General features: G+C 66.3%; 50 protein-coding genes (1 of these 50 running past the window's edge). 27 read left to right on the forward strand and 23 right to left on the reverse strand.

Going from position 1 to position 57,254, the window contains the following annotated elements; genetic code table 11:
- On the reverse strand, nt 1-1,227 hold a 1,227-nt coding region (locus tag N4G42_RS17940), incomplete at its 3' end, for a PAS domain-containing protein (RefSeq protein WP_260668146.1).
- 199 nt (nt 1,228-1,426) lie between these two features.
- On the opposite strand from N4G42_RS17940, the gene mutS reads away from it, so the two are divergent.
- From mutS to N4G42_RS17985, 9 genes are all read left to right on the forward strand, one after another.
- Nucleotides 1,427-4,045, forward strand: a complete 2,619-nt coding sequence (mutS, locus tag N4G42_RS17945; protein ID WP_260668147.1) for a DNA mismatch repair protein MutS — start codon at nt 1,427-1,429, stop codon at nt 4,043-4,045.
- A gap of 233 nt (nt 4,046-4,278) precedes the next feature.
- The gene (locus tag N4G42_RS17950) at nt 4,279-5,106 is read left to right on the forward strand and encodes a proteasome-type protease (protein WP_056067065.1); all 828 of its coding nucleotides are present in this window, start codon (nt 4,279-4,281) and stop codon (nt 5,104-5,106) included.
- Between the two features lie 81 nt (nt 5,107-5,187).
- Entirely contained in the window at nt 5,188-6,009 is an 822-nt protein-coding gene (locus N4G42_RS17955) for an alpha/beta fold hydrolase (RefSeq protein WP_260668205.1), read from the forward strand.
- Nucleotides 6,010-6,183: 174 nt separating this feature from the next.
- A complete protein-coding gene (locus N4G42_RS17960; RefSeq protein ID WP_099730863.1) occupies nt 6,184-7,005 on the forward strand; it encodes a carotenoid biosynthesis protein in 822 nt (273 codons plus the stop codon).
- On the forward strand, nt 7,002-8,525 hold the full coding sequence (locus N4G42_RS17965; RefSeq protein ID WP_260668148.1) for an oxygenase MpaB family protein: 1,524 nt from the start codon (nt 7,002-7,004) through the stop codon (nt 8,523-8,525). The genes N4G42_RS17960 and N4G42_RS17965 overlap by 4 nt, the downstream gene beginning before the upstream one ends.
- A 71-nt stretch (nt 8,526-8,596) precedes the next feature.
- Nucleotides 8,597-10,324, forward strand: coding sequence for a diguanylate cyclase (locus N4G42_RS17970; RefSeq protein WP_313771921.1), 1,728 nt, complete (start codon nt 8,597-8,599; stop codon nt 10,322-10,324).
- 5 nt (nt 10,325-10,329) lie between these two features.
- A complete protein-coding gene (locus tag N4G42_RS17975) occupies nt 10,330-12,120 on the forward strand; it encodes a diguanylate cyclase (protein WP_260668207.1) in 1,791 nt (596 codons plus the stop codon).
- On the forward strand, nt 12,117-13,913 hold the full coding sequence (locus tag N4G42_RS17980; protein ID WP_116747652.1) for a diguanylate cyclase: 1,797 nt from the start codon (nt 12,117-12,119) through the stop codon (nt 13,911-13,913). The genes N4G42_RS17975 and N4G42_RS17980 overlap by 4 nt, the downstream gene beginning before the upstream one ends.
- Before the next feature lie 130 nt (nt 13,914-14,043).
- Complete coding sequence (locus N4G42_RS17985) at nt 14,044-15,531, forward strand: FAD-binding oxidoreductase (RefSeq protein WP_260668149.1); 1,488 nt, start codon at nt 14,044-14,046, stop codon at nt 15,529-15,531.
- Between the two features lie 44 nt (nt 15,532-15,575).
- Here N4G42_RS17985 and N4G42_RS17990 read toward each other — a convergent pair whose 3' ends face one another.
- The 3 genes from N4G42_RS17990 to N4G42_RS18000 form a co-directional block, all read right to left on the reverse strand.
- Nucleotides 15,576-16,901, reverse strand: coding sequence for a diguanylate cyclase domain-containing protein (locus N4G42_RS17990; protein ID WP_260668150.1), 1,326 nt, complete (start codon nt 16,899-16,901; stop codon nt 15,576-15,578).
- 169 nt (nt 16,902-17,070) lie between these two features.
- Nucleotides 17,071-17,964 (reverse strand): MipA/OmpV family protein, encoded by an 894-nt coding sequence (locus N4G42_RS17995; RefSeq protein WP_260668151.1) that lies wholly within the window; start codon nt 17,962-17,964, stop codon nt 17,071-17,073.
- A gap of 10 nt (nt 17,965-17,974) precedes the next feature.
- Nucleotides 17,975-18,799 carry an undecaprenyl-diphosphate phosphatase gene (locus N4G42_RS18000; protein ID WP_260668152.1) on the reverse strand — a complete coding sequence of 275 codons (825 nt, stop codon included), beginning with the start codon at nt 18,797-18,799 and terminating at the stop codon, nt 17,975-17,977.
- A gap of 218 nt (nt 18,800-19,017) precedes the next feature.
- Between N4G42_RS18000 and N4G42_RS18005 the strand changes: the two genes are divergently transcribed.
- From N4G42_RS18005 to N4G42_RS18035, 7 genes are read left to right on the forward strand one after another with little or no spacing between them, the layout of a single operon-like run.
- Entirely contained in the window at nt 19,018-19,428 is a 411-nt protein-coding gene (locus N4G42_RS18005) for a DUF2306 domain-containing protein (RefSeq protein ID WP_260668154.1), read from the forward strand.
- 40 nt (nt 19,429-19,468) lie between these two features.
- Nucleotides 19,469-20,038 carry a DUF6622 family protein gene (locus tag N4G42_RS18010; RefSeq protein ID WP_056067033.1) on the forward strand — a complete coding sequence of 190 codons (570 nt, stop codon included), beginning with the start codon at nt 19,469-19,471 and terminating at the stop codon, nt 20,036-20,038.
- Between the two features lie 36 nt (nt 20,039-20,074).
- On the forward strand, nt 20,075-20,368 hold the full coding sequence (locus N4G42_RS18015; RefSeq protein ID WP_108499812.1) for a 2TM domain-containing protein: 294 nt from the start codon (nt 20,075-20,077) through the stop codon (nt 20,366-20,368).
- A gap of 37 nt (nt 20,369-20,405) precedes the next feature.
- On the forward strand, nt 20,406-21,482 hold the full coding sequence (locus tag N4G42_RS18020; protein WP_409557846.1) for an alpha/beta hydrolase family protein: 1,077 nt from the start codon (nt 20,406-20,408) through the stop codon (nt 21,480-21,482).
- Between the two features lie 57 nt (nt 21,483-21,539).
- A complete protein-coding gene (locus tag N4G42_RS18025) occupies nt 21,540-21,830 on the forward strand; it encodes a 2TM domain-containing protein (RefSeq protein ID WP_056748347.1) in 291 nt (96 codons plus the stop codon).
- Nucleotides 21,827-22,915, forward strand: a complete 1,089-nt coding sequence (locus tag N4G42_RS18030; RefSeq protein ID WP_260668155.1) for a sensor histidine kinase — start codon at nt 21,827-21,829, stop codon at nt 22,913-22,915. Before N4G42_RS18025 ends, N4G42_RS18030 begins: the two co-directional genes overlap by 4 nt.
- Nucleotides 22,912-23,787: a LytR/AlgR family response regulator transcription factor gene (locus tag N4G42_RS18035; RefSeq protein ID WP_260668156.1), complete on the forward strand. Its 876-nt coding sequence runs from the start codon at nt 22,912-22,914 to the stop codon at nt 23,785-23,787. The genes N4G42_RS18030 and N4G42_RS18035 overlap by 4 nt, the downstream gene beginning before the upstream one ends.
- 24 nt (nt 23,788-23,811) lie before the next feature.
- On the opposite strand, the gene N4G42_RS18040 is transcribed toward N4G42_RS18035, so the two are convergent.
- From N4G42_RS18040 to N4G42_RS18090, 11 genes are all read right to left on the reverse strand, one after another.
- On the reverse strand, nt 23,812-25,275 hold the full coding sequence (locus N4G42_RS18040; protein WP_260668157.1) for an efflux transporter outer membrane subunit: 1,464 nt from the start codon (nt 25,273-25,275) through the stop codon (nt 23,812-23,814).
- Complete coding sequence (locus tag N4G42_RS18045; protein ID WP_260668158.1) at nt 25,272-28,445, reverse strand: efflux RND transporter permease subunit; 3,174 nt, start codon at nt 28,443-28,445, stop codon at nt 25,272-25,274. Before N4G42_RS18045 ends, N4G42_RS18040 begins: the two co-directional genes overlap by 4 nt.
- A gap of 880 nt (nt 28,446-29,325) precedes the next feature.
- Complete coding sequence (locus tag N4G42_RS18050) at nt 29,326-32,436, reverse strand: MdtB/MuxB family multidrug efflux RND transporter permease subunit (protein WP_260668159.1); 3,111 nt, start codon at nt 32,434-32,436, stop codon at nt 29,326-29,328.
- Between the two features lie 54 nt (nt 32,437-32,490).
- Nucleotides 32,491-34,251 carry an efflux RND transporter periplasmic adaptor subunit gene (locus N4G42_RS18055; RefSeq protein WP_260668160.1) on the reverse strand — a complete coding sequence of 587 codons (1,761 nt, stop codon included), beginning with the start codon at nt 34,249-34,251 and terminating at the stop codon, nt 32,491-32,493.
- 150 nt (nt 34,252-34,401) lie between these two features.
- On the reverse strand, nt 34,402-35,043 hold the full coding sequence (locus N4G42_RS18060; protein WP_260668161.1) for a LysE family translocator: 642 nt from the start codon (nt 35,041-35,043) through the stop codon (nt 34,402-34,404).
- Between the two features lie 143 nt (nt 35,044-35,186).
- Nucleotides 35,187-35,807: an ABC transporter ATP-binding protein gene (locus N4G42_RS18065; protein ID WP_260668162.1), complete on the reverse strand. Its 621-nt coding sequence runs from the start codon at nt 35,805-35,807 to the stop codon at nt 35,187-35,189.
- A gap of 30 nt (nt 35,808-35,837) precedes the next feature.
- The gene (locus tag N4G42_RS18070) at nt 35,838-36,755 is read right to left on the reverse strand and encodes an EamA family transporter (RefSeq protein WP_192419939.1); all 918 of its coding nucleotides are present in this window, start codon (nt 36,753-36,755) and stop codon (nt 35,838-35,840) included.
- Nucleotides 36,752-37,762, reverse strand: coding sequence for an SDR family oxidoreductase (locus N4G42_RS18075; protein ID WP_260668163.1), 1,011 nt, complete (start codon nt 37,760-37,762; stop codon nt 36,752-36,754). The genes N4G42_RS18070 and N4G42_RS18075 overlap by 4 nt, the downstream gene beginning before the upstream one ends.
- Entirely contained in the window at nt 37,759-38,694 is a 936-nt protein-coding gene (locus tag N4G42_RS18080; protein WP_260668164.1) for a bile acid:sodium symporter family protein, read from the reverse strand. The genes N4G42_RS18075 and N4G42_RS18080 overlap by 4 nt, the downstream gene beginning before the upstream one ends.
- 4 nt (nt 38,695-38,698) lie before the next feature.
- The gene (locus tag N4G42_RS18085; RefSeq protein ID WP_260668165.1) at nt 38,699-40,048 is read right to left on the reverse strand and encodes a flavin-containing monooxygenase; all 1,350 of its coding nucleotides are present in this window, start codon (nt 40,046-40,048) and stop codon (nt 38,699-38,701) included.
- A 33-nt stretch (nt 40,049-40,081) separates the two neighbouring features.
- A complete protein-coding gene (locus N4G42_RS18090; protein ID WP_108499716.1) occupies nt 40,082-40,912 on the reverse strand; it encodes an SDR family oxidoreductase in 831 nt (276 codons plus the stop codon).
- An 89-nt stretch (nt 40,913-41,001) separates the two neighbouring features.
- Between N4G42_RS18090 and N4G42_RS18095 the strand changes: the two genes are divergently transcribed.
- From N4G42_RS18095 to N4G42_RS18120, 6 genes are all read left to right on the forward strand, one after another.
- Nucleotides 41,002-41,754 (forward strand): IclR family transcriptional regulator, encoded by a 753-nt coding sequence (locus N4G42_RS18095; protein ID WP_260668166.1) that lies wholly within the window; start codon nt 41,002-41,004, stop codon nt 41,752-41,754.
- A gap of 45 nt (nt 41,755-41,799) precedes the next feature.
- The gene (locus N4G42_RS18100) at nt 41,800-42,168 is read left to right on the forward strand and encodes a hypothetical protein (protein WP_108499714.1); all 369 of its coding nucleotides are present in this window, start codon (nt 41,800-41,802) and stop codon (nt 42,166-42,168) included.
- A gap of 164 nt (nt 42,169-42,332) precedes the next feature.
- Nucleotides 42,333-43,301, forward strand: a complete 969-nt coding sequence (locus tag N4G42_RS18105; protein WP_108499713.1) for an MBL fold metallo-hydrolase — start codon at nt 42,333-42,335, stop codon at nt 43,299-43,301.
- On the forward strand, nt 43,279-43,947 hold the full coding sequence (locus tag N4G42_RS18110; RefSeq protein WP_099730887.1) for a histidine phosphatase family protein: 669 nt from the start codon (nt 43,279-43,281) through the stop codon (nt 43,945-43,947). The genes N4G42_RS18105 and N4G42_RS18110 overlap by 23 nt, the downstream gene beginning before the upstream one ends.
- Nucleotides 43,948-44,280: 333 nt before the next feature.
- Nucleotides 44,281-45,168, forward strand: a complete 888-nt coding sequence (locus tag N4G42_RS18115) for a transglutaminase-like domain-containing protein (protein ID WP_260668209.1) — start codon at nt 44,281-44,283, stop codon at nt 45,166-45,168.
- A gap of 116 nt (nt 45,169-45,284) precedes the next feature.
- Nucleotides 45,285-45,455, forward strand: coding sequence for a hypothetical protein (locus N4G42_RS18120; RefSeq protein ID WP_008902830.1), 171 nt, complete (start codon nt 45,285-45,287; stop codon nt 45,453-45,455).
- A gap of 84 nt (nt 45,456-45,539) precedes the next feature.
- On the opposite strand, the gene N4G42_RS18125 is transcribed toward N4G42_RS18120, so the two are convergent.
- The 4 genes from N4G42_RS18125 to N4G42_RS18140 all read right to left on the reverse strand — a co-directional run bounded on the left by N4G42_RS18125 (nt 45,540) and on the right by N4G42_RS18140 (nt 50,110).
- Nucleotides 45,540-48,077 (reverse strand): ATP-binding protein, encoded by a 2,538-nt coding sequence (locus N4G42_RS18125; protein WP_260668167.1) that lies wholly within the window; start codon nt 48,075-48,077, stop codon nt 45,540-45,542.
- A gap of 1 nt (nt 48,078) precedes the next feature.
- Nucleotides 48,079-48,891 carry an ABC transporter substrate-binding protein gene (locus N4G42_RS18130; protein WP_260668168.1) on the reverse strand — a complete coding sequence of 271 codons (813 nt, stop codon included), beginning with the start codon at nt 48,889-48,891 and terminating at the stop codon, nt 48,079-48,081.
- 71 nt (nt 48,892-48,962) lie between these two features.
- Nucleotides 48,963-49,658: an HD-GYP domain-containing protein gene (locus N4G42_RS18135; RefSeq protein ID WP_260668210.1), complete on the reverse strand. Its 696-nt coding sequence runs from the start codon at nt 49,656-49,658 to the stop codon at nt 48,963-48,965.
- A gap of 80 nt (nt 49,659-49,738) precedes the next feature.
- Entirely contained in the window at nt 49,739-50,110 is a 372-nt protein-coding gene (locus N4G42_RS18140) for a response regulator transcription factor (protein WP_056066973.1), read from the reverse strand.
- Nucleotides 50,111-50,258: 148 nt separating this feature from the next.
- Here N4G42_RS18140 and N4G42_RS18145 point away from each other — a divergent pair, with 148 nt between their 5' ends.
- The 5 genes from N4G42_RS18145 (at nt 50,259) to N4G42_RS18165 (ending at nt 53,964) form a co-directional block, all read left to right on the forward strand.
- Complete coding sequence (locus N4G42_RS18145) at nt 50,259-50,933, forward strand: excisionase family DNA-binding protein (RefSeq protein WP_260668169.1); 675 nt, start codon at nt 50,259-50,261, stop codon at nt 50,931-50,933.
- On the forward strand, nt 50,930-51,664 hold the full coding sequence (locus tag N4G42_RS18150; RefSeq protein WP_260668170.1) for a response regulator: 735 nt from the start codon (nt 50,930-50,932) through the stop codon (nt 51,662-51,664). The genes N4G42_RS18145 and N4G42_RS18150 overlap by 4 nt, the downstream gene beginning before the upstream one ends.
- 253 nt (nt 51,665-51,917) lie before the next feature.
- Complete coding sequence (locus N4G42_RS18155) at nt 51,918-52,685, forward strand: MHYT domain-containing protein (protein ID WP_260668171.1); 768 nt, start codon at nt 51,918-51,920, stop codon at nt 52,683-52,685.
- Between the two features lie 73 nt (nt 52,686-52,758).
- Nucleotides 52,759-53,448 (forward strand): glutathione S-transferase family protein, encoded by a 690-nt coding sequence (locus tag N4G42_RS18160; protein WP_260668172.1) that lies wholly within the window; start codon nt 52,759-52,761, stop codon nt 53,446-53,448.
- Nucleotides 53,449-53,460: 12 nt separating this feature from the next.
- On the forward strand, nt 53,461-53,964 hold the full coding sequence (locus N4G42_RS18165; RefSeq protein ID WP_260668173.1) for a low molecular weight protein-tyrosine-phosphatase: 504 nt from the start codon (nt 53,461-53,463) through the stop codon (nt 53,962-53,964).
- Between the two features lie 13 nt (nt 53,965-53,977).
- On the opposite strand, the gene N4G42_RS18170 is transcribed toward N4G42_RS18165, so the two are convergent.
- The 4 genes from N4G42_RS18170 to N4G42_RS18185 all read right to left on the reverse strand — a co-directional run.
- Nucleotides 53,978-55,051 carry an XdhC family protein gene (locus N4G42_RS18170; RefSeq protein WP_260668174.1) on the reverse strand — a complete coding sequence of 358 codons (1,074 nt, stop codon included), beginning with the start codon at nt 55,049-55,051 and terminating at the stop codon, nt 53,978-53,980.
- 29 nt (nt 55,052-55,080) lie between these two features.
- Nucleotides 55,081-55,713: a CoxG family protein gene (locus N4G42_RS18175; RefSeq protein ID WP_108499703.1), complete on the reverse strand. Its 633-nt coding sequence runs from the start codon at nt 55,711-55,713 to the stop codon at nt 55,081-55,083.
- A 94-nt stretch (nt 55,714-55,807) separates the two neighbouring features.
- On the reverse strand, nt 55,808-57,022 hold the full coding sequence (locus N4G42_RS18180; RefSeq protein WP_260668211.1) for a VWA domain-containing protein: 1,215 nt from the start codon (nt 57,020-57,022) through the stop codon (nt 55,808-55,810).
- A 10-nt stretch (nt 57,023-57,032) separates the two neighbouring features.
- A protein-coding gene (locus N4G42_RS18185; RefSeq protein ID WP_260668175.1) for an AAA family ATPase crosses the window boundary here: on the reverse strand, nt 57,033-57,254 show its 3' portion. 705 nt of this gene lie beyond the right edge of the window; only the last 222 of its 927 coding nucleotides appear in the window; the start codon falls outside the window, past its right edge; its stop codon occupies nt 57,033-57,035.

The raw sequence follows: 57,254 nt of genomic DNA on the forward strand, positions 1-57,254 counted from the left end.
TGCCAGCTTGCGATCGGTGATGTCCATGGTGAAGCCATGGGACACCACCGAGCCATCGGCCTCGCGGTGTGGAATGGCGTTGGTCATGTGCCAGCGCACGCTCCCGTCATTCATCCGCACACGGTATTCGCACTGCCAGGGCACCAGCTTGCGCACCGACATCATGGCCGAGCGCTGCACCAGCGGCAGGTCTTCGGGCACCACGCGGTGCATAAGCACGCCATGGTCGGCCGTGACCTCGTGCGGTTCCACGCCCATGAATTCGCGCACGGCATCGCTGATGTACTGCACGCTGGTGCCACCATCGGTATGCAGCCGGTATTCGTAGATGAAGCCGGGGATGCGGCTGGCAATGCGCTGAATGAACAAGAGTTGTTCGCGCAATTGCTCCGCAGCGCGGTGCTCGTCCGTTACATCCTGCACCACCCCCATGACGACCTGCACACCGTCGCGCGGCAGCGTGCGTTGAACCCGCGAGCGCATCCAGCGCACTTCGCCATCTGGTCGTCGCCAGCGGTACTCCACATCCAGGCCAGATCCCCGTTCTCGGATCTTGTCGAACACGTGCCGGTCTTCCGGCAAGATGCCACTCACCGCGCGCTCGGGGTCCACCCATTCCTGCTGCTCAAACCCGGCGATGTCGCACAGCCCTGGCGACCAGAGCAGCACCGTTTCGCCCGGGTCTTCAATGCGCCGCCAGTGGCCGGTGCGCGCCAGACTCTCCATGGTGTTGAACACGTCGGTCTGCTCGCGCAACTCGCGCCGCACTTCTTCCAGCGCACGCTCGGATGCGGCCAGTGATACCCGCAGATTTTCGGCTTCAGAGGCATCGCGCACCGTGACCACAATGCAGTCATTGGTCACGCGGCGGGCCGACAAGTCCCAGGCCAGCAACAGCCGACCGGGCTCGCGCACCACCTGGCGGCACTCCAGCGGAGCCCCCACGCGCACCACGCCGAGCAACTGGTCCAGCAGCGGCGTGTTGGCCAGCAGGTCAAACACCTCGGACGCATCCACGCCCGGATGCCGTACCGCTCCCAGCCCTGGCATGCGCCGTGCCGCAGCGTTGGCGGCCAGCAGCAGCAGGCGGCCGTCTTGCAGACGAAACTCCATGAGCGCCACCGGCACCGCGTCCACCAGCGCTTGAAGGCGCGCCTGCGCCATGGGCTCGATGACGCCTTCCCCGGTAGGGGCGAGGAGGTCGATCAACAGTTCGGACGAAATCACGGTCGCTCTGAAGCCTCTGAATCCTGGGGTTGAAACACCAACTCTCGACGGAGAGTGGCTCCGTTCAGGGTCAAGCTGCCAGCATACAGCCAAGAGTATGTCAAAACGTAACATCTTGGCAGAACGCAGTGGAATTGCCCAGGGGGAAACCCGATGATCGAACTGCTACAGTCCACGCCTCATTCCTGCCACCCCCTGCATGTCCGACACGCTCGAACACCACACACCCATGATGCAGCAGTACCTGGCCCTCAAGGCCGGGTACCCCGAGACGCTTCTGTTCTACCGCATGGGCGACTTCTACGAGGTCTTCTGGCAGGACGCCGAGAAGGCCGCGCGCCTGCTCGACATCACGCTCACACAGCGCGGCCAGTCGGGCGGCCAGCCGGTGGTGATGGCCGGTGTGCCCTTCCACGCTCTGGAGAACTATCTGGCGCGCCTGATCAAGATGGGCGAGTCGGTGGCGATTGCCGAGCAGGTGGGCGAAGTGGGCGCCAACAAGGGCCCGGTGGAGCGCAAGGTGGTGCGCGTGGTCACACCCGGCACGCTGACCGACACCGAACTGCTGTCCGACAAATCCGAATCGATGCTGATGGCCGTGCACCAGGCGCCCCGCGCGCGCTGTGGCTTGGCGTGGCTGAGCGTGACGCAGGGCCGCGTGTACCTGGCCGAATGTGCGCACGACGAACTGGGCGCCTGGCTGGCCCGCGTGGCGCCCAGCGAACTGATCTACAGCGCAGGCGTGACCGAGCGCTTTGAACAACAACTGCAGGTGCTGCGCCAAGGCGGCGCCTTCACCTGCCCCATGAGCCTGCGGCCCGACTGGCAGTTCGACAGTGCCCTGGGCGAGCGCAAGCTACTCGAAAACCTGGGCGCGGCCAGCCTCCAGGCCTGGGGTGCACACGAATTGGGCGAGGCCCACGCCGCCGCCGCCGGACTACTGACCTACGCCGAGCACACGCAGGGCCGCACCCTCACCCACGTACACAGCGTGCAGGTGCAGCGCAACGACGACCTCATCGACTTGCCCGCCACCACGCGCCGCAACCTGGAGCTGGTCAAGACCCTGCGTGGTGACGATGCACCCACGCTGTTCTCGCTGCTCGACACCTGCATGACCGGCATGGGCAGCCGACTGCTCAAGACCTGGCTGCTGGAGCCGCGCCGCGACCGCGCCGAGGCACGCCAGCGCCTCTCGGCCACCACGGCCTTGCGTGGCGCGGGCGGTGCAGGCGGCGGTGCGGGCCCCTGGTCCACGCTGCGCGGCGAACTCAAAGGCGTGAGTGATGTGGAACGCATCACCGCCCGCATTGCGCTGCGCCAGGTGCGCCCGCGCGAGCTGGTCGCGCTGGGCAAAACGCTACAAAAATCAGAGCTGCTTGCTCTGAACGGAAGGGCACCAGAGCCATTTTTGATGCAGATTTTCAGCCACCTGCAACCACCCGAGGGTTGCATGGCATTGCTGCAGACCGCGATTGCCGAAGAGCCCGCCGCCCTGGTGCGCGACGGCGGCGTGATCGCCAACGGCTTCGACACCGAGCTGGACGAGCTGCGCGCCATCCAGACCAACTGCGACGCCTTCCTGCTGGACCTGGAAACGCGCGAAAAGGCGCGCACCGGCATCCCCAACCTGCGCGTGCAGTTCAACAAGGTGCACGGCTTCTACATCGAGGTCACCAGCAGCCATGTCGAGAAGGTGCCTGATGACTACCGCCGCCGCCAGACGCTGAAGAACGCCGAGCGCTTCATCACACCCGAACTCAAGGCGTTTGAAGACAAGGCCCTGTCGGCCAACGAGCGCGCCCTGGCCCGCGAGAAATGGCTGTACGAGCAGATCCTGGACCAGCTGCAACCCCACATCCCGCAGCTGACCCGCCTGGCCCAGGCCCTGGCCACGCTGGATGTGCTGTGCACGCTGGCCGAACGCTCGCTCACCCTCCACTGGTGCGCGCCGCAGTTCGTGCCCGAGCCCTGCATCGAGATCGAGGGCGGCCGCCACCCGGTGGTGGAGGCGCGACTGGCCGAGACATCCAGCGGCAGCTTCATCGCCAACCACACGCGCCTGAACGCCAACACGCGCATGCAGATCATCACCGGCCCCAACATGGGCGGTAAATCGACCTACATGCGCCAGGTCGCGCTCATCGTGCTGCTCGCCAGCATGGGCAGCCATGTGCCCGCCGCGAGCTGCCGCCTGGGGCCCATCGACGCCATCCACACCCGCATTGGCGCGGCGGATGACCTGGCCAACGCGCAGTCCACCTTCATGCTGGAGATGACCGAGGCTGCGCAAATATTGCACGCCGCCACGCCCCACAGCCTGGTGCTGATGGACGAGATCGGCAGGGGCACCAGCACGTTCGACGGCCTGGCGCTGGCCAGCGGTATTGCCACCCACCTGCACGACAAGACCCGCGCCTTCACGCTGTTTGCCACGCACTATTTCGAGCTGACCGAGCTGCCAGCAAAAGCGCGCCACGCGATCAACATGCATGTGAGCGCCACCGAGTCCGGCACCGACATCGTGTTCCTGCACGAGATCCAGCCCGGCCCGGCCAGTCGCAGCTACGGCATCCAGGTAGCCAAGCTGGCCGGCATGCCGTCGCCGGTGCTGCACCACGCCCGCCATGCGCTGGCAGCGCTCGAAGAGCGCGCGGGTGAGGATGAGTTGCAAGTGGACCTGTTCGCCGCGCCCGAGGTGCCCGAGAGCGCGGGCGCCAGCCCTCTCGAGGCCGCGCTGGCCGGCATCAACCCCGACGCCCTGAGCCCGCGCGAAGCGCTGGATGCGCTGTACCAGCTCAAGAAGATGGCAGGCTGAAGCGACGCCCACCCCGGCTGCGCTGCAGGCTGCTGACCGGGCTCAGGGCACACCGCCAGCGCATTTTTGAGTCCCAGGGGCATCAGGCGCTAGTGCCATATGCCCTGGCCGCTATCATTTTTGAGTATCCACACCCCGCAACAACTGGGGGCCGCCTGCAGGGCACACAGGCCGCCCATGCCACAGGCGACTAAACTCGCGGGTTACCTCCAAACAACAACCCCCATTGCTCCATGACGTACTGCGTCGCCATCAAACTCAACGCCGGGCTGGTTTTCCTGTCCGATTCCCGCACCAATGCCGGCCTGGACCAGATCAGCTCATTTCGCAAGATGATGGTCTACGAGAAGGCGGGTGACCGCTTCATGGTGCTGCTGTCGGCGGGCAACCTGTCCATCTCGCAATCGGTGCGAGAGATCTTGCAGACCGAGCAGATCAAGGACGGCGAGTCGGGCGAAGCCATCACCATCTGGAATGCCAAAAGCATGTTCGACGCTGCCCGCGTTCTGGGCGCCGCCGTGCGCCACGTGCACGAGCGCGACGGCGCGGCACTCAAGCGCTCGGGCGTGGACTTCAATGTGTCCATGGTGTTTGGCGGCCAGATCAAGGGCGAGGGCATGCGCCTGTTCCAGGTGTACTCGGCAGGCAACTTCATCGAGGCCACATCCGAAACACCGTACTTCCAGGTTGGCGAATCCAAATACGGCAAACCCGTGCTCGACCGCGTGCTCACGCCCGAGACCCCGCTGGACGAGGCTGCCAAGTGCGCGCTGGTGTCGATGGACAGCACGCTCAAGTCCAACCTGTCGGTGGGCCTGCCGCTGGACCTGGTGGTGTACGAGGTGGACCGCTTTGCCACCGACAAGGTCATCTGCATCGACGAGAACAACCCGTACTTTCGGATGCTGCACGACAGCTGGGGACAAAAGCTGCGCCAGGTGTTCGACAGCATCGAGGACCCCGCCTGGACCGGCGGCGCTACCGAGGTGCCGATCATGGTCAGCCCGGCGCGCAGCAAGCCACTCAAGAAGATCACCAACCATACCGACCGGCTGATCTGACGCCCTGCAGGCCAGCGCACCCCACGGCACCCGGCCGCATGCGCGCCTGCACCCCGGCCCTGCCACCCCGCCATGCCCTCCATGCTCCCCATCGTTTTCTCGCACGCCAACAGCTTTCCGGCCAGCACCTACCGCGTGCTGTTCAAGCACCTCAAGACCCGGGGTTTTGAAGTCAGCGCGGTCGAACGCTATGGCCACGACCCGCAGTACCCTGTAACCAGCAACTGGCCACACCTGGTGCAGCAGCTGGCCGACTTTGCAACGGTGCAGGTGCAGCGCCTGGGCCAGCCGGTGTTTCTGGTGGGACATTCGCTGGGCGGCTTTTTGAGCGTGATGGCCGCCGCCCGCCACCCCGGACTGGTGCGCGGGGTACTGCTGATCGACTCGCCCCTTATTGGCGGCTGGAAGGCCAACGTGGTCAGCGTGGCCAAGCGCACCCAGGTGGTGGGTTCGATATCGCCGGGCCGGGTGAGCCGCCAGCGGCGGTTCAGCTGGGCCAGCAACGAAGAGGCGCTGGAACACTTTTGCAAGAAGAAGGCTTTTGCACGCTGGCACCCCGATGTGTTGCACGATTACATCACCTACGGCCTGCAAGACCAGGACGGCAAGCGGGTGCTGGGCTTTGACCGCGCGGTGGAGACCGCCATCTACAACACCCTGCCGCACAACCTGGGCCGCCTGCTGAGCAAGCACCCGCTGCAGTGCCCGGCCGCCTTCATCGGCGGCCGCGATTCCGAAGAGATGAAGCAGGTCGGCATGGCCATGACGCTGCGTGTCACCGAGGGCCGCACCATGATGCTGGACGGCAGCCACCTGTTCCCCATGGAGCAGCCCGTGGCCACTGCAGCAGCCATTGAAGCAGCGCTGCTCAACCTGGCCATGCTCACGCCCCGCCAAACTTAAGTCGTACTGGCAGATCCCCGCGCAGGGTCGCCTGCGTTCCGCCTTACCACCAAATTCGGACCGCAAGGCGCGAAAAAACGCCCCACACCGCCCCCCGATCAGGGCAAACAGGGGACACACACGCCGCGCCAATCCCCTACACTGGCGAAATTGTTACAGCGTGATACACCCGACATGTCTGCACAGCCCCCGACGGCCGGGCGCCTACCCGCGCTCAGCTTTGCCTTGCTGGCCGCCTTTGTCATCGCAACAGCGGTGCGCACCCACAATGACACCACCATCGCCATCGTCATCGCCTCGGTGCTGATGTTTGCCTGCTGCTGGACCAGTGCAGCGCATCTGCTGGGCACCCGCGCTGCCCTGCAGTTTGTGTTGATCGCGGTCAGCCTGGGCTGGTTTGCCGAACAGATGGGCTCCAGCCGGGGCTGGTTCTTCGGGCACTACACCTACACCGATGTGCTGGGCCCTCGTCTGCTGGACGTGCCACTGGTCATTCCGATGATGTGGTTTGCACTGACGTATGCGGGCTATGTGATCAGCAACCTCATCGTCTGGCAATCGGCGGTGGACGGCGCTCCTGGCCTGGGCAATGCCGCCATGCTGTCATTTCTGGCAGCCATGATCGTGACCGCGTTCGACCTGGGCGCAGACCCCTACTTTGTGTACACCCTCAAGGCGTGGATCATGGCCAAGACCGATGGGGCCTGGTTTGGCGAAACCGTGCAGGGCTTTTTCGGCTGGGTGTTCGTGGCCTTTGTGATCATCTTCAGCTTTCGCATGTCGGTGCGCCAGCTCCCCTTGCAACCCGCCAGCCCCTTCCTGCGACGCCACGCCATGGTGCCGCTGACCATCTACGCGGCTGGCATGGTGTTCCAGATGATTCTGGGCAGCCCGGTAGAAATCCGGACCATTGCAGCCTTTGCCATGGGGATTCCGCTGCTCTGCGCGCTGGCGGGCTTCCAACGCTGGCGCGCACCGGGTAAGGTCGCGGCATGACCAGCAAGCCCCACAACCCTCTGCTGCCAGCTGCCGATCTGGCACCCATGCAGCACCACGCCGACCCCCTGGCCGACGCTACGATTGCCAAGATCCTTGGGCCCTGGCCCCCCGGCGACGTCGCCGCCGACGCTCCGCAATGGGCGCACATCAACACGGTGAACCTGCTGTTCAGCCAGTGGACCGACAACGCGACGCTGGCCACTTGGCAGGCAACCGAAGGCCCGGTGCAGGTGGGAGATGGTGACAAGGCCGCCAAAGGCTATGTGACCGCCGAGATGGCCAAGGCGCTCAACGACTATGTGCAGGCGGCGCAGGTGCTGCCGCCCTGGGCCGATGCCCGCAAGATCGAGCGCGCCGAAAAACTCTTCATGGACCACGGTGCGCTGTCTTGCATCCTGCTGTTCTGTGCAAGCCTGCCCGAGTGTTATGTGGTCCCGGACCTGTCGAGCGTGTTGCACACGACCGGCCAGCTGGAACAGAACACCGAATACCGCATCCGTTCCACGGCGGCCATGATCTTCCCGGTGATGCTGCACGGAGGCCTCAGCCCACGGGGTGCCGGTGTGGCGCAGGTACTCAAGGTGCGGTTGATCCACGCCACGGTGCGCAATCTCATCCTGCACGGCAGCCCCGAACATGCCATCGCGCAATGGAAGGCTGGCGGAGACGGCCTGGTGGTGCCGCGTGCAGCCCCCGCTGGTGGTGGCCGGTCCGTCATGTACCAGACCCTGTATGCACGTGGCTGGAATCTGGCCGCCAAAGGTCTGCCCTGCAACCAGGAGGAGCTGGCCTACACGCTGCTGACCTTCGGCTACGTGTTCCTGCGCAGCATGCGTCGGCTGGGTCTCGGTCTGCCGCCCGGCGACGAAGAAGCCTACCTCCACGCCTGGAACGTGGTGGGTCACGTTCTTGGCATCGACCGCTCCCTGATGGTGGAAACGATGGCGCAAGGCGATGCACTGATGACACTGATGCAGGCCCGTGGCCGCGCAGAGCCGGTCACGCCCGACCCGCGCCCGGCCCTGGGGCAGGCCCTGATGCAGACCATGGCCAACGCGCTGCCCTGGCGCATCGTCAAGCCCTTCCCGCAGCTCATGACCCGCTACCTGTGCGGGCGAGAAACCGCCGAGGACCTGGGGTTGAATCAGCCCGTTCCGTGGCTGTCGGCCTTGCTGTTCTGGTGCGTTCTGCTGCTGGCCCGCGCCATCGATGCGGTGGTGGGTTTGCTGCTGCCGCGTTTTTCGATCGTGCGCATGCTCACGCGGGCGCTGGGCTACCACTTCATGAGCCGGGTGCTGATGAGCCAGACGCGTCCGCTGCAACTGCCCACTGAACTGCTCAACCAGGTGGACACCGTGGTGCACAGCTGGAGCGACGACCCCCATGCCCCCGGCTGGCTCAACCGCATCGAGGATCGGCTGACCACCTCTGGCAGCTGGAGCCGGGGCCTGGCTGGCAAGGCAAAGCCCGCGCAGGCGGGCCAGACAGGCCAGGCACAGCAAGCCACATCGCCCTAGCCACCACGCCAATGCAACCGCTGCCGCGCAACCTTCCGATGCTGGCCCGCTTGCGGTGCATGTGTTGCGGCGTGGCAACGTGGGTGCTGTGTCTGCTGGTACTCCTGGCTGCAACCCTACCCCGGAGCGCACAGGCGGGCGAACCCTTGGTGCTCACACAGGACAGTCCGCAGGTGGATGCCTGGGAGGCCATCACCCTCAAGGCAGACCCCACCTACGAGCTCTCGGTACAGGACATGCTGGACCGCCTGGACGAGTTCAAGGCTCCAGCACGGAGCAACAACTCGCTGGGCGTACACAAGGCGGCCATGTGGCTGCATATCCCCCTGGTTGCGCCCGAGGCGCTGCGCACCCCGTGGGTGGTCAACATTGGCTACAGCTCGCTCAGGGCCGATTTGTACCTGGCCCGGGGTGGCAAGCTGCTTCAGCAGGCCCGAGCACGCCAGTCCGATCCAGCGCAGCTGGCTGGCCGCACGCCTGCGATGGCCTTCGACCTGCAGCCGGGGCAACGTTACGACCTGCTGATACGGGTCCAGGCCACCGGCCCGCTGATTCTGCCCATCACGGTCAGCGAAATGCCCATTCACCTGCGCCAGGCCCTGCGCGAGCAGATGCTGCAGGGCCTGCTCAACGGGCTGGCCTTCTGCCTCTTCGCGTACAGCCTGATCCAGTGGGTCACTCAGCGTGATCGCATGTTCGGCTTTTATGCGTTGGTGGTGCTGGGCAGTGCGGGCTTTTCGCTGCAGTTCTTTGGCGTCGGCCCGCAGTATCTGTGGCCCGATAACCCGTGGATGGACCGGTATTCGGGTCCGGCAGCAGGACTGATGGCGCTGGCGGGATCGTTTCTGTTCCTGGGCCACACGCTGGCCGGCGACACTCCGGGCAGCCGGTATGCGCGCACCATGCGGGTGGGTGCGGCCGTCACCGCAGCGGTCTATATCGCGTTGGTAGTGGGCTGGTTGACCGTGCCCCTTGCCATTGCCTTCATGAGTCTGGCGGGCGCCCTTCCCTCGCTCATCAGCCTGCCTGCTGCCATGGCGCGAGTGCGGCACAAGGACCCTATTGGCGCCACCCTGCTGGTGGCGTGGATCGCCTTTGGCGTGGCCGCCGGAACGATGGTGTGCCTGGTGCAAGGCTGGATTCCTGCCAATTTCTGGACACTCCACTCGTTCCAGATTGGCGCCACGCTGGACATGCTGCTGTTCTTCCGCGTGATGGGCTTGCGCGCCCGCGCGGCCCAGGCCCAGGCCCAGGAGGCCATGCGCGAGCGGGATCTGATGCAGTCACTGGCCAACACCGATCCGCTCACCGGCCTGAGCAACCGGCGCGGCCTCCAGCACGCATTGCATGCCGCGCTGGCCCACTGTTCCCCGCAGCGGCTGGTCGCGGTCTATCTGATGGACCTGGATGGATTCAAGCCCGTCAATGACGCGCACGGCCACGATGTGGGCGACGACCTGCTGGTGGCCGTGGGCCACCGCCTCTTGGCCAATGTGCGGCACCAGACCGACCTGGTCGCTCGGCTCGGCGGTGACGAATTCATCATCATGGCCCGCGACCTGGCCACGCCCGAGCAGGCGGAGGACCTGGGCCGCTCGCTGCTGCGGGCCTTTGAGCACCCTTTTACGCTGAGCCATCTGCGCATCCAGGTGGGCCTGACCATCGGGTACGCGCTGGCCCCCCTCGACAGTGACGACCCGCAGGGCTTGCTGCGGCATGCAGACACGGCGATGTACGCGGGCAAACAAGGCGGCAAGCACTCGGTGCGGCGCATCCCCGCCACGGCTGCACTGGCATGACGACGATGCAACGCAACGCCCTGCTCCCCAGTCAGCCGACACCCTGGCACCCCCTGCTGTGGCTGCTGGTACTGGCACTGTGGCAGGTGCTGGCCCTGCCCACTGCGCGGGCCGCTGAACCCGGCCCGCTCGTTCTGCCAGCCGATGCCCGCCCGGTGAACGTGTGGTCGGTGGCCACGTTGCTGGCCGACCCATCTTTGCAATGGGGCGTGCAAGACGCACTGGAACGCTTGCCTGACTTTGCAGAGCCCCCCAGCCGTGGCGGCAGCCTGGGTGTGCGCAAGGAGGCCATCTGGCTGCGCGTGCCGCTGATGTCGCGCGTGGCGTCGGGCAATGAATGGATCGTGAACATCGATTTTGCGGTGCTCAACGAAGTCGACATCTACCTGACCCAGCAAGGCCGTCTGACTCAACACGCCGCGCTGGGCAACCTGCGCCCCTATTCCGAGCGCCCGCTGCGGGGCCGCACCCCAGCGATGACGCTGGACCTGGCAGCCGACACTCCCTATGAACTGCTGATCCGCGTGCAAACCTCGGGCGCGATGATCGTGCCCATCACCCTGAGCAAGGCGCCCTACCTGGTGCACCGGTCGCTGCGGGAGCAGATGTTCCAGGGCGTGCTGGCCGGGCTGGCCCTGTGCCTGGTGGTCTACAGCTTCACCCAGTGGGTCAGCCAGCGCGAAAAGCTGTTTCTCTACTACTGCATGCTGGTGGTGGGCAGTGCCGGGTTCTCGCTGCAGTTCTTCGGCGTTGGCACCCAATTCCTCTGGAGCGACCGGCTCTGGATCGAAGTTCACGCAGCTGGGGCGGCGGGGCTGCTGGCCATTGCGGGCTCGTTCCTGTTCATGGGCCATGCGCTGATGGGCCACATGCCACACAGCCGGTTCCTGAGGGTGATGCAGGCGGGGGCAGTGCTGAGCCTGGTGCTGCTCGTGGCCTTCCTGGTCGATCTGATCAACACCCGGACCACCACCGCCATCATCAGCGTCCTGGGCCCCCTACCCTCTCTCATCAGCCTGCCCATCGCAGTAGCGCGGGCACGCCGGGGGGACTCCGTCAGCACCACGTTGCTCGCGGCCTGGGTTGCGTACTTCACGGCGGCCGTGACCATGGTGTGCTTGGTGCAAGGCCTGCTGCCGGTCAATTTCTGGACGCTGCACTCCTTCCAGCTCGGCGCAGCGGCTGACATGCTGCTGTTCCTGCGGGTGCTGGGTCAACGCTCTGCCGCCTTGCGCCACGCGGCCTCTGAAGCGCTGCGCGAGCGCGACACCATGCGCTCGCTGGCCTACACAGACTCACTGACCGGGCTGTGCAACCGCCGCGGCATGCAAATGGCGCTGCAATCGGCGCTGGCGCAGGCCAGCCCCCAACGCCTGGTAGCGCTCTACCTGATGGACCTGGACGGTTTCAAGCCAGTCAACGACACCTATGGCCACGATGTGGGCGACGACCTGCTGGTGGCGGTGGGCCACCGGCTGGAGGCCAATGTGCGACAGCACACCGACCTGGTGGCAAGGCTGGGCGGGGACGAATTCATTGTCATGGCGCGCGAGCTGGCCACCCCCGAACAAGCCCAGGAATTGGGGCGGGCCTTGCTGCATGCATTTGAAAAGCCGTTCCGGCTGAGCCACCTCTCCATCCAGGTGGGCCTGACCATCGGCTACGCGCTGGCACCGCTGGACAGTGACGATGCACAGCACCTGGTCCGGCTCGCGGATGCAGCCATGTATACAGGCAAGGAGAGTGGCAAACACTGCATCCGCCGCAACCCGGGCGAACTGGCGCTGGCCTCATGACGTACACGCGCTTGAGTGGGTTTGTGCATCGCCCGGTTCTTGCCAGCTGGTGGCGAGTGGCCTGCCTGCTGTCGGCACTGTGTCTTCTGCTGGCAGCCCTACCGACCAGTGCGCGGGCAGCCCCCCTTGAACTGCGGGATGACCTGCTTTCCATCGAGGCCTGGCCCGCCGTCACTGTGCTGCCAGACCCCTCCGGCACCCTGCTCGTGAATGATGTCCTTGCGGAGTTGTCACGCTTTCAGGCCCCACCCGGAACCAGCGGCACCCTGGGCGTGCGGGCCGAGCCGGTGTGGGTACGCATCCCGGTCACCGTGCCCGTGACATCCAACGGCCTGTGGGTGCTGGACATCGACTATCCCGTGCTGCAACGCATCGAGGTGTACCTGGCTGCAGACGGCCATGTGACCCAGCAGGCCACGCTGGGCAGCCTGCAGCCTTACACCCAGCGCCCGCTGCGCAGCCGCACCCATGCACTGCCCGTGGCCATGTTGCCCGGACACACCTACGACCTGCTGCTGCGCGTGGAGACCCGGGGCGCAATGGTGCTGCCCATCACAATGAACAAGCCCACCACCTGGCACAGCAAGGCTCTGAACGAGCAGATGCTGCAGGGCATCCTTACCGGGCTGGCGCTGTGCCTGCTGATCTACAGCCTGGCGCAGTGGCTCAATCTGCGCGACGTGCTGTTCATACAGTACGCACTGCTCATTGCGGGGAGCCTGCTGTTTTCGCTACACCTGTTCGGCCTGGGCACGCAGTACCTGTGGCGCGATATGCCATGGGTGGAGTTGCATGCAGCCAGTCTGGCTGCGCTCACGGCCACCTGTGGCTCCTTTCTCTTCATCAGCCAGGCCTTGGCGGGTGACAGGCCCCGCAGCTGGCTGCTGCGCAGCATGCGTGGCGGCGCAGTGCTGTGCGTGGTGCTGGCTGCTCTGTATGCCCTCGACCTGCTCAGCACCCGCGCAGTGACAGGCATCGTCAGCATCCTGGGGCTGGTGCCAGCGCTCATGGGCATTCCGGGGGCGGTGCGCCGCGCAAGGCTGGGCGACCCGGTGGGCTCCACCCTGCTGCTCGCCTGGCTGTTGTATTTTTTGGCCACCGCCACGGTCATTGGCGTGATCCAGGGTTGGGTGCCGGTGAACTTCTGGACCTTGCACTCGTTCCAGTTTGGCGCCACGCTGGACATGCTGCTGTTCATGCGTGTGCTGGGCTTGCGCACCAAGGCGCTGCGGCTGGAGGCGCTGGACGCCAACCGCGAGCGCGACGTGATGCGCTCACTCGCCCACACCGATCCGCTCACCGGCCTGCCCAACCGGCGCGGGCTCAATATCTCGCTCGCATCGGCCCTGTCGCGCTGTAGCGCAGAAAAAATGCTGGCTGTGTACGTGATGGACCTCGACGGATTCAAGCCCGTCAACGATCAGCATGGCCACGACGTGGGCGACGAGCTGCTCGTGGCCGTGACCCGGCGCCTGCAAGGCCATGTGCGCCAAAGTGACCTGGTGGCTCGCCTGGGTGGCGACGAGTTCGTGGTGATGGCTGGACAGCTGCACAGCCTGCAGCAGGCGCAAGAGCTGGGCCACAAGCTGCTGGATGCATTCCGCTCACCGTTTTCGCTGAACAACGTGCAGGTGGAGATCGGTCTGACCATTGGGTATGCCATCGCGCCGCACGACAGCACCGACGCCATTGGCCTGCTCAAGCTGGCCGATGCCGCCATGTACAGCGGCAAACAGGGCGGCAAGTTCTGCCTGCGGCGCAACACGGGCGACCTCGCGCTGTCGTCGTCCTGAGATCGTTTTCACGATCCGGAGGTGGTTGCCCAGCAGCGGGCTGAAAGACACGCCTGCCATTTCCCTCTGGTCAAAGCGCTCCTGCTCCGGTACACCCGGGGCTTCGCAACTTCCTGAAGGATCGCTCGCCATGGCCCATCGCAAAAGTTCGGCCCGCCTTGCCAAAGACGCACGCGTCGCACACTTTTTATCTTTGGCGGCAAAACAGCCGGCGTTGAGCGCTGCGCAGGCCAGCACGCCGGTGCTCACATGGGAGGCGGTGGCCGCTCTGGAGGCGCGCATCGTAGGGCGCATCGTGCTGCCATCCAGCCCCGACTACAACGCAGCGCGGCAGGAGTCAAACCCAGCCTTCCAGTCGTATCCGGAGATCATCGTCTTTTGCGCCTGCGAGAACGATGTGCTGGAGTGCATGGCCGTAGCCCGCACCTATGGCGTGTGGGTGGCCGTGCGTTGTGGTGGCCACAGCACCGCGGGCTACTCGGTCAACAGCGGCATGGTGGTGGACCTGAGCGACTTGCAGGGCGTGGTGCTGGACCCTGCACGTGAACGCGTGCACGTGCTGCCGGGCACCGACTTCGACCACTTTAACGGCGCCATGAACCACACGGGCTGGCACGTGCCCACGGGCGCCTGTGGCAGCGTGTGCGTGGGGGGCTTTGTACAAGGTGGCGGCTACGGCTACACATCGCGCGCGTTCGGCATCCAGAGTGACCTGGTCGATTCCTTCCGTGTGGCGCTGGCCGACGGCACCATCGTCACCGCCAGCGCGCAGGAGCATTCCGACCTTTACTGGGCCCTGCGCGGCGGCACCGGCGGCAACTTTGGCGTGGTGCTGCAGGTGACCTACCGCATGCAGCGGCTGGACCAGGTCTGGGCCTGGGCCATCAGCTGGGACGCCATTCACGCGGCCCAGGTGCTCACGCTGATGCAGGCCGGCTACATGAAGACCGGTGCGCCCGACGCATTGGGCTACATGATGAACCTGGGCTTCCAGAACGGTGTGCCGGTGTACATGGTGCAGGGCATGTTCTGCGGCAGCCGCGAGGACGGGCTGGCAGCCATTGCACCGCTGATGGCCATCCCCAGCGCGCAGCTGCTGGTGGACAAGACCGGCACCTATCCGGACATGAACGTGTGGCTGGAAGACCACCCCTACACCCTGCCCGACAACCTGCCGGACGGGATCGCCGAAACCAAGGCCAGCGGATACATCAACACCCGGCTCTCGCCCGCCGACTGGCAGTGCATCATCGACTACTTCAAGACGTCGCCCAACCCCTGGTCGCTGGCCTATCTGGAGCCCTATGGCGGCGCCATCAACCGCTACCCGGTGGCCGACAGCGCCTTTGTGCATCGCAATGTCGACGCCGACCTGGTGGTGGATGTGTTCTGGCGCAACCCGGCGGAGCGCGCCCAGATGGAAGCCTGGCTCGACGGCTTCATGCAGCTCGTGCGGCCCTTCCTGAACGGCCACGTGTACCAGAACTACCCGGATGCGCGGCTGGTCGACTTTGCCTCTGCCTACTGGGGCCCAGCCTACCCGCAGCTTCAGCGGATCAAGGCGGCCTACGACCCCGGCAACTTCTTCCACTTCCAGCAAAGCATCCGACTGCCGTGATACCGCGCCCCTGCTCTGCGGGGGCGCTGAGGGAGGAAAAGGGCTCAGGCCGTCAACGCGTAATGCAGACGGCCCTTACCCGCCCGTTTGGCAGCGTACATGGCCTGGTCGGCACGGTTCATCAGCGCGTCGATGTCTCCCTCCAGCGGAGGGTATACCGCCACACCAATGCTGGCGCCAATGCGCAGTTCGCGCCCGTCCACCGTCATGCCTTGCTGCAGGGCGTCGATGATGCGGTGGCCGATGGTGTCGGTCACTTCGCGGGTCACCTCGTGGTCCAGCATCACCAGAAACTCATCACCGCCCAGCCGCGCCATGGTGTCGCCCGCGCGCACCGTGCTGGCGATGCGCTGGGCCACAATGCGCAGCACCTCGTCACCCGCGCGGTGGCCTTCGGCGTCATTCACGTGCTTGAACCCGTCCAGGTCAATGAACAACAGCGCCACCGACCCCTCGGTGTGCCGCGCATGCAGCAGCGACTGCTCCAGCCGCCCCTGAAACGCGGCCCGGTTGAGCAGCCCGGTCAGTGAGTCGTGGTTGGCCAGGTAGTGCTGCTGCCGCGCGATCTGGATCTTGGCGGAAACATCCTGCACCAGCGCCATGATGGAGGTCACCTGGCCGTCGGCGTCCGTCAGGGCAGAGTTGAACCACTCGCAGTGCACCTCTGTGCCATCGCTGCGCACAAAACAGGTTTCGGCCCGGTTCTGGGACTCCTGGCCGGACTGCAGCCGCTGCAGCGCCTGCTGCAGGCTGTCGTCCATCGAGGCTGGGGCCAGCAGGTCCGTCAGCAGCCTCCCTTCCAGTCCCGCCACATGCAGCCATCCCAGCAGCTGCACCGCGCGCTGCGAGCAATGCAGCAGCTGCAGCTGGTGGTCCATCTCCACCACGGCCAGGGGGCTGTTCTCCATGTGGGAAGACAGGCGCTGGTTGGCCGCGCGCAGCGCATTCATGGTGACCTGCAGCTCGTGCACGTCCAGCGCCGTGGTGATGAAACCGTCAATCGCGCCTTGCGGGTTGTGCCAGGGCGTCAGGCAGATGGTGCGCCACTCGTCAAAGCCGTAGGGCGTGCGCAGCATGCGCTGGTACTGCACCCGCTCGCCGCTGAGCACGCGGTTCACAAACGGCATGAACCGGGCGCAGTCCTGCTCGCCATAGACCTCCACCAGTGTCTTGCCGACCAGTTCCTCCGGCACCGTGCCGAACCAGCGCGCGTATTCGTCGTTCACATAGATCATCGACAGGCTGCGGTCGATCACAGCCATGGTGGCGCCTGCGCTGCGGGTGATTACATCAAGCAGGTCCGCCTTGGACCACACCTTTTGGCGGGCGGTCTCCGGGTGCGAGGACAACTCAGGCGCTTCTGGCGTCATGCGGCAATACCCCAGTGGGGGAAAGGATCAGCGGAGGGGCAGCTTCACACACCACGACAGGGTGATGGCACGGGGTGCGGCCGCCTGGGCGTAACTGTCTGTGAGCGGCAGCTTAGCACTTTCGCCAGGCACAACCGCTCCCGTTGAACCCTTGCCACAGCGGATGCGCCTAGCGGCAGCACCGGTAGGCCAGCCCCACGGAGACCGAATAGCCCACCGGCTGCACGGTCAACGGGCTGCGGCGCGCATCGCCCTGCAGCTGCGACACGCGGGCCGCGCCCAGCACCACCCAGTGCCGGTTGAGCGCCGTCATCACCTCCACCCCGGCATCTACGCTGTACAGCCCGCCGCGTGGCTCGAACGCAGGCAAGGGGCTGCTGCCACCGGCCGGCACCCCAAAATGCCCCCGCACGTAGGTGCGGTCCCCAAAGCTCGCGCCCGCCCCGAAGCTGACCTTGGTCTGCTCCGTCACGGGCCAGGTGTAGCCAACGCTGGTAGACCATTGCGCGCCGCCGTCGCGGCCCAAGATGTCTTGCGAAACCCCGGCCCCCACGGCCCAGCGGTCGGTGATGGCATAGCCCGCGCTGATCCGTGCCCGCAGGGTGGACCGCACTGACGGCAACCCCACCAGGATGGGAGCATCCGAGCCGTCACGGCCCTTGTCAATGCGCAAGGCTGCACTCAGGCTGAAGCGGTCGCTTTGCGCCAGCGTGGCGCTGGCGCCGGACTCGCGGGGCCCCAGGCCGTGGCCCATGAAGGCGCTGCCGCGCGAAGTGCTCAGGCGAAACCGGCCGTACTCGATGGCCCAGGCGGGCCGCAGGCTGTTCTTGCGGCCATCGCCCCCGGCGTAGTCGGGGCTGCTGCCCACGATGGCGCCGATCGCGTAGTTGAATTTGGGAGCCGCAGCCTGCTGGCTCTCTGCCTTGTCGGACACCGTGCTTTCGGTGCTGGCCGCCTCTGGCAAGCCTTGGGCGCCCACCCAGGGGCTGACCGACAAGCCGGCGAGCGCCAGCGCCCGCAAGGAAATCAAGGGAAAGGAGACCCGACCGGTAATGAAACGCATGGCCCGATTATCAGTCGGCCCACTGCACCCAGCCGGTCCACGCGGTCACCAGAACGATGACGCCGAACACGATGCGGTAGTAGGCAAACGGCACAAAACTGTGACTGCTGATGTAGCGCAACAACCAGCGCACACACAGCCACGCGCTGAGGAAGGAGAACACCAGCCCCGTGGCAAACAGCGGAATGTCGGCCGCCGACAGCAGCGCGCGCTCTTTGTACAGGCTGTATACCCCGGCGCCAATCAACGTGGGGATGGCCAGGAAGAACGAAAAGTCCGTCGCCGCCTGGCGCGACAGGCCCAGCAGCATGCCTCCGATGATGGTCGCGCCGCTGCGGCTGGTGCCAGGAATCATGGCCAGGCACTGCACGAGGCCGACCTTGATGGCATCGAGCGGCGTCATTGCGTCCACGCTGTGGATGCGGGTGGCCGAGGGCGGCCGCCGCTCGGCCCACAGGATGATGAAGCCACCAATGATGAAGGTGCTGGCCACGACCACCGGTGTGAACAGGTGTGCCTTGATGGCCTTGCCAAACAGCAGCCCCAGCACCACGGCAGGCGCGAAGGCGATGAACACGTTGAGCGCAAATCGCTGGGCCTGGCGCTCGGTGGGCAAGGCGACCAGCGTGGAGCGGATCTTGGCCCAGTACACCAGGATCACCGCAAAAATGGCACCCGTCTGGATGGCAATGTCAAACACCTTGGCCTTGGCATCGTCAAACCCCAGCAGCGACCCGGCCAGGATCAGGTGCCCGGTGGAAGAGATGGGCAAAAACTCCGTCAACCCCTCGACGACCCCCATGATGGCGGCCTTGACCAGCAATACAACGTCCACGCGCACTCCTTGCAAATAGGTGCGGGATTATCCGCCGTGGGCTCCAGCCCCCCCTGGCAAAACGCCCGCCGCGTTGCTTCTGGCGGCCCAATCCGCCCGCCACTCACTCCGCGTGGCTGCATTTCACGCCCGGTGGGCTGCATTTCGTCGCAGGGCTGTGGCGCCCCGGGAAGGGCATCGGCACAGTTCGTTCCATCGAACCCGCCAGGAGCCCCGCCATGCAAATCACCCCCGTCATCGCCATCCATCTTGCCGCCGCGCTGGCGGCCGTTGCCATCGGCCCCATTGCCCTGTGGGCCCGCCAAGGGGCCACGCAGCGCCCCCGCCTGCACCGCGCGGCCGGCTACGCCTGGGTCACGTTGATGGTGGCCACTGCCGTGTCGGCCCTCTTCATCACCGGCGGCCCCGGCCCGCGCTGGGGCAGCTTCGGTCTGATTCACCTGCTGATCCCCGTCACCCTGGGCATGTTGGCCATGGCCTTTGTGTTCCTCGCCCGCCGCAACATCGTCGGCCACCGCAAGATGATGCAACGCACCTACATCGGCGCCTGTGTGGTGGCTGGCGGCTTCACGCTGCTGCCCGACCGTCTTCTGGGCCACACGGTCTGGTCCGCACTCGGACTGATCTGACCCCACCCCTCCATTCATTGTTTACAACAGGACGACCACCATGCTGCTCAACCTCCTTGTCCAACAACCCCAGATGCTGGGTCGCATCATCGAAAACACTCCCTACTGGGTCTGGGCCCTGTTGGCCGGTCTGCTCTGGCTGGGCGGCAGCCAGCTGCTGGCCCGCAACGTGAGCCTGGTGCGGGCCATGGTCATGCCGGTGGCGATGACCGGCCTGTCGGTGTATGGCATCGCCTCGGCCTTTGGCGGCGCTGGCCAGGCCTTGCTGCCGGTGGTCGCCTGGCTGGTGGCCGCCGTGTTCATCGCCAGCGTGGCGCTGTGGCTGCAACCTGCAGCGCCCCAGGGCACGCTGTACGAAAGCAAGTCACGCTGCTTCTACATTCCGGGCAGCGCCATGCCGCTGGCCTTGATCCTGGGCATCTTCCTCACCAAATACCTCGTGGGTGTGGAGCTGGCCCTGCAACCCGCCCTGGCACGCGACAGCGGCTTTGCACTGCAGATCGCTGCGCTGTATGGCGTGTTCAACGGTCTGTTTGCGGCCCGCGCGCTGCGGCTGTGGAAGCTGGTTCAGCGCAGCGCCCCCTTGGCGACATCACCCGCCACCGCCTGAGCCCCCCGTAACGATCCCTCCGCACAGGAGCACCCCATGCGCAACCACACCTTCACTACCGATCCCCTCGAACGTCTGGCACGCCGCCGTGCCGGGGCCAAAATGGGCTGGTACATCCATGCCAGCGTGTACCTGCTCGTCAACCTGCTGCTGGTCGCACTGTCGGTGGGCAGCGGGCGGCACTGGGCGGTGTTCCCGGCCCTGGGCTGGGGCATCGGCCTGGCCATCCATGGCGTGGTGGTGTTCGTTCTTGCGGGTGGCAGCGACCTGCACGAGCGCATGGTGCAGGCGGAACGCGACCGACTGGCTGCTGCGCAAAACCCCCGCTGATCGGCTGATGATGACTCCTCCCAACAAAAACACGGCCATGACAAAAACCTGGATGGCCTGGTGCCTGGCCTTGCTGGCCGCAGCCGTCATCACAGCCAGCCCCGCCCATGCAGGCGTGGGTCTCGCAGAGTTGCCCGGGCAACAGGGCGACGGCCCCGTCACGGTGTTCTATCCGGCACAAGAGGCCGACCAGCCCGTGCAGCGCGGCCCTTTTGCGCTGCAGCTGGCCTGGCAGGGCACACCCGTGGCGGGTAACGGCCGTCTGGTGGTGGTGTCGCACGGCTCTGGCGGCAGCCCCTGGGTGCACACCGACCTGGCCCGTGCGCTGGTGCAGGCCGGGTTTGTGGTGGCCCTGCCAGAGCATGCGGGCGACAACTACAAAGACCACTCCACCCCCGGCCCGGAGAGCTGGAAGCGCCGCCCCGCCGAGGTCTCCCGCGCAGTGGATGCCGTCGCACAGGACGCGCGCCTGGCGCCGCTGCTGGCGCTGGACAAGGTGGGCGTGTTCGGTGGTTCGGCCGGGGGCCACACCGCCCTGGTGTTTGCCGGGGGGCAATGGTCTCCCGCCCGCTTCAAGCAGCACTGCGAGGCCCATCTGGCGGAGGATTTTTCGTCCTGCGTCGGCTTCACCACCCGCCTGCACGGCAACTGGCTGGACGGCATCAAGAAGGCCGTGGCCATCACCATCATCCGCCACCGCTTTGGCGACGAGACGCTGTATGCACACACCGACCCGCGCGTGGCGGCCACGGTGGCCGTGGTGCCGTTTGCGGCCGACTTCGACATGGACAGCCTGGCCACCCCCCGCATCGCGCTGGGGCTCATCACCGCGGGCAAGGACGTCAACCAGATTCCACGCTTTCACAGCAGCGCCGTGCTGGCCGCGTGCCAGGACCGCTGCACCCACCTTGCCGACCTGCAGGACGGCAGCCACGGCATCATGCTGTCGCCCATGCCGCCCCTGGACCGCATGAACGACCTGACCCGTGAGCTGCTGGGCGACCCGCCCGGCTTTGACCGCAGCGTGCTGCCGCGGGTGGATGCAAGCACCGTGGCGTTCTTTGCCACGCATCTGCAGCCGCTGAAACCGGCGACGCCATCGCAACGACCCTGACCACGCCCATGCTGGCGCGTTGCTGCGCCCATTGAGCCGCCTAGAATGCAAAGCTCCATGCCAATGACACCCGAAGACCTCGACCAACTCGCCCGCCGCCGCGCCAACGCCAAGCTGGGCTGGTACCTGCATGCGATGGCCTTCGTGCTGGTCAACGCCCTCATCTTTGCCATGTCGCGCTATGCGTTTGGCACACGCCCGTGGTCGGTGTACCCGCTGCTGGGCTGGGGGCTGGGGCTGGTGCTGCATGGGGTGTCGGTGTTTTTGCTGGGCTCTGGCAGCGGCCTGCGCGAGCGCATGGTGCAGCGCGAGCGCGAGGCCCTGCAGCGCCGCCAAGACCGGCCATGAAGCTGCGCCACGAGTTCAACGGGGTCAGCAAGCTGCGGCACTACCTGCAGGTGGTGGCCTTCACACTGGTCGTGGCCACCATCCAGTGCACGTTCATGCCCGACAAGCCCTATGGGCCGCCCGTGGTGTATTCGGTGCTGATCGGCACCTTCACCTGGGCCATCATCGACCTGGGGCGAGAGTTGATACCCTCCGCCGCCGAAACGGGCTGGCCACACGGCTGGCAGGGCATTGCGCTGGTCCTGGTGGGCATTGTCGTGGGTTACCTAGCGGGCACCTTGCTGGCCGACGCGCTGTGCGTGCACTACTTTCACTTCTACCCGCCGGGGGCGTTGATCTCCGGAGCAGACCAGCGCACGTCCATCCTCATCACGGCCATTGCGGGGCTGGTGGGCACGTTCTACTTCTACGCCGTCAACAAGTCGGCCTACCTGGAGAGCAAGATGGCCGAGGCGCGCATGCACGCCAGCGAATCGCGCCTGAAGCTGCTGGAGACCCAGCTGGAACCCCACATGCTGTTCAACACCCTGGCCAACCTGCGCGTGCTCATCGGCACCGACCCGGCCCGGGCGCAGCACATGCTGGACCGCATGATTGCCTACCTGCGCGCCACGCTCAGCGCATCGCGCAGCACCCAGCACCCGCTGGCGCTGGAGTTTGAGCGCCTGCGCGACTATCTGGAGCTGATGGCCGTGCGCATGGGCCCACGCATGGCCTACACACTGGACCTGCCCGACACGCTGCGCGACGTGCCCGTGCCACCGCTGCTGCTGCAGCCGCTGGTGGAAAACGCCATCCGCCACGGGCTGGAGCCCCAGGTGGAAGGCGGCCACATCACCGTACGTGCAAGCACCCAGGCAAGCCCCCAAGGCCTGTTGCTGGTCATCGAGGTACAAGACACCGGGGCGGGCATTCCCGCCACCCTGCCCGTGCCAGGCCCCGGCCAGAGCTTTGGCCTGGCCCAGGTGCGCGAGCGCTTGGCCACGCTGCACGGCGCTGCAGGCGCTCTTGAATTAATAGCAATAGAGCCAAATGGCACTAGCGCTACCGTCACTTTTCCCTTGAAATCTGCCGCCGCACCATGACAGAGCGAGCCCCGCGTGCCCTGATTGCCGAAGACGAACCGCTGCTGGCCGCTGCCCTGCAGCAGGACCTGGCCCGCGCATGGCCACAGCTGCAAGTGGTGGCCCTGGTGGGCGACGGCCGCTCGGCGGTGCGGCAGGCGCTGGACTTGCGGCCCGACGTGCTGTTCTTCGACATCCGCATGCCCGGCCAGAGCGGCATCGAGGCTGCCGCCGAACTGGCCGACGCATGGCCGGATGACCTGCCCTTTCCGGCGCTGGTGTTTGCCACGGCCTACGACCAGTACGCCGTGCAGGCGTTTGAAGCGCAGGCGGTGGACTACCTGCTCAAACCCATCCAGGCCGACCGGCTGGCGCGCACCGTGGCCAAGGTGCAGGGCCTGCTGGCCCAGCGTGTCTCAGCCGTTGCAGCAACCGGTGCACCACCCGCTGCACCTTCGGCGGCGTTGCCCTCACCCGAACTCGAAGCCACCATGGCCCAGCTGCGCGCGCTGCTGGGCGCTCCCGGCGTGGGCACTGCACCCGCCGCCGCGCCTGCCACCGCCGCAACGCGGCTGAGCGTGATCCAGGCCAGCCATGGCACGCAGATCCAGATGGTGCCGGTGGCGGACGTTGTGTACTTCGAGGCGGCCGACAAGTACGTGCGCGTGCTCACGGCCGAGCGTGAATACCTGATCCGCACCGCGCTCAAGGAGCTGATCGAGCAGCTCGACCCGCAGGAGTTCTGGCAGGTGCACCGCAGCACCCTGGTGCGCGCCACGGCCATTGCCACCGTCACGCGCGACGAGGCGGGCAAGCAGCACATCAGCCTGCGCGGGCGGCCCGAGCGGCTGCCGGTGAGCCGCCTCTACGCGCACCTATTCAAGGCGATGTAGCTGCGCCCGCAGTTCAGGCGGGCTTCAAGCGGGCGGCAGCGCCTCCCAGCGCCCAGCCACATTCTTCAGCAGCGCATTCACTGCCGTCAGGCGGCGGCTCTTCACGTCGATCAGGCTGCGCTGTGACGACAGCACGGTGGTCTGGGCCGCCAGCACATTCAGGTAACCCACGGTGCCCGCACGGTACTGGTTCTCCACCACGTCCAGCGCACGCTGCGCAGCGGCGGTGGCCTCGCGCTGCAGCTGCTCCTCCTGCGCCAGCGCAGCGGCGGCCGTGAGGTTGTCCTCCACCTCCTGCAGCGCGGTCAGCACCGTCTGGCGGTAGGCGGCCGTGACCTGCGCGTGGTTGGCGCGGGCCGTCTCTACGGCGGCACTGCGCGCGCCGCCATCAAAAATCGACGCCGCCAGCGCAGGCCCCAGCGACCAGAACAGGTTGGGCGCGCTGAACAGGTCGGCCAGGGGCGATCCCCGGAAGCCCCCCGCTGCCGACAGCGTGAGCGTGGGGAAATACGCCGCACGCGCCACGCCGATCTGCGCGTTGGCCGCCGCCACGCGGCGTTCTGCAGCGGCAATATCGGGGCGGCGCTGCAGCAGGTCGGACGGCAAGGACTGGGGCACGTCAGCCGGTGCAGGCAGCGCGGCGGTGGGCTCCAGCGCAAAGGCGGCAGGCGCCTGCCCCAGCAGCGCCGCCAGCGCGTGCTCCAGCTGGCTGCGCGTGGTTTGGGCCTCCAGCAGCTGCACCTGGGTGGACTTGTACTGCGCCTCCGCCTGCGCCACATCGGCGCTGGACGCCACACCGGCCGCCTGGCGGTTGCGCGTCAGCTCCCAGCTGCGGTCGTAGGCCTTGAGCGTCTCGCCCAGCAGCGCAGCCTGGGCCTCGGCCGCGCGCAGCGAAAAATAGGTCTGCACCACGGCAGCCTGCAGCGACAGGCGCGCAGCGGCCAGGTCGTCGGCGCTGGCCTGGGCGCTGGCCTGCGCCGCACTCACCCCGGCAGAGATGCGACCCCACAGGTCCAGCTCCCAGCTGGCAGACAGGCCCAGCGAATGGCTGGTGCTGATGCGCGCGGTGCTGCTGCCATCCCCCTGATTGCTCAGCTGCGTGCCGCTGCGCGCGCGGCTGCTGCTGGCATTGGCCCCCACGGTGGGCAAGGCCGCAGCGCCACTGCTGGTCACAGCCGCCTGGGCCGCACGCAGGCGGGCAGCGCTCTGCGCCAGGGTGGGGCTGTTGGCCTCGGCCTGCTGCTGCAGGCGGTCCAGCACAGCGTCGCCGTACACGGTCCACCAGGTCTCGGGCAAGGCGGTGGAGGCCTGTGGCTGCGCGGGCTTCCAGATGCCCTGGGCCTGGGCGGCGGCCTGCTCTTTGTAAGCGGCAGGAATGTCCATGGTGGGCCGCTCGTACGGCGGCGTCTGCGCGCAGCCCGCCAGCCACAGGCCGCTGGCCACCAGCGCAGGCCAGGCGACCCGACGTGAAAAAGTGAAAGAGGTCATCCGTCGTTTCCTTGCAATACCACCGGGACCGCAGGCGCGGCGCCCGCTGGCTTGCGGCGCCGCCCCACCGCCCGCAGCACGCGCGCACGCAGCCGGTCGAGCGCCACATACACCACCGGCGTGGTGTAGAGCGTGAGCCACTGGCTTACCAGCAGGCCGCCCACAATCGCAATGCCCAGCGGCTGGCGCAGCTCTGCACCATCGCCCCGCCCCAGGGCCAGCGGCAGGGCCCCAAAGATGGCGGCCACGGTGGTCATCAAAATGGGGCGCAACCGCAGGTTGCAGGCGCGGTAGATGGCCTGCGCGGCTGTGACGGGCGCCCGGCCCGGCTGCCCCTGCTGGCGTTGCCGCGTGAGGGCAAAGTCAATCATCATGATCGCGTTCTTCTTCACGATGCCGATCAGCAGGATCACGCCAATGAGTGCGATGAGCGAGAACTCGGTCTTGAACAGCATGAGCGCCAGCAACGCGCCCACCCCCGCAGAGGGTAGCGTGGACAGGATGGTGATGGGGTGCACCAGGCTCTCGTACAACATGCCCAGCACCAGGTAGATGGTGATGATGGCTGCCAGGATCAGCAACGGCTGGCCCGCCAGCGCGTCCTGGAACGCCCCCGCCGTGCCGCTGAACGAGCCACGCACCGACACCGGCACGCCCAGTTCGGCCACCGCGTTGTTCACCGCCTCGGTGGCCTGCGACAGCGATACCCCCGGCGCCAGGCTGAAGCTGATGCTGCTGGCGGGTGTGCCCCGGTCGTGGTTGACCGACAGCGGTGTGTTGGTAGTGGTGATGCGCGCAAACGCCGTGAGCGGAATCTGCTGCCCCTGGCTGTTAACGAAAAAGAAGCCGCGCAGCGTCTCGGGGTTCTGCAGGTAGCGCGGCGCGGCCTCCATGACCACGCGGTACTGGTTGAGCGGGTTGTAGATCACGCCCACCTGGCGCTGGCCGAAGGCGTTGTTGAGTGTGGCGTCGATCTGCGCCATGGTCAGGCCCATCCGGGTCACGGCATCGCGGTCGATGACCAGCGAGGTCTGCAGGCCAAAGTCCTGCACGTCGCTGTTCACGTCCTCCAGCTCGGGCAGCTGGCTCAGCACCTGGCGGATGCGTGGCTCCCAGGTGCGCAGGTCGCCAATGTCGTCGGCCTGCAGGGTGTAGTCGAACGAGGCACCGCTCTGCCGCCCGCCAATGCGGATGTCACGCTGCGGCACCATAAAAAGGCGCGCGCCCGGCTCGTTCTTGAGTTGCTCGCGCAGCCGCGTTATCACGGCCTCCGAACTCTCCTGCCCCGGCCCACGCTTGAGGGTCATGAACATCTGCGCCGCATTGCGCTGCCAGCCGCCCGTGAAGCCAGTCACATGCTCCACGGCCGGGTCGGCCTGCACGATGGACAGGAAACGCTGCAGCCGCTGCTCCATGGCCTGGTAGGACGTGGCCTGGTCGGCCCGGATGAAGCCCGAGATGCGCCCGGTGTCCTGCTCGGGCATGAAGCCCTTGTCGATGGCGGTGTAGAGGTACACGTTGAGCCCCACCACACACACCAGCGCCAGCAGGGCCACGGGCTGGTGGCGCAGGCACCAGGCCAGGCTGCGGCGGTACAGGCGCATGCCCCGCACCTGCATACGATCCACCCAGCGACCGATCCGATGGCTGAAGGCCGCAGCCCAGCCCCTGCGCCGCGCCGTTACCGGACTGTGGGGCTTGAGCAGCGCGGCGCACATCATGGGTGTGGTGGTGAGCGACACCACCATCGACACCAGGATGGCCGAGGACATGACGATGGCAAACTCGCGGAAAAACCGCCCCACGATGCCGCCCATGAACAAGATGGGCACAAACACCGCAATCAGCGAGATGCTCATCGACACCACGGTGAAGCCGATCTCACGCGCGCCGTCGAGCGACGCCCGCAGCGCGGTCTTGCCCCGCTCCATGTGGCGCATGATGTTCTCCAGCACCACGATGGCGTCGTCCACCACAAAGCCTGTGGCCACCGTGAGCGCCATCAGCGAGAGGTTGTCGAGCGTGTAGCCTGCCAGGTACATCACACCAAACGTGCCTGCCAGCGACACCGGCACCGCCACGCTGGGGATGAGCGTGGCACGCCCGTTGCGCAAGAACAGGAACACCACCAGCACCACCAGCGCCACGGCGATCAGCAGCGCGCGCTCCACCTCCTTGACGGAAGCCCGCAGCGTGGGTGTGCGGTCGGACACCACCTCGATGTCGATGGCCGCCGGGATGGAGGCCTGCAGCGCGGGCAGCAGCGATCGCACGCGCTCCACGGCTTCGAGGATGTTGGCGCCGGGCTGCTTGTACACCTGCAGCAGCACCGCCGGCTTGCCATTGGCCACGCCGAAGTTGCGCACGTCCTGCACCGAGTCCACCACCTCGGCCACGTCCTGCAGGCGCACGGCCTGCCCGTTCTTCCAGCGCAGCACCAGGGGCGCGTAGTCGGCCGCCACACGGGCCTGGTCGTTGGTGGCCACCTGCCAGTAGTGGTCTTCCCGCTCCACCGCGCCCAGCGGGCGGTTGGCGTTGGTGCTGACGATGGCGCTGCGCACCTGTTCCAGCGAGATGCCGTTGGACGCCAGCCGCACCGGGTCCAGCTCCACACGCACGGCAGGCAGCGCGCCGCCGCTGACCGTGGCCTGGCCCACACCCTCGACCTGCGAGAGCTTTTGCGCCAGCACGGTAGATGCCGCGTCGTACATCTGCCCGCGTGTGAGCAGGTCCGACGTGAGCGCCAGGATCATGATGGGCGAGTCGGCCGGGTTGACCTTGCGGTAGGTCGGGTTGCTGGGCATGCCCGTGGGCAGCAGCGTGCGCGCGGCGTTGATGGCAGCCTGCACATCGCGCGCGGCGCTGTCCACGTTGCGGTCCAGGTCGAACTGCAGCGTGATGGAGGTGCTACCCAGGATAGAGCGCGAGGTGATCTCGGTCACGCCCGCAATCGCGCCCAGCGACCGCTCCAGCGGCGTGGCGACGGTGGCGGCCATGGTGTCGGGGCTGGCACCGGGCAGGCTGGCGCTGACCGAGATGGTGGGGTAGTCCACCTGCGGCAGCGGCGCCACGGGCAGCAGGAAGAACGACACCGCACCCGCCAGGGCCAGGCCCAGGGTGAGGAGCATGGTGCCGATGGGGCGGTGGATGAAGGGGGTGGAGAGGCTCATGGGTGGGCTCTCCGGGTGGTTTTTTGGTGTTTTTGGCTGGATGCGCTAGTACTTATTGAACTTTTTGCTATCACTAACGTAGCACGCGGCGTTCCCGTGCGGAGGGCGGAGGCCGGGAGTCGCCCGGCAGGCGAGGTACTTTTCTTTGCTTCGCCAAAGAAAAGTACCCAAAAGAAAGGCGACCCCACTGTCTGCGTCCCCTGCGCTTCGCTACGGGGCAACCTGCGGTGCTCGCGGGCGGGGTGCGCTGCGGAACTCGCTGCGCGCTCGCGCGCTCCGCTCAAACAGCCGCAGCGAGTCAGTTCACGAAGCGCGTGTGTCCTGCGGCACACGCACCACCCCGCCCGCTGCGCTCCTCGGCGCATCCAGAGGGGAGTGGGGAACCAAACATCCCCCCGGGCCTTTGCTTCGCTCGGCCCCATCTCGCGGGCGCAAACACCACGCGCTGCGAAATCTGGGCCGAGCGAAGCAATGGCCCGAACGGATGTTGGCTGTTCGGCTGTTCGGCTGCCCCACCCCTGCTGGCTGCGCCTGCGGCGGGGCGGTTGCGGGGTGGCACGCGCGTCGGAGCGCGCGTGCTTCGTGAACTGACTCGCCGTGGATGTCTGAACGAAGCTGCATCGCAGCGCAGTGAGTTCCACGGCGCACCCCGCAACCGACACGCCGCAGGTTTGCCCCGTAGCGAAGCGCAGGGGTCGCAGACTGGGGGTCGCCTTTCTTTTGGGTACTTTTCTTTGGCGAAGCAAAGAAAAGTACCTCGCCCGCCGGGGCGACTCCCGGCCTCCGCCCCCAGCCAAGGCACGCCTTCTAACCAAGCACACCCCAGCTTCAACAAAACCAGTTCGCAAGGTAGACGACAAAGCGAAACCAACGGAAGCCATCACGCCACCTCACCGTGCCGCCCACGCCACCGCTGCGCCCACCCCTCAAACGTGAGGTAAATCACCGGGGTCGTGAACAGCGTGAGCAACTGACTCAGGATCAGCCCGCCCACCATCGTCACCCCCAGCGGATGCCGCAACTCGCTGCCCACCCCCGTCCCCAGCATCATCGGCAACGCCCCCAGCAAGGCCGCCAACGTCGTCATCAAGATGGGCCGGAACCGCAACAGACACGCCTGATAAATCGCATCGCGCGCACTCAAGCCCTCGTCCCGCTGCGCCTCCAGCGCAAAGTCGATCATCATGATTGCGTTCTTCTTCACGATGCCGATCAGCAGCACGATGCCGATGATGGCAATGATGTCCAGGTCCAGCCGCGCTGCCATCAACGCCAGCAACGCCCCCACCCCGGCAGAAGGCAGCGTGGACAAAATGGTGACCGGGTGCACCGTGCTCTCGTACAGCACGCCCAGCACGATGTACATGGTGACCACCGCCGCCAGAATCAGCAGCAGCGTGTTGGACAGCGACGCCTGGAACGCCAGCGCCGCGCCCTGAAAACTCGTCTCCACAGACAGCGGCAACTGCCCCTCCGCCTGCACAGCCGCCTTCTCGCGCTCGATAGCCGCCACAGCGTTGCCCAACGACACCCCCGGCGCGGTGTTGAACGAAATCGTGGCGGCGGGCAACTGGCCCACGTGGTTGACCACCAGCGGCATGTTGCGCTCCTCGATGCGCGCCACCGATGACAGTGGCACCGGCGCACCAGCGCTCGACGGCACATAGATGCTCTGCAACGCCTCGGGCCCCACCTTGAACTGTGGGGCCACCTCCAGCACCACGCGGTACTGGTTGGACTGCGTGAAGATGGTCGAGATCAGCCGCTGGCCAAAGGCGTTGTACAGCGCCGCGTCAATGCCCGCCACCGTCACACCCAGCCGGCTGGCCTGGGCGCGGTCGATCTGCACATAGGCCTGGCGGCCCTGGTCCTGCAGGTCGCTGGCCACATCCGTCAGCTCGGGCAAGGCGCGCAGGCGGCGCAGCAGCTCGGTGGTGCTGGTGGTCAGCTGCTGCATGTCGGGCGATGACAGCAGCCACTGGTACTGCGTGCGCGCCACCCGGTCTTCAATGGTCAGGTCCTGCACGGGTTGGATGAACAGGCGGATGCCCGGCAGGTTCTGCACGCGCTCGGCCAGGCGCTGCTGCACCACACCGGCCTTGTCGCGCTGTGCATGCGGCTGCAGGTCGATCAGCAGGCGGCCGGTGTTGAGCGTGGTGTTGGCGCCATCGACGCCAATGAACGACGAGACGCTGCGCACGGCGGGGTCTTGCAGCAGACGTTCGGCCACGGCCTGCTGGCGCTCGGCCATGCCGGCAAACGAGATCGACTGGTCCGCCTCGGTAGTGGCCTGCAGCGTGCCAGTGTCCTGCACTGGAAAGAAGCCCTTGGGGATGAACAGATACAGCACCACGGTGAGCGCCAGGGTGGCCGCAAACACCAGCCAAGTGGTTCCTCGGTGGTTCAGCACCCAGCCCAGCATGCGGCCATAGCCTGCGATGGTGCGATCAAAAAAATGTCCCGTGGCGCGGTACAGGCGGCCGTGACTCTCCTCGGGCGTGTGGCGCAGCAGGCGCGCGCACAGCATGGGGGTGAGCGTGAGCGACACCACAGCCGAGATCAGGATGGACACAGCCAGCGTGATCGCGAACTCGTGAAACAGCCGGCCCACCACATCGCCCATGAACAGCAGCGGGATCAGCACGGCGATCAGCGAGATGGTGAGCGAGATGATGGTGAAGCCGATCTGCTGCGAGCCCTTGAGCGCAGCCGCGAGGGGTGCCTCGCCCTCTTCCACATAGCGGGCAATGTTCTCGATCATCACGATGGCATCGTCCACCACAAAGCCGGTGGAGATGGTCAGCGCCATCAGCGTGAGGTTGTTGATGGAGAACCCCGCGAGGTACATCACGCCACAGGTGCCAATGAGCGACAGCGGCACGGCCACGCTCGGGATCAGCGTGGCCGAGGGGCTGCGCAGGAAGACAAAGATCACCGCCACCACCAGCAGCACGGCCAGGCCCAGCTCCACCTGCATGTCGCGCACCGAGGCGCGCACCGTCACCGTGCGGTCCGTCAGCACCTGCACATCCAGCGACGCGGGCAAGGTGCTTTGCAGCTGCGGCAGCAGGGCCTTGATGCGGTCCACCGTGTCGATCACGTTGGCGCCGGGCTGGCGGCGGATGTTGAGGATCACGCCGGGTTTGGCCCCGGTGTCTGCCGTGCCCGCCCAGGCGGCGAGGCGCGTGTTCTCGGCATCGTCCACCGTTTCGGCCACGTCCTTCAGGCGCACGGGGGCGCCATTCTTGAAGGCGATGATGAGGTCGCGGTATTCGGCAGCCGACTGCAGCTGGTCGTTGGCATCAATGGTGGATGCACGGGCCGGGCCGTCGAAGCCTCCCTTGGCCTGCTTGACGTTGGCGGCTGCGATGGAGGTGCGCACGTCCTCCAGCGTGAGGCCCAGCTGCGCCAATGCCGTGGGGTTGGCCTGGATGCGCACGGCCGGGCGGCGGCCGCCCGCAATCGCCACCAGGCCCACGCCCTGCACCTGCGAGAGTTTGGGTGCCAGGCGGTTTTCCACCAGGTCGTTCACGCGGATCACAGGCAGCGAGGGCGAGGTGATGGCCAGCGTGAGGATGGGCGCATCGGCGGGGTTGACCTTGCTGTACAGCGGCGGCATGGGCAGGTCGCTGGGCAGCAGGTTGCTGCCCGCGTTGATGGCTGCCTGCACCTGCTGCTCGGCCACGTCCAGCGCCATGTCGAGCGCAAAACGCAGCGTGATCACCGAAGCCCCGCCCGAGCTGGTGGACGACATTTGCGACAGCCCCGGCATCTGGCCGAACTGCCGCTCCAGCGGGGCCGTGACGTTGGAGGTCATCACGTCCGGGCTCGCGCCCGGGTACAGCGTGGTGACCTGGATGGTGGGGTAGTCCACCTCGGGCAGGGCCGAGGTGGGCAGCAGCCGGTAGGCCATCAGCCCCGCGATCAGGATCGCCACCATCAGCAGCGCAGTGGCGATGGGGCGCAGGATGAAAAGGCGCGACAGGTTCATGGCGGCGAGTGCGCTGGCAAGACAGGCAGGGGAGAAACCGGGGTGCCGCTGCGCTCAGCGCGCCGGGCTGGCTGCGCCACCCTGGGACGGCGGCTGCTGTTGCAGCCGCTCGCGGATGTAGGCACGGCGCTCCTCCTGCGGCATTGCCATCACGCGGGCGCGCTCGTCGGCGGGCATCTGGTCCAGCAGTGCCTTCACCTGCGGAGGGATGCCCCGCGGGGGTTCAGAGCTACGGTCTGCAGGCGCTGCGGGGGCGGCGGGGGGGGCGGGCGGTGCAGCTGCTCTGGGTGGTGCTTCGCTGCGCTGCTGTTGTGGCGCAGCAGAGGCCTGCGGGGCAGACGCAGGGGCAGCGGCGGGAGCACCCATACCCGACGCCGAAGAGGCTGCAGCAGACGCCGCCGATGCCGGAGCCGCTGCGCCGCTCGCGCCCATCTGCGCTCGCCGCTCGCGCAAGAAGGCGCGACGCTCTTCGGGGCTCATCTTCTGCAGCTTTTCACGCACATCGGGGGGCAGCGATGCGATAAACGCACGGCGCTGCGCGGCCTGGTCCTGGGCTGCCTGGTCGGCACGGGTGACGGCACCGGCATCGATGACGGCGACCTTGGCGCCTTCGCGCAGGCGGTCGATGCCGTCCGTGACCACCTGCTCGCCATCGCGCAGCTCGCCTTCGACGCTCACACGGTCGCCATCGGTCACGCCCACACGGATGCGGCGCTGGGTCACGGTGCTGTCTTCCTGCACCAGGTACACATAGTTGTTCTGCACGGCCGTGGCCGGCACGGTCAGCACGGCCTGGAGCAGGTTGACCTGCAGGCGCACGTTGACGAACTGGTTGGGGTACAGGGCGCCGTCTTCATTCGCAAAAGCGGCCTTCACCTTGATGGTGCCTGTGGCGCTGTCGATGGCGTTGTCCAGCGCCACCACGCGGCCCTTGGCCAGCTGGCGGCGGCTGTCGCGGTCCCACAGCTCCACGCTAAGCTCTTCGCCTGCGGCCATGCGGCGACGCATCTGGGGCAGGTGCGCCTCGGGCACGGAGAACGCTGCGTCGATGGGCCGCACCTGGTTGATGGTGACGATGCCGTTCGCGTCGCTCGGCCCCACCACGTTGCCCCGGTCGGCCTGGCGCAAGCCCAGGCGGCCGGCAAATGGTGCGGTGACCTGGGTGTAGCTCAGTTGCAGGCGCGCGGCGTCCACCTGCGCCTGGTCCGAGGCCACGGTGCCTTCCAGCTGCCGCACCAGTGCGGCCTGGGTGTCCACCTGCTGGCTGGCGATGGAGTCGCGTGCCAGCAGGTCTTGATAACGCTTGAGGTCGAGCTGCGCATTCTTGAGCAGCGCCTGGTCACGCTGCAGCGTGCCCTGTGCCTGCGACAGCGCCGCCTGGTAGCTGCGCGCATCGATCTCGGCCAGCACCTGGCCTGCACGCACCTCGTCACCTTCCTTGAAGCGCACCGACGTCAGCTCGCCGCCGACCTTGGCGCGCACCACGGCGGTGGCGCGGGCGCTCATGGTGCCGATGGCGCTCACCACCACCCGCACATCGCCCCGCTGCACGGTGCCTACCGACACGGGCTGTACGTTGCCACCACCAAAGCGCCCGGGCCCACTGCCGGGCTTGCGCGCCGCGTTGGGCCCCGTGGCGGCACCGCCAGCGCTGGCCGCGGCCGCTGCATCCTGGCGCTGTTTCCACCACCAGGCACCACCTCCCACCGCAGCCAGCGCCACGGAGGCCAGTAACAACGCGGAGATCCAGCGCAGCTTGCCGGACTGCAATCTTGCGGGCCTCTGTGGACGGGTCAACGAACGGTTCAGGGGCATGGTGGGGCGCAACGAGGAATGAGCGAACGGGTATGGTAGCCAGCGCACCCCCCCGGGCTGTCGCCCGGCGGGTCCCCTTTACCGGGGATTTACGCGCGCTTTGGGCGGGGTTTACCGATGTATCGGCTCAGCCCCGCCAGGTGGCAGCAATCAGCGGTTGGTGGCCAGCAGAAGGCCGCCAGCACCCATGAAGAAACCGCCGGTGGCCTTGTTCAGGCGGGCCACACCGCGCGAGGTGCGGATGAAGCGGCGGATCTGGCGCCCGAAGCTGGCGTACACGGCCGTCGAGACGAATTCGCTGCCCAGATAGATGGAGCCCAGCACCAGAAACTGGCGCGCTGCAGGCTGCGCGGGGTCGATGAACTGCGGAAAGATCGCCGCGAACAGGATGATCGCCTTGGGGTTGGTGATGCCCAGCAAAAACTCCTGCGCGATGAGAGCACGCAGATGGAACTGGGCCGGTTGACCCGACGCCTGGCCACTGCCAGGTGCATCCTCCAGCGCCAGACCGCTGAACTCGCGGCTGTGCCAGGCCTTCCAGCCCAGCCAGAACAGGTAGGCAGCGCCCAACCACTTCACCGCCGTGAACGCCGCTTCGGACGCCAGCAGCATCGCCCCCAGCCCCACCGCAGACACCGTCAGAAAGATCGCGAACGCCGCTGCCCGGCCCACCGTGGCGATCATCGCGGGGCCCACGCCTGCGCGGATGCCGTTGTTGAGGCCACAGAAGTTGTTGGGCCCCGGGGTGAGCGAGATGGCGATGGCAACCGGAACAAATAGCAGCGCATCCATGGGACAGTCCTTGCAGGGTGAGGCGTGTGTGTGGGGAAACGGTCAGCACCGCAGTCTACGGCAGACCCTGCCTACACGGCCGACCCCAGGGCACATGCCCCCAATGCGCCCTCTACCACCTCACAACGCCTTTGAACAGGTTCTTACAGATCCAGCACCGAGCCCCAGGGCACATCGGGCAGGGCTTCGTAATGCGCCACCACGGCCAGGCGGTCTGGTCTGGCCGCTTGGGATGCCAGGGCCTGCGCCAGATAGCGAATGGAGGGCTTGTCCAGCCCGCCCACAGGCTCGTCGATCAAGGTCAGCGGTGCATTCGAGGCCAAGGCCCCTGCCATGAGCACCTTGCGCTTGCTGCCGGTGGACAGGGCGTAGAAAGGCTTGTCCAGATGCTCGTGCAGGCTGAACCCGTCGATGTGCTCCACCAAGGCTGCCCCATCCCATTGGGGGTAGCGTGCGGGCAGGCTGTCGAGCCAACCCCTGGCAGTGAGCGGGTCCCACTCGCTGGATCGCGGGTCCGCCCAGAAGACCCGTGGTGCCGAGGCCTTGGCGGCCTGGTTCAGGTCCACCCCTTGCAGCGTGATGCTGCCAGCCTGCGCCGTCAGCTCGCCAGCCAGCAGACGCAGTAACGTGGTCTTGCCGGTGCTTTCATCACCCCGCACCAGAGCCAGGCCCGGGGGCCAGGCCAGCGACAGGTTGTCCAGCACCGCACACTCCGGGTGCGCAAACCGCAACCCCTTCACCCACAAAAACACGCTCTCAGCCACCCTGTCTCCTCGATGCGGAAAGCGAACATTCTAGGAAGCTGCAGCACGCCGGGCCCACCACAAGCCTCCCACCTGGTTCACCACCAGCCCGCAGAGCACTGCGGCTGCGCCCAACCACTGCAGAGGCGCCGGGGTTTCACCCAGAAAGGCATAAGCCGCCCACAGCCCCACCACCGGCACCAGCAGCGAAAACGGCGTGACCCGCCCCGCCGCATGGCGTTGCAGCAGCTGCGTCCACAGCGTGTAGGCCAGCAGCGTGGCCAAGAAGGCCAGGTAGGCCACGGCCAGCAACCCGGTGCCGTTCAAAGACTGCAGCTGTGCCCACACGGCGGTGGAGCCCTCGCTCCAGAACGCCAGCGCAAAGAACGGCCCAATGGGCACCACACTGCTCCACACGATGAACGGAAACGGCGCATACGCCCCGGCCTGTGCCGCGCGGCGCGCCACCAGATTGGACACCGCCCACATGAATGCTGCGCCGAGGGTGAGCACAAACCCCGCCAGCGTCATCTGGCCCGGCCCCTCGCCATGCGCGAGGCCGATGGTCATCAAGCCGCCGAACGCCAGCAACAAGCCCCCCCACTGCCAGGGCTTGGCACGCTCTCCCAGCAATGGCGCGGCCAGTAGCAAAGTGAAGAACGCCTGGGTCTGCATCACCACCGACGCCATGCCCGCCGTCATGCCCAGCTGCAGCCCCAGAAACAGAAAGCCGAACTGCCCCAGCCCCTGCGCCATCCCGTAGCCCACCACAAAGCGCCAGGGCAAGGCCGGACGCGGTACGAACAACAAGAAGGGCAGCGATGCCGCCGTAAAGCGCAGCGCGCCCAGCAGCATGGGACTCAGGCCCTGCAGGCCGAGCTTCATCACCACAAAGTTCAGCCCCCAGATGACCACCACCGCCAGGGCACGCAACAGGTCGCCACGGCTCAAGGCCGCTGGCGTACTCATGCGGCCGCCACGGACACGCCCGCAGCTATGGGGCGGCCCTGCAGCGCCCGGGCAGCGACGAAGGCCTCAAACGCCTGGGCGCTGGTCTTGCCCGGCACATAGCCCAGCACCTCCTTGAGTGCAGTGTTCAGCAGCACAGGCCGGTAGCGCAGAAAGTCGAGCTGCTCGGGGCCGTAGCGGCTCACACCCAGCGCGGTGCCCACGGCCAGCGCGGTGCGCAGCAGCCCTGCAGGTAGCTCCAGCAAGGGCTTGCCCAAGCGCTGGGCGATCTCGCGCAAGGGCAAGGCACCGTCGCCCGCCAGGTTGAAACAGCCCGCCCGCTGCGTGCGCAGCGCATGCAGGATGGCACCAGTCACGTCTTCGTCCCAGATGAACACGAACGGGCTCTCGCTGCCCCGGATGGCGAGCAGGCGCGGCTTTTCAAACAAGGCGGTGATCTGGTTGTCCACCCGCTCGCCCAGGATGGTGCCGATGCGCAGCACCGTCTGCGCCAGCGCCGGGTGCTGCGTGCGGTATTGCGCCAGCATCTCTTCCACCAGCCGCTTGTGGTGCGAATAGGCAAAGACCTCGTTGCCCCGCAGTGCGTCGGTCTCACGCAGCCACGCGGGGTTGTCGGCGTGGTAGCCATAGGCCGCACCGCTGGAGCTGACGACCAACTGCGTCACGCCGATGGCCACACAGGCATCCAGCACGTTCTGGCTGCCCAGCACGTCCACCGAATATTCAAACTCGCGGCTGGAGCCTTTGCCGGGCGTGACGATGGACGCCAGGTGCACCACGCTGTCGATGGCGGTGTCTGCCAGCGTCTGCGCCAGACCGGGGTCGCGCACGTCTTGGACCCGATAGGTCACGCCGGGCAGGCGACGCTCGGCGGGCACATCGCGCACATCGGTCGCCACAATGGTCCCGACCCCTTCACGCGCCAGTGCAGCCACCACGCTGCGGCCCAAGAAACCGTCTGCTCCAGTGACCAGAATGCGGCGGCTTTTCCAACCCATGCCGGTCATGTGCGCTGCTCCTTGCGGGCATCAGCCGCCGGTAGTTCGGCGGGCCTGCGCCCCCACCAGCCTGCCAGCGCCAGCCCCGCGATGATGTCCCAGAAGCCCCACACGCCCGCCACCACGGCCATCCCGCCTAGCCCGCCAAAGAAGCTGAAGATCAGCACGAGGCCCAGGCCGGCATTGCGGATACCCACCTCGATGCTCACCGCGCGCCGGTCGTAGTCCGGCAAGCCGCTGAGCCTTGCGCAGGCGTAGCCGGTGCCGAAGGCGAGCGCATCGTGCAACGCTACGGCCACCAGCACCAGGCCCACGTAGTCCAGAAAGTAACGCCAGTTGCCCGCGACCGCGCCCACGATGAAACCGATGAGGCACAGAAAGCTAAGGATGCGCACGGGCTTGTTCACGCGCTGTGTGAAGCGCGGCAGCTTTTCTGCGCACAGGATGCCCAGCACAAAGGGCAGCCCGATGATCACCACGATGTGACCCGCCATCTCCAGCGGGTCGAGCGCAATGCTGCGCAGCAGCGGCGCCGCCGTGGGGTGCATGCCGCCCCAAAAGGCAAAGTTGAGCGGCATGAGCACGATGGCCAGCGCGTTGGAGATGGCCGTCATCGACACCGACAGCGCCACATTGCCTCCTGCGCGGTGCGTGAGGATGTTGCTCACATTGCCGGGCGGGCAGCAGGCGACCAGGATCATGCCCAGCGCGATGCTGGGCCCGGGCTTGAGCAGCAGCGTGAGCACAAAGGTCACCGCAGGCAATACGATGAACTGCGCGGCAATGCCCACCGCCATGGCACCGGGCATGCGCAGCACGCGCTTGAAGTCCGCCACGCGCGTATCCAGCGCAATGCCGAACATGAGAAAACCCAGCACCACATTGAGCACCACCAGCGACGCGGGGTTGAAGTTGAGGCGTATTTCGTCCACAGGCAGCATGGCGTCAGTCCTTTCTGGCGAGGGCTGCGGCGGCAGCGCGCACCGCGTTGCGGTAGGTGTCCTTGTGCACGTAGTACGCCATGCGTTCGAGCTGGAGGTACTTGAAGCCACCCGACAGATCGGGCGGCGGCCCGGCCTTGGCCTGTCGTAGCGCCTCGGCGCGCGGCGATCCCTCGGCCTGCGCCTTGAAAAAGCGCGCCACCAGCTCCGCCTGTTCATAGCGGCCCTGCCAGCCGATGCCACTGGCCTCGATCATGCCCATCACGGCCAGGTTGTCGAACCGGGGCGACAGAATGTTGAGGTAGAGCTGCGGCGCCATGCCCTGCCAGTTGAGCAGACTGTGGTCGATGAAGGGGTAGTGCAGCTTGTAGCCCGTGGCACAGAGCACCAGGTCATAGTCCTGCGCGCTGCCGTCCTTGAAGTGCACCGTACGGCCTTCAAAACGCACGATGTCGGGCTTGACGTGAATATCGCCATGACCCAGGTGGTGCAGCACCAGCGAGTTGACCACCGGGTGTGACTCGTACATCTTGTAGTCGGGCTTGGGCAGGCCAAAGCGCGCAGGGTCGCCAGTGAACCATTGCAGCACCACGCTGTCCACCTTCTGCTTGAGCCAGGGCGGCATCTTGAACTTGCCGCCCAGCGTGTCTGCAGGCTTGCCGAACACATACTTGGGCACGAAGTAATAGCCGCGCCGCACCGAGATGTCCACGCTGCGCGCGTAGTGCACCGCATCCACCGCAATGTCGCAGCCCGAGTTGCCCGCGCCCACTACCAGCACGCGCTTGCCTTTGAACAGCTCGGCGCTCTTGTAGGCGCTGGTGTGCAGCAGCTCCCCGTCAAAGTGCCCCTCAAAGCGCGGCATGCTGGGTTCGGCCAGCGTGCCGTTGGCAATCACCACGCCCTTGAACTCTGCCGTTTGCGCGGGCCCACCGTGCTGCGTCCAAGTCACGCGCCATAGCGGCGCAGAGCCCTCCCCCACCGGTTCGACCCGGAGCACGCGCGTGCCAAACCAGAAATGCTGGCGCAGGCCAAAGTGCTCTGCAAAGTCGAAGAAATACTGGCGCATGTCCCGGTGGCTCGGATAGTCGGCCACTTCGGGACGCATGGGGAACTCGGTGAACTCCGTGGTGTGCTTGCTGGAGATCAGGTGCGCCGATTCGTAGACCGTGCTGCGCGGGTTGTCGATGTTCCACAAACCACCCACATCGGTGTGTGCTTCAAAGCCCTGGAAAGGCACGCCCAGCTTCTGCAGATTGCGCGCCGCGGCCAGCCCGCTCGGGCCGGCGCCGATGAGGGCGATGTGGCCGCGCATGTCCTGCGCGAGCGGCGTCGAAGGGCTTGTCTCTGTCATCGTTGTTGTTGTCGTCATTCGCTTTTTTCTCTCTCAGGTGTCGATATTCTTGTCGGCACGCACTGGCAACCCCGGAATGGCGGTGGCCCCCGCTTCGCCCACGCGCGGCTTGCGCGGCTGGCCCAGCAGCAGCCGGTCGTGCAGAGCGTCAGGCAACAGGTTCAACAGGCGCGCCAGCCAACCGATGCGCGCGGGCAGCACGATGTGGGTGCGCCCCCGGGCCACAGCGGCCAGCAGGGCACGCGCGGCGTCCTCGGGCTCCATCAGGCCGGGCATGGCAAAACGGTTGCCTGCCGTGAGCGCGGTGCGCAGGTAGCCAGGGCTGACCGTGCTCACCACGATGGAATCGCCGCGCAGCTCGGCACGCAGACTCTCCAGGTAACGGATGAGCCCGCCCTTGCTGGCGCAGTACGCGCCATTGCCCGGCATGCCCCGCCAGCCCGCAATGCTGGCCACCCCCACCAGCGCGCCGCGCCGCTGTGCGCGCAGGGCCGACACAAAGGGCTGGAAGGTGGTGGCGGCGCCCAGCAGGTTGATCTCCAGCATGCGCCGCATCACGGCCAGGTCGTCGGCCTGGGCGGAGTCAAAACCCCCGGCCACCCCGGCATTGGCGATGACGAGGTCCGGCGTCCCTCGGCGGCCCATCCAGTCGGCGGCCATGGCCTGCATGGCGGTAACGTCCGCCACATCGGGCGTATAGACAGCACAGCGCTCTGGCGCCAGTGCGGCCAACGTTTCCAGCGCGGGCCGGTTCAGGCCCACCAGCGCCACGGCGGCGCCCTGGCCGATCAGCTCGCGCGCCAGCGCCTGGCCCAGCCCGCCACAGGCGCCGGTGAGCACTACGTTCTGGAAAAAGGCGGACATGAAGCTCCCGGTGAATTGGGTTTGCAGCTTAGCCACAATGCTGAATAATCCCGAAATGTTTTATGAATTCGTCTCGAATTCCGAGATTTATGACCAACACACCGCCCAGCCTGCGCTTGTTTGAACTGCTGGAAACGATGTGCGCCCAGGGCCAGCCCTTCAGCCTGGGCGATGCCATCGAGGCCACCGGCTGGCCCAAGCCCAGCGTGCACCGCATGCTGGGCCAGCTGGAGGCTGGTGGCCTGCTGGCGCGCGAGCCAGACGGGCGGCGCTACACCCCCGCACCACGTCTGCTGCGCCTGGCCGAAAGCACGCTGAGCGCGGGCACCCAGCATGGGGTGCGCCACGCTGTGCTGCGGCAACTGGTGGCGGACATTGGAGAAAGCTGCAACCTCACGGCGTTGAGCGGCGCTGAAGTGATCTACCTGGACCGGGTGGAGTCAGCCTTTCCGCTGCGCATGGAGCTACGGCCCGGCACCCGCGTGCCCATCCACTGCTCGGCCAGCGGCAAGCTGTTTCTGGCCCACCTGTCGCCCGCACGCCGGGCCGCCATCCTCGACGGTCTGCCCCTCACCCGCCACACCGCCACCACTCTGACCGACCGCGCCGCGCTGGAGGGCGAACTGGAGCAGATCCTGCGGCAAGGCTATGCCACGGACGCCGAGGAGTTTGTGGACGGCCTCGTATGTGTGGCTGTGCCCGTGATGGCGGGCGGACGGCGGCAGGTGCGCAGCGCCGTGGCACTGCAGGCACCTGCGGCCCGCATGCCACTGACGCGGGCGCTGCAACTGGTGCCCCGGCTGGGAGAAGCCGCACAGGCACTGGGCCGGACCTGGGCTTGAGCCATCACGCAACACCCCCTGACGCATTCACCATCTGCTCTCACCATGCCACTGAACTACCTCGACTTTGACTACAGCGAAGACGCTGACGGCAACGGCACCCTGGATGCCATGGCCAGCGTCTTGCCGGCGCAACTGCCTGCCTTGCAGAACGAGATCGCCGCCGTGCTGGCCTGGGCGCATGCACACTGGCCTGGTGCCTGCGCACCGCTGGAAGACGGCGGCACCTGGCACTACGACCTGCATGGCGTGCAAGAGGTGCAGAGCCCGCTGACTTTGTCCTTTGATGAAGCGACCGGGCAACTGCACACGACCACCGGCAGTGCCGCGCCACCACGCACCACGCTGACCCTGACCCTCAGCGGCAGCAGCGACTTCTGCACCGCGTTGAGCGAAGCCTTCGAAGTGGAATGAGCTTCCTCGTCACGACCCGGCTCCCCCAACCAGATCAAAGGGTTAACCCCAATTAGCGACCAAAAGCCCCACGTTGCAAACAGGTTAGTGCTCCAGGCCATGCCTTTCTAAGGCCCGGCGTTACAGTTGCGACTCATTAGTTCAACCCGAGACTGGAGAGTTTCATGCTGTCACGCCGTCACTTCCTGGGCGCAAGCCTGGCCACCACCGTTTACGCTGCGGGCTCGTTCGTGCCCGTGTGGGCGCAGAACGCACCCAATTTCGGCACGCCCACCTTGCCCAGCCCTGGTTTCCGTCGCATGAAGGTGGGGGACGTGGAGGTGATCGCACTGAACGATGGCATCACTCGCCGCCCTTTGGGGGAAGAATTTGTGAAGAACGCACCGCTGGCCGAAGTGCGTGCGCTGCTCGCATCGCAAGGCCTGCCCACCGACTACATCGATGTGCCGTACACCCCCTTCCTGGTGGTGGCGGGCGCGCGCAAGATCCTGATCGATACCGGCCTGGGCGAGTTTGGTGGTGCAACCACCGGCAAGCTGCTGGACAGCCTGCGCGCTGCTGGCATGCAGGCCTCCGACATCGATACCGTGCTCGTCAGCCACTACCACGGCGACCACATCAATGGAATCCGCAACAAGGCGGGTGAGCTGGTGTTCCCGAAGGCCAAGGTGATGGTGCCTGCAGCCGAACATGCCTTCTGGATGGACGACGCGCGCATGGCCGCCGCCCCCGCAGGCATGAAGGGTGCGTTTGACAATGTGCGTCGCACCTTCGCCACCATGCCAGCCGATACGCTGGTGCGGTTTGAAGCGGGCACCGAGGTTGCGCCAGGCATCCAGTCGGTGGCCGCCTACGGCCATACGCCGGGTCACACGCTGTTCGAGTTGAAGTCGGCAGGTCAGAACTTCTTCTATGTGGCAGACCTGACCAACGTGCCCGCATTGTTCGCGCGCAATCCCGACTGGGCCGTGACCTTTGACATGGACGCAGAGGCTGCGCGAAAGGTCCGCCGCGAGGTGTTCCAGCGCATCACCACCAGCAATGCCATGCTGGGTGGCTTCCATTTCCCCTTCCCTGCGTTTGGCCGCGTAGCAGCAGCGGGCAATGGCTATGCCTTCCAGCCAGCTGCCTGATGCCGAAGCAGCCGGGGATCAGGCTGCGACGCAAGGTACGCGCGTCACACGGCGAACCTTGCTGGGCAGGGGCGCGGCAGGCGCACTGGGTAGCGGACTGGCCCTCACAGCCCTGCAGACCTGGGCAGCCCAGGAAGCGGGTGCCGAGGTCTTGCTGCGCCAGGGCGGAGTGGTGGCGTTGTTTCGCCACGCGCTGGCCCCCGGCACCTTCGATCCCCCGGGTTTCCGCCTGGGCGACTGCAGCACCCAGCGCAACCTGAACGATGAAGGCCGGGCCCAGGCCCGGCGCATTGGCGAGTGGTTCCAGACGCGGCAATTGCGTCCGGAGAAGGTGCTGTCAAGCCCCTGGTGCCGTTGCATCGACAGTGCCACCCTGGCTTTCGGTGCACCACAGGTGTGGACGGCTCTGGGTTCGCCCAGGGGCTACTCCGAGACCACGGGTGAGAGCCACCTGCGCGAATTGCGCCAGGCGCTGGCCGCAGCGTCTGCACGCAATGGCCGGTTTGAGGTGTGGTTCAGCCACATGTTTGTGCAGTCCGATCTGGCACGCGACAGCACCAGCTCGGGCGATGCGCTGATCTTGCGAGCCCCCCGAAGTGGCGACGTGCAGGTGCTGGCGAAGCTCTCGGTCACCGGATCAACCTGACCAGCGCCTGCTGATGCTGGCGGGAGATCGCGCTCCCGCGCACCGTGGTGCACGGGCCATCGGACTACACGCTGGCGATGCCCTGGGGCGTATCCTGAAGATTCCCAGCCCTGCCAGATATCCCGGCGCGGCGCATACCCCGGAGCCGCCGATGACACCGTCCCACACACTGGGCGAACCCGCAGCCTGCAGACCCCGTCGCTGAGAGCTGCTATGGCCTTCCTCTCCAGCCCCCCCCGCCTTACCACCGCGTCCAACGAGCCTGCGCGATGGCCCGCGAATACCGGCGCGCCCCTGGCGCAGGCAATCCCAGGCAGCCAGCGTGGTGTTCGCATGGACCTGCAGATTGACCTGCGCTACGAGATCGACAGCTACGGCGCCGATTTCGTGTTCAACATCCACGCCGCACAAACACCCCACCAGATCGTCCACAACGAGCGCCTGGTGCTCAGCCAGGACATTCCCCACCAGATCCACACAGACCCTGCGACGGGTAACCGCTATCTCCGGCTGCATGGCGAGCCCGGCATGCTGGAGCTGACCTACAGCGCTACGGTGGACATACGCCACTACCGTGCCGACCCCACCCAACTGGCCGAGGTGCCCGTGCGGCATCTGCCGCCGCATGTGATGGGCTACATCTACCCCAGCCGCTATTGCCAATCTGACCGCCTGCTGCGGCTGGCCCTGAACGAGTTCGGCGCCTTGTGGCAAGGACACAGCCGCGTGCAGGCTATCCGTGACTGGGTGAACCGGCATGTGGCGTTCACGTCCAACACCTCCAACTCCAACACCTCGGCCGTCGATACGCTGGTGGAACAGGTCGGGGTGTGCCGGGATTTCGCCCACCTGATGATTGCACTGTGCCGCGCCGTGAACATTCCGGCCCGCTTCACCACGGGCACCGACTACGGTGCCGACCCAGCGCTGGGCCCGCCGGACTTTCATGCCTACGTGGAGGTGTATCTGGGCGACCGCTGGTATCTGTTCGACCCTTCGGGCACGGCCATCCCCATGGGGCTGCTGCGGTTTGGCACCGGCCGAGATGCCGCCGACGTGGCGTTTGCCACCATCTTTGGCGGAGTGCGGGCACAGCCCCCCACCATCCACACCCGCGCGGTGGAGGACCCTGCCCAGGGGTGGGTGCTGCCGCACCACTGCGCCGAGGCGCTGTCCACCGACCAGGGGACCTCGTACGGGGCGCGTTTCGTCGCGCAATAGGGAGCTTGACCTTCCGTCTGCCGCCTCTGGCGGGGGCGGCAGAAAGGCCTGTTGGCCATCCCTGATTGCGGCTGTGGCCTAATATGCCCCTTTCTCCACTTTCTCAGAGACCTACCATGGGCAACAAGATCGTCACCGAAGCAGACCGCAAGCGCACCCCCCAACCCAAGCCAATGCCCGGCGTGACGCTGAACACCCCTGGCCGTGGTCAGCGTGTGAGCCTGGAGCGTGGTGTCGCCACGCGCAGCAAGAAGAACCCTGGGAAGCGCTCGCGCAAGGGCGGCTGATTAGCCCTCTAGGGGCGCTGCGGCGCCCCGCCACCCACAAAAAAGCCCTCGTCTGAGGGCTTTTTTTTTGGGCGATACAGCCGTTTATTGCAACGGGGCCGGCATGGTTTCCATGTGGCCTCTGGCGGGCAGGATGATGTGAAACGCTGCACCGCTGGCCGGAACGTTCTCGGCAAAGATCCGCCCGCCCATGGCCTCGACGATCTTGCGGCAGATGGCAAGGCCCAGGCCCGTGCCCCCAGATCCATCCTTGGTCTTACTGGACTGCACAAAGGCCTCAAAAATGCTCTGCAGCTCTGAAGGAGGGATGCCCGGGCCCTCATCCCGTACCACCAGATGCGTCTGGCCCTGCGGGTCCGCGTAGCCCTCCAGGGTGATCGCGCTGCCAGGCGGCGAAAACTTGATGGCGTTGGCCACCACGTTCCGGATCACCTGCTGAAACCGCAACGGGTCGGCCTTCGCCATCAGCGGAAGGTCAGGCATGCGCAAATCAATCATCAGGTGGCTGCGTTCCAGCAAAGGCTCCAGCTCGCGGATCACCGGGCGCACCACGCCGCGCAAGTCGATGCGCTCCATGTGGAATGTGCCCACCGTGCTTTCCAGCTTGGAGACATCTAGCAGGTCGTTCACCAGCGTCAACATGCGCTGGCCAGCGGAATGGATGTCTTCAAACATGCCCGCCAGCTTGGGCTGCGCGCGACCACGCAGCATGCCCAGTTCGGCATAGCCCAGAATGGACTGCAGCGGCGTGCGCAGCTCGTGGCTCATGTTGGCCACAAACTCCGACTTGGTGCGGGATGCCTCCTCGGCCGCGTCACGCGCCTCCCGGGTGGCGCGCTCAGCCTCACGGAACTCGCTCACATCCATCAGGATGGTGAGCACACCGGTGACTTGGCCGTGCTCATCGGCAATGGCTGCCTTGGCCAGGCGCGTGTCGCGGCGCGATCCGTCGCCATGGCGCACCTGGGTCTCGACCAGGGCTCGCCCCCCCCAGCGCAGCAGCTGCTTGTTGGCCGACTTATGTACGTTTGCCTCGTCTGGCGGCAGGCACTCGTCAAAGGCCTTGCCCAACACGGCGGTGCGAGTACGGCGTTTGTATTCCTCCCAGGCCTTGTTCACGCGCACAAAGCGGTTCTGGGCGTCAGTCACAGAGATGGGCAGCGGATTGGTCTCCAGCAGCAGATCCTGAAACGCAATTTGGGCTTGTAGCTGTTGTTGGGCCATCCAGCGCTTGGTTTCATCCACCGCGCTGCCCGCAAAACCAATCACACGCCCGGCAGCCACCAGAGGCACCACTGCCACCTGGAACATCATCTCCTTGCCCTGGGCAGAGCGGGACACCACCTGGCATACCCGCACTCCATCCGGCGACCGGGGGTCGATGGCACGCGCCACATCATTGCGGCTTTGTGGCTCGACCAGGTCGTGCAGACGTTTACCAATGGCACGGTCAGGCGCCGTGCCCGTCATCACAGTCCAATGGGCATTCACATAGGTGATCACGCCCTGCGCATCGGTACGAAAAATCAGCTCTTGCACGCTGCGCATCAGCACCGACAGATCCCGCTCGTTGCGGGCAATGCGGGCCTGTGCAGCGTCAATGGCCAGCCGCGCCCGCTCACGGGTGCGCAGGCCACGCCACACGGCAAATGTCAGGCCCAGCACCAGGGCCACCAGGGCCAGGCCAATACCGATCAGCGCGCGGGCATCCGCCAGCCAGCTCTGCACGGCTGTTCGGTACGAGGTCTCGACCACCACCACCAGCGGCATGGCGGCAGAGGCCCGAAAACTGACGATCTGCCGCTCGCCCAGCACACCCACGCCCAGGTAGGTGGCGTGCTCCTGCCGGGGCAGGAACTGGCTGAAGACGGGGATGTTGTTCACCCGCGTACCTGCCAGAGCAGCTGCGGCCCCCGAAGTGGCCAACACCTGGCCGCTGTACGAGGTCACCACCGAGTCAAAAACCTCGGACTCCAGCGTCAGGTGCTGAAAGTTGGACAGCGAGTCGGGATTGACCAAAGCCACCAGCACCAGCGCCTGCCCTGCTTCGTTCTTGTAGCCGTGCATCACAGGAATAAAAGCGACACCCGCAGGAGCCGCCGCCGCTGCGCCTCCCAGCCGCACACTTTGCAGGCTACGGCCCGGTGTGAGGCCGCCCTGAACCGTCCGCCCCACGGCCACCAGAGGGCCGAGCTTGGCCAGGTCCACAAAACTCTCGGCATCGCCGGGCTGGGTGCTGGCGACCACTCGCCCACCAGCGTCCACCACGGCCAACCCCCGAAGAAATGAAAGCGCCGCCAGCGCCTGGCCCAGGGCATCTTGCATACGCCGGGGTTCCGAGGCCACCGTCGTGAGGGCTGGCGATGTGGCCAGCGACTCCAGCGCCAGTTCGGCCGTCTGCATGGTGCGCGTGGCCTGATCCTCCAGCACCCGAGCCAGCATGGCGGCATGGTTCTGGTGGCTGGTACGCACCGTGCGAAAGTCGTTCACGGCCAACGCGCCGACGGCCACCAGTGCCGCCAATGCCGACAGCCCTCCGGTGATGAGGACCAGATGGCTGGTCTGCGACACCCACGTGCGCAGCCTGGTCCAGACCGAAGGGAGCGCCTGGAGGTCGGCCATATCAGCGCACCACGATGGCGTTCAGGCCATTTTGAGAGGCCGCGCGCTGCAGGCGGCCGTCGGCCTTGATGCGCGCCACAAAGGCATCCACCGTAGCCAGCCAGGCGGCATCGCCGCGCTTGACTGCATAGCCATAGGGCAGCACCGAAAATGGTTCGGGAGACTCGATGAGCCGGGCCCAGTCGGCGTTGTCCATCATGCGCCGGCTGTAGGGATAGTCGGTCATGAACACGTCAATGCGCCCGGCAGTCAGTTCGCGCTCGCGGGTGGTGGGTAGCTGGATGCGCACCAGCGTGGCCTGCTTGAGGCGCTGGGCCATGATGGGTTCCATGAACGTGCCTGCCTGCACCCCCACCAACACACCCGGCTTGTCAATGTCGGCCCACTGCTTGATGACCGTATTGGATTTAGTGGTGATGCCGTAAATGTCGCTGCGCATGTAGGGCTGGGTAAAAGCCAGCTTTTCCATCCGCTGGGGCAGCATGCCGATGGCAAACATGGCCACATCGCAACGGTCCTGGTTCAGGTCATCAATGAGGGTGGGAAAAGAAGAGTCCACATATTCGACCCTGGCCTTTAGGTCGCGCGCCAGCTCGGCAGACAGGTCGATGTCGATACCCCCGAGTTGCTGTGTACGCGGGTGCCTGTAGGTCACGCCGTAGTAGTCCGGCCAGACACACACACGCAACACCGACTGGCTCTGGACCCGCTCGGCCACAGGCCCCGCCAGCGCGCTGGTCGCACACACGGCCAGCGCCACGCCGGTGACGGCCAAAGCCCACGGTTTCAGCCACTGCATCATCGTCATCATCATTGAGAATCCTTGGATCAATAACACCACCGTGCCCGCAGTGGCCTGCCGCTGAGCGGTCAGAAAAAAGGGGATCAGGGCGCGTCGATCAGAGCATCAAAAGAGGGACATTCCTGCGTGATCTTGCAACGTAGCGCATCCATGGCTTCAGCATGCGCCAAAAACGTGTCCACGATCACCGGGTCGAAAGCACGGCCGCGCTCGGCCGCCAGCATCTCCAGCGCCACCGGGACCGCGAAGGCGGGGCGGTACACCCGATCCATGGTCAGCGCGTCAAAAAAATCCACCACGGCGGTGATGCGGCCCGACAAAGGAATCGCCTCGCCCGACAGGCCCGCCGGGTAGCCTTGGCCGTCATAGCGCTCGTGGTGCGTGAGCGCCACCTCGGCCGCCATGCGAAACACTGGAATGTGCGAACGCCCCAGGATCTCGGCACCCATCGCGGCGTGGCAGTTCATGGTCTGGCGCTCTTCTGGGGTGAGCTTGCCGGGCTTCTTGAGCACGCTGTCGGGGGTGCCGATCTTGCCGATATCGTGCATGGGCGCGGCCTTGCGCAGCATGCGTGCGTAGCCCACCGTCTGCCCCAGAGCCAGGGCCAGGGCCTCGGCCAGGTATCCAATGCGCACGATGTGTACGCCGGTGTCATCGTCCTTGAGGTCGGCCGCAGCCGACAGGTGCAACAGTGCGGCGTGGTGCGCGCGGGTGACCTCGCGCAGGGCTTCATTCCGCTCTCGATACATGCGCCCGAAGTCGCGCACAAAACTCTCCATCTGAGCTGCAGCAGCCTCATCAAAGCAACGTGCATCGATGGGCTGCGCCAGCAGTTCGTGCCCGGGTCGAGGCACGGAGGTCACAGCGCTGCCTCCATGCGGTAGATGGTTTCCAGAACCTGCAGAGTGCTGAAGGGCTTCATCAGGTAATCGTCGGCTCCCGCCGCGAAGCCTGCCGCCCTGTCGTCCGACTGCACCCGGGCCGTCAGCATGATCACCTTGGTGTGGCGCATGTCCGGGTCGGACTTGATGCGGCGGCAAACATCCAGGCCGTTAAGGGTGCCCGGCATCATGACATCCAGCAGCACGATGTCCGGCTGCAACTCACTGGCCAGCAGCCAGCCCGCATCGCCCGTAGCGGCTTCGTGGATCTCAAAGTCATCAAACTCCAGCGTCATCTTGAGCAGTTTGCGGATATCGATGTGGTCTTCGACGATCAGGATCTTTTTCATGGCGGTAGCCTTTGTGGGGCCGGGAATAGGCTTGGAATACAAAAAAACACGTTTTAACGTGATTTCTTGCCATTGATTGAATCATATCAATCATTTTTATCAAATGCAAGTCGAGTAAAAATTAAAATTAGGAGAAAATGCGTGATCTATGCAATCTGACAATTCCCTCGCGGAGCACGCCATGGCGGACCACTACACCACGCTGGAAGTCGCCAAGATGCTGGGCATGGCCGTGCGGTCGGTCCAGCTGATGGTGGACCGCAACGAACTTGAGGCCTGGAAGACCCCTGGCGGGCACCGCCGCATCTCGCGTGCATCGGTGGAACGCTGGATGACCGCCCATGGCGCCGGTGGCGCTGCCCAGGCACCCGCCGTCGGCGCTCCAGTCGCCGCCCGCGCGCCCCTGGCCGCACCGGTGGGACCAGCCAAAGGGCGTGCACCACAAATCCTGCTGATCGAGGACTCCATCCATTTCCAGAACCTCGTGGGCCTCATCGTGCAGCAGCACCTGCCAGGAGTGCAGCTGCAGGTGGCGAACGATGGCATCACCGGCCTTGCGTTGTATGGGCAGATTCAGCCCGAGGTGCTGATCGTGGACATCCTGCTGCCAGGCATCGACGGCGCCACCCTGATCACCACGCTGCGCTCGCACCCCCAATTTGCGCGCAGCCACCTCATCGTGGTCACCTCGCTCGACGAGCAACAGCGCGAGCCGTATGCATTTGCCTTGCAGGGTGTGAAGGTGATCCACAAGCCCCGGCTGGTGGCCGAGTTACCTAGCGCTCTGGCCGCGTGCATTCCACAGGCACAGGTACCCGCATGAGCAGGCCCAAGGTCCTGCTCGTGGAAGACGACAGCTCCATCGCACGCTTTGTGCAGATGGCGCTCGAGGAACTTCCCATCGAGCTGGTGACCTGCGCCAACGTGCCTGACGCCATGCAGGCGCTGCATGCGGGGGGCGTGGAACTCATCATCACGGACCTCATGCTGCCGGGCGAGTCCGGCATTGACCTGGTACAGCGGCTGCTGCAAGAGCCTGTGCACGAAAGCCGAATTCCGGTGGCGGTATTCAGCGCGGGCCTGACGCCGCCAGTGCGCGAGCAACTCCAGGCCATGAAGGTGTGGCGCATGCTGTCCAAACCTGCATCGGTGGCAGAGCTGGAGGCCTGTGTAACCGATGCGCTGGCGCTGGTGGCGGATACCCCTGCCAATGCGCCAGTCACAACAGCCACGCCTGCCGATGAAGCGGCCGACGATGAGGCTAAGGCCATTGCCACCCACTTTGCGGGCGACGAGTTTCTGTTCAAGGCCTACCACGCCAGTTGCCTGCAGCAGTTCCCTACCGACGTGCGGCAAGGTGACGCGGCCAGCGCAGCGCAAGACTGGCCGGCGCTGCGGCGCCTGGCACACAGCCTGGCCACCGTGCTGCTCACCCTGGGCCACCCGACCCAGAGTGTGCGCGCCCGCCAGCTGGAAAACGCAGCCGCCCAGTCTGCCGCAGAGGCATGCCAGGAACATTGGCGCATGCTGCGCGCTTTCCTGCTGCAGCTCTGATCCAACGCCAGCAGCCTGGCTGGCTGAACACCCTTGCCTTGAGAGCCCCGATGGCGGGCGATTGACCCACCCCATCGCCTTCTCCGGAAGGCGAATGTGAAGACCCATGAACAAGCCGGGGTGGGCTCATATTTCTGAAACATAACCATTCAGAGCAAAAAATAACCAATTGGTCTAATATAGAAACAATTGGTTTCAATCGCCTCAGATGCGGTGTGAAGCTCTCCTCCACCCCCGTCTCAGGCAGCTCTCCATGGACCCCAACGTCGTTTCCGAATACCGCCCCCACCTTGTCGCCATCTCGTTCGCATTGGCGTTCATTGGTTCATTGATCGCACTAATGGTCACACGCCGCATCCGCCACAAGGACGGATCGCTCAACCGCGCAGCGACTTTGACGGCCGGCGTGGCGCTGGGCGGCATTGGGGTGTGGTCCATGCACTTTGTGGGCATGGTGGCGCTGCGGCTGGATGTGGCCAGCAGCTACGGCATCGTTGAAAGCGCGGTGTCTCTGCTGGCGGCCGTGGCCTGCACCTCGGCTGCACTCATTGTGGTGTCCAAGGCACCCCGGGAACTGACACGGATTCTGGGCGCAGGACTGCTGCTGGGCCTGGGTGTGGCGGGCATGCACTACCTGGGCATGTACGGCATGAAGATTGGCGGCTACATCCACTGGGACCTGCGCACCGTGGCGCTGTCGGTGCTGATTGCGGTGGCAGCAGGCACGGCCGCCCTGTGGCTGGCCTTCAACACCCGCCGCCTGGGCAGCCGCGTGGGGGCCGCCCTGCTGATGGCCACCGCCGTGTGCGCGATGCACTACACCGGCATGGATGCTGCCGAATTCATCTGCACCACCCCCAACCGTTATGCCACCGTGCAGGGCGTCGGGCTGGTCAGCTCGCTGGGCCTCGGCCCCATTGTGGCCGCCTGCGCATTTGCCATGGCCGTGCTGATTTCGGTGGATCTGTATGTGCAATGGATGCAACGCTCCATCGGCCAGCAGCGCCGCCGTACGGCCTGAGCCAGACGGCACCCGCGCAAAACAAGGGCTGCACCAGGGTGCATTCGGCCCACTCTTCAATAAGATGGCGACCATGATCACCCTGCACCACCTCGAAACCTCGCGCTCGCAACGCATTCTCTGGCTGCTGGAAGAGCTGGGTGTGCCCTACGAGCTCAAGATCTACCCACGCGACAAGGCCACCAAGCTGGCCCCGCCTGCGCTCAAGGCCATTCACCCCCTGGGCAAGTCGCCAGTCATCACCGATGGCGACGAAGTGATTGCCGAGTCGGGCGCCATCATCGAATACCTGGTGGAAACCTATGGCGAGCAAGCCCGGGGCGACCTGGCCCACCTGCAGCCAGCACCCCGCACCGCCGAGCACCGCCAGTGCCGCTTCTGGATGCACTACGCCGAGGGCTCGCTGATGAACTGGCTGGTGATGAAGCTGGTGTTCAAGACCATCCCTACCCAGCCCATGCCGTTCTTCGTGAAGCCCATTGCACGCGCCCTGTGCGGCACGGTGCAGCAAAAGCTCATCGACCCCAACGTGGACACGGCGCTGGCGTTCATTGAAGAGCACCTGGGCACCCACCGCTGGTTTGCGGGGGAGCACCTGACCATGGCGGACTTTCAGATGAGCTTTGCGGTGGAGGCGCTGATGTCACGCGCCAACGACGCAAGCCGCTGCCCGCACCTGCAGGCCTATCTGGAACGCATGCATGCACGCCCGGCCTACCAACGGGGCATCGCCAAGGGCGGCCCGGTGGTGATCGAGGCCTGAACGCACGCCACCATGTCTCGCTACGCGATTCTCTTCGTGTGCATGGGCAACATCTGCCGTAGCCCCACCGCCCACGGCGTGTTCCGCCACAAGATCATCCACCGCGGCCTGGCGCACAGCGTGGTGGTGGACTCGGCAGGCACGCACAACTACCACCCCGGCGAGCCGCCCGACACCCGCACCCAGCGCCACGCGGCGCAGCGCGGTTATGACCTGTCAGACCTGCGGGCCCGGCAACTCATTGATGCAGACTTTGTCCGATACGACCTGATCCTGGCCATGGACTGGGACAACCTGGCCCTGGCGCAGGACCAATGCCCGCCCGCACACGCGCACAAGCTGCGGCGCATGACGGAGTTCTGTCTGCAATTCGACAGCCCGGTGGTGCCTGACCCGTACTACGGCGGCAGCCAGGGGTTTGAAGAGGTGCTGGATCTGGTGGAAGACGCCTGCGAAGGGCTGCTCAGGCACGTGCAGCGGCAACTGCAGGCGCAGGAACCCAAAGCCCGGCACTGACCTGCCTGCGTGGCTACCGCACTCCGCACACCAGGGCGCCGGGGTCGTTGTGCGCCTGCTCGCGGTCGTTCTTGGCCTGGGCCACCTCCATGTCGCGCGGGAGGGTCACGCCGTTCTTGACGGCCAGGATCTCGGCCATCACGCTCACCGCAATTTCGGGCGGCGTCTTGCTGCCGATGTAGATGCCGATGGGCCCACGCAGGCGCTGCAGACTGGCTTCGGTCTGGTCAAAGTGCTCGATCATGCGGGCGCGCCGCGCCTCGTTGTTGCGGCGCGAGCCGATACCGCCCACGTAGAACGCCTCGGTGCTCAAAGCCTCCAGCAGTGCCAGGTCGTCCAGCTTGGGGTCGTGCGTGAGGGCCACCACGCAGGCGCGGCGGTCGGGCTTGAAGGCCAGCACCACATCGTCGGGCATGTCGCTCACCACGGTGGCACCCGGCACGCTCCAGCTGCCCCGGTACTCCTCGCGCGGGTCGCACACCGTCACGGCAAAGCCGTTAAACAAGGCCATGGTGGCCAGGTACTCGGTGAGCTGCCCCGCCCCGATCAGCAGCATGCGGTACTCAGGCCCGAAGGTGTTGGTGAGCTGCTGTGCATCCACCTTCAGATCCTCGGGTGCCTGCGTAGGCGCCAGGGTCACGGCGCCATCGGACAGGCGCACGGTGCGCTGCACCAGGCGCCCAGCGGCCAGCTGGGCAATCAAATCGGCCAGCCGCGCGGGATCAGGGTCGTATTCCAGCAGCAGCTCCAGCGTGCCGCCACAGGGCAGGCCAAAGCGGTGGGCCTCGTCGGCGCTGATACCGTATTTGACAAACGATGGCGGCCCGCAGGGGATGCGGTGCTCGGCACCGTCTACCGCAGCGCCCGCCTGGGCATAGGCGCGGGTGTGGCGGTCGATCAGGTCGTCCTCAATGCACCCGCCCGACACCGAACCCACCACCGCGCCGTCTTCGCACAGCGCCATGATCGAGCCCACCGGCCGGGGCGACGAGCCCCAGGTGCGCACCACCGTGGCCAGCAGCGCACGGCGCCCTGCGGCACGCCAGCCCTGCAGCGTGCGCAGCACGACGACGTCCAAATTTTCCATGACTCACTTCCTTCCGGTACCCATAGCACTCAACCCCGATTGAACCACCAGGCCAGCAGTACGAGGGCCGCCACGCCAACACCCCACGTCCACGCAGGGATACCGCCACCCTGGGTGGCACTCCCCCCTTCCACGGTGCCTGGCTGGGTGACGGCATCGGCACTGGCTGCTGCATCTGCCGGGGGGGCTTCAGCGCGCGGAAAGCGGCGCTGCATCTCGTCGTCGAACCGCTTGAAGAAGTCTTCGGCCATGCTCTTGGCGGCGCCGTCGATGAGGCGCTGGCCCAGCTGCGCGATCTTGCCGCCCACCGAGGCATGCACGGTGTAATGCAGCTCGCAGCTGGCCTGCCCCGCCGCATCGGGGGGCAACGGCACCAACTTGACCTGGGCATTGCCCTTGCCAAAGCCCGCCACGCCGCCGGAGCCGTCAAAGGCAATGTTGTAGCTCTCGGGCGGCACGATGTCGGACAGCGTGATCTTGCCGGCGAACTTGGCCGACACGGGCCCGATCTTGAGCGCCATGGCCACCGAATACTGGTTCTCGGCCGTGGGCTCGACCTTGTCGCAGCCGGGAATGCACAGCTTGAGCACCTCGGGGTCGTTGAGCGCCTCCCAGGCCTGTTGCTGGCTGACGGCAAGGGTTCGGCTGGCTTGCATTTCCATGGTGGGTCCTCTCGGTCTGCAATGGGTGTGGATGTTGTGGGAATTCAATCGGTCCGCTGCATGGCTGGGCTCGATGCGGTACGGGGCCGCGCCCTCATTGCCGCAACACGCTTGCCAGGCTGGCGGCCAGGTCCTTCAGGTGGCTCAGGTTGTGCACGGCCACCATGCCGTGGGCCTGGCGGTGCAGGGCCGACGCACCGCGCGCCGTGGGGGCATACCCCTCGTAGCGCAACAGCGGGTTGAGCCACAGCAGGCGGCCACAGTGGCGACGCAGCCAGGCCAGCTCGCGCTCCAACACCTCGGGGGCGCCCGTGTCGAGCCCGTCGCTGATCAGCAGCACCAGCGTGCGCCGCCCCACCAGGCGCCGCGCATGCTGCAGGCGCAACTGGCCCAGGCTGTCGCCCATGCGGGTGCCGCCCGCAAAGTCGGTGATGGCATGGCTGGCCGTCTCCAGCATGGCGTCGGTGTCGGCCAGGCGGAAGGCGGGCGTGAGGTCGGTCAAGCCAGTGCCAAAGGCAAACACGTCCCGGCGCACGGCAGCCCCGGTGTGGCGCGGCGCGGTGGCGGCGTGCAAGAAGGCCAGCAGTAAACGCGCGTAGCGCTCCATCGAGCCCGACACGTCCACCAGCACCAGCAGCGGCAGCGGTTGCTGGCGGCGCTGCAGCAAGGGGATGTGCAGCACCTCGCCCCCACTGCGCGCCGCATGGTGCATGGCGCCGGGCCAGTGCGGGCGGCTGCCGCGCACACCCGGCCGGGTGCGGCGGGCCGCAAAGCGCGGCAAAGGCAAAGGCACGTCGCGTGCCAGGCGCTCCACCAGGATGTATTCGCTGGCCGAGAGCTGGTTGAAGTCCGCCTGCCGCAGGCGCTGCAGGTCACTGGCCGTCATGGCGGCATCGAATTCGATCTTGTCTTCTTCGCGCGTGGGCGGTGCGTTGCGCGCGGCACGCACGGGCGCCAGTGCCTCGCTCACGCGCGGGCGGCGTTTAACGGGCTCGGCCTTGGATTCTGCGCTGGGCAGCATCTGCGCCAGCAGCTTTTGTGCGACGTTGGGATTGCGAAAGTAGGCATCGAACAGCTCGCGGAACACCACACGGTCTTGCTCGCGGCTGACCAGCACGGCCTCCAGCGCAGCACCGAAGTCCTCGCGCTGCAGGCCCACCAGCATCACCGCCTGCTGGGCCAGCGCCATGCGGGCCGCATCCACCCGCACGCCAGCGCGGCGCAGCGTGCGGCCAAAGCCGCTCAGGTTGTCGGCCAGCTTGCCGGTGCGGGCATCGCCGAGTTGGGAGAACATCGCGCCCTCGGCCATCGGGCGGTTCTCATGCATCGGCATCGGCGGGTTGCAGCAACTGCACCGCCATGTCGCGGGTAAGCGCCGCCACATCCTCCCGCTGCTTGAACAGGATGCCTGCGGTATCGGACACCACCTCGGGGTCCACCACGATGGTGTCGAGCGCCACCAGCGCCTTGGCCCATTCCACGCTCTCGGCAATGCCCGGCGCGCGCTGGAAGGCGTTGGCAAACGGCTGGCTGCGCAGCCG

Source organism: Acidovorax sp. K2F, assembly GCF_025246485.1.
GTDB classification, from domain to species: Bacteria; Pseudomonadota; Gammaproteobacteria; order Burkholderiales; family Burkholderiaceae_C; genus Acidovorax; species Acidovorax delafieldii.

What these genes read in the sequence shown, in the direction of transcription:
- mutS (WP_260668147.1), top strand. Translation starts at nt 1,427, where the DNA reads ATGTCCGACACGCTCGAACACCACACACCCATGATGCAGCAGTACCTG.
- N4G42_RS17950 (WP_056067065.1), top strand. Translation starts at nt 4,279, where the DNA reads ATGACGTACTGCGTCGCCATCAAACTCAACGCCGGGCTGGTTTTCCTG.
- N4G42_RS17955 (WP_260668205.1), top strand. Translation starts at nt 5,188, where the DNA reads ATGCTCCCCATCGTTTTCTCGCACGCCAACAGCTTTCCGGCCAGCACC.
- N4G42_RS17960 (WP_099730863.1), top strand. Translation starts at nt 6,184, where the DNA reads ATGTCTGCACAGCCCCCGACGGCCGGGCGCCTACCCGCGCTCAGCTTT.
- N4G42_RS17965 (WP_260668148.1), top strand. Translation starts at nt 7,002, where the DNA reads ATGACCAGCAAGCCCCACAACCCTCTGCTGCCAGCTGCCGATCTGGCA.
- N4G42_RS17975 (WP_260668207.1), top strand. Translation starts at nt 10,330, where the DNA reads ATGCAACGCAACGCCCTGCTCCCCAGTCAGCCGACACCCTGGCACCCC.
- N4G42_RS17980 (WP_116747652.1), top strand. Translation starts at nt 12,117, where the DNA reads ATGACGTACACGCGCTTGAGTGGGTTTGTGCATCGCCCGGTTCTTGCC.
- N4G42_RS17985 (WP_260668149.1), top strand. Translation starts at nt 14,044, where the DNA reads ATGGCCCATCGCAAAAGTTCGGCCCGCCTTGCCAAAGACGCACGCGTC.
- N4G42_RS17990 (WP_260668150.1), bottom strand. Translation starts at nt 16,901, where the DNA reads ATGACGCCAGAAGCGCCTGAGTTGTCCTCGCACCCGGAGACCGCCCGC.
- N4G42_RS17995 (WP_260668151.1), bottom strand. Translation starts at nt 17,964, where the DNA reads ATGCGTTTCATTACCGGTCGGGTCTCCTTTCCCTTGATTTCCTTGCGG.
- N4G42_RS18005 (WP_260668154.1), top strand. Translation starts at nt 19,018, where the DNA reads ATGCAAATCACCCCCGTCATCGCCATCCATCTTGCCGCCGCGCTGGCG.
- N4G42_RS18010 (WP_056067033.1), top strand. Translation starts at nt 19,469, where the DNA reads ATGCTGCTCAACCTCCTTGTCCAACAACCCCAGATGCTGGGTCGCATC.
- N4G42_RS18015 (WP_108499812.1), top strand. Translation starts at nt 20,075, where the DNA reads ATGCGCAACCACACCTTCACTACCGATCCCCTCGAACGTCTGGCACGC.
- N4G42_RS18020 (WP_409557846.1), top strand. Translation starts at nt 20,406, where the DNA reads ATGACAAAAACCTGGATGGCCTGGTGCCTGGCCTTGCTGGCCGCAGCC.
- N4G42_RS18025 (WP_056748347.1), top strand. Translation starts at nt 21,540, where the DNA reads ATGCCAATGACACCCGAAGACCTCGACCAACTCGCCCGCCGCCGCGCC.
- N4G42_RS18030 (WP_260668155.1), top strand. Translation starts at nt 21,827, where the DNA reads ATGAAGCTGCGCCACGAGTTCAACGGGGTCAGCAAGCTGCGGCACTAC.
- N4G42_RS18035 (WP_260668156.1), top strand. Translation starts at nt 22,912, where the DNA reads ATGACAGAGCGAGCCCCGCGTGCCCTGATTGCCGAAGACGAACCGCTG.
- N4G42_RS18040 (WP_260668157.1), bottom strand. Translation starts at nt 25,275, where the DNA reads ATGACCTCTTTCACTTTTTCACGTCGGGTCGCCTGGCCTGCGCTGGTG.
- N4G42_RS18045 (WP_260668158.1), bottom strand. Translation starts at nt 28,445, where the DNA reads ATGAGCCTCTCCACCCCCTTCATCCACCGCCCCATCGGCACCATGCTC.
- N4G42_RS18050 (WP_260668159.1), bottom strand. Translation starts at nt 32,436, where the DNA reads ATGAACCTGTCGCGCCTTTTCATCCTGCGCCCCATCGCCACTGCGCTG.
- N4G42_RS18055 (WP_260668160.1), bottom strand. Translation starts at nt 34,251, where the DNA reads ATGCCCCTGAACCGTTCGTTGACCCGTCCACAGAGGCCCGCAAGATTG.
- N4G42_RS18060 (WP_260668161.1), bottom strand. Translation starts at nt 35,043, where the DNA reads ATGGATGCGCTGCTATTTGTTCCGGTTGCCATCGCCATCTCGCTCACC.
- N4G42_RS18070 (WP_192419939.1), bottom strand. Translation starts at nt 36,755, where the DNA reads ATGAGTACGCCAGCGGCCTTGAGCCGTGGCGACCTGTTGCGTGCCCTG.
- N4G42_RS18075 (WP_260668163.1), bottom strand. Translation starts at nt 37,762, where the DNA reads ATGACCGGCATGGGTTGGAAAAGCCGCCGCATTCTGGTCACTGGAGCA.
- N4G42_RS18080 (WP_260668164.1), bottom strand. Translation starts at nt 38,694, where the DNA reads ATGCTGCCTGTGGACGAAATACGCCTCAACTTCAACCCCGCGTCGCTG.
- N4G42_RS18085 (WP_260668165.1), bottom strand. Translation starts at nt 40,048, where the DNA reads ATGACAGAGACAAGCCCTTCGACGCCGCTCGCGCAGGACATGCGCGGC.
- N4G42_RS18090 (WP_108499716.1), bottom strand. Translation starts at nt 40,912, where the DNA reads ATGTCCGCCTTTTTCCAGAACGTAGTGCTCACCGGCGCCTGTGGCGGG.
- N4G42_RS18095 (WP_260668166.1), top strand. Translation starts at nt 41,002, where the DNA reads ATGACCAACACACCGCCCAGCCTGCGCTTGTTTGAACTGCTGGAAACG.
- N4G42_RS18100 (WP_108499714.1), top strand. Translation starts at nt 41,800, where the DNA reads ATGCCACTGAACTACCTCGACTTTGACTACAGCGAAGACGCTGACGGC.
- N4G42_RS18105 (WP_108499713.1), top strand. Translation starts at nt 42,333, where the DNA reads ATGCTGTCACGCCGTCACTTCCTGGGCGCAAGCCTGGCCACCACCGTT.
- N4G42_RS18110 (WP_099730887.1), top strand. Translation starts at nt 43,279, where the DNA reads ATGCCTTCCAGCCAGCTGCCTGATGCCGAAGCAGCCGGGGATCAGGCT.
- N4G42_RS18115 (WP_260668209.1), top strand. Translation starts at nt 44,281, where the DNA reads ATGGACCTGCAGATTGACCTGCGCTACGAGATCGACAGCTACGGCGCC.
- N4G42_RS18120 (WP_008902830.1), top strand. Translation starts at nt 45,285, where the DNA reads ATGGGCAACAAGATCGTCACCGAAGCAGACCGCAAGCGCACCCCCCAA.
- N4G42_RS18125 (WP_260668167.1), bottom strand. Translation starts at nt 48,077, where the DNA reads ATGGCCGACCTCCAGGCGCTCCCTTCGGTCTGGACCAGGCTGCGCACG.
- N4G42_RS18130 (WP_260668168.1), bottom strand. Translation starts at nt 48,891, where the DNA reads ATGATGATGACGATGATGCAGTGGCTGAAACCGTGGGCTTTGGCCGTC.
- N4G42_RS18135 (WP_260668210.1), bottom strand. Translation starts at nt 49,658, where the DNA reads ATGGAGAGTTTTGTGCGCGACTTCGGGCGCATGTATCGAGAGCGGAAT.
- N4G42_RS18140 (WP_056066973.1), bottom strand. Translation starts at nt 50,110, where the DNA reads ATGAAAAAGATCCTGATCGTCGAAGACCACATCGATATCCGCAAACTG.
- N4G42_RS18145 (WP_260668169.1), top strand. Translation starts at nt 50,259, where the DNA reads ATGCAATCTGACAATTCCCTCGCGGAGCACGCCATGGCGGACCACTAC.
- N4G42_RS18150 (WP_260668170.1), top strand. Translation starts at nt 50,930, where the DNA reads ATGAGCAGGCCCAAGGTCCTGCTCGTGGAAGACGACAGCTCCATCGCA.
- N4G42_RS18155 (WP_260668171.1), top strand. Translation starts at nt 51,918, where the DNA reads ATGGACCCCAACGTCGTTTCCGAATACCGCCCCCACCTTGTCGCCATC.
- N4G42_RS18160 (WP_260668172.1), top strand. Translation starts at nt 52,759, where the DNA reads ATGATCACCCTGCACCACCTCGAAACCTCGCGCTCGCAACGCATTCTC.
- N4G42_RS18165 (WP_260668173.1), top strand. Translation starts at nt 53,461, where the DNA reads ATGTCTCGCTACGCGATTCTCTTCGTGTGCATGGGCAACATCTGCCGT.
- N4G42_RS18170 (WP_260668174.1), bottom strand. Translation starts at nt 55,051, where the DNA reads ATGGAAAATTTGGACGTCGTCGTGCTGCGCACGCTGCAGGGCTGGCGT.
- N4G42_RS18175 (WP_108499703.1), bottom strand. Translation starts at nt 55,713, where the DNA reads ATGGAAATGCAAGCCAGCCGAACCCTTGCCGTCAGCCAGCAACAGGCC.
- N4G42_RS18180 (WP_260668211.1), bottom strand. Translation starts at nt 57,022, where the DNA reads ATGGCCGAGGGCGCGATGTTCTCCCAACTCGGCGATGCCCGCACCGGC.